This is a genomic window from Myxococcus sp. CA033, assembly GCF_013336625.1.
GTDB classification, from domain to species: domain Bacteria; phylum Myxococcota; class Myxococcia; order Myxococcales; family Myxococcaceae; genus Myxococcus; species Myxococcus llanfairpwllgwyngyllgogerychwyrndrobwllllantysiliogogogochensis.
Genome location: NZ_JABUMU010000039.1, coordinates 1 through 57,671 on the forward strand (window position 1 = coordinate 1; position 57,671 = coordinate 57,671).

Below are 57,671 nucleotides of genomic sequence, written 5' to 3' on the forward strand. Positions count from 1 at the left end.
CACCATCCGCTTCACCATCTGCGCCTTGAATGCGTCTGTGTACGGCACTTCAACCGCCTGCACTCGCCCCCTTCGGGTGGTCAGCTCGGCATCTCAGCCGAGGCGACTTCTTCCCTGACACAGGGGGGACCTACGAGAACGGCCTGCTGGGAGTCGCGCCGACCCGGCCGCGGCCATTCACCACGCGCCCCATTCGCTATGAATCAGCATTTGGAGGGAGTGACCTGTCGGGCGACCTCCAGCAGCAGAGCATGGATGCGCGCAACCCCATCGGGCGGGGTTTCGCACGTCGAGCGGCGCATCTGGTGGGGCGACCGGCCCACTCCATTGAGTATCCCCGTGGCGCTCCATCGGAGAGAGGGCCCGCGGGCTTCGGACCGATTGATTCTTCATGGATGCCGCGTCGCAAGCTCGCGGGGACCTACGATGCACGATGGGCGCAGTCGAAAAAGCCGCTGTTGCCCGATGACCACGACGCCGCTTTTGCACTCAGCGCTCCCACGGATCAGCGAACCCAGATGCCGCTTCTCGGTGGAGAGCACGTCGAGCTGCTCAACATGACCCCCAAAGGGGTCTTGCGCTTCAAGTTGCCGCGCATTTCACTGGGCTTCACCACCCGTATCCTCGCGCGGCGCCAACAGCATGCCGCGCGTCTGGTGACGGTGCTGATGGAGTTGGAGGCGTGGCGCCTTTCGCTGGTGTGGCAGAGCGTGTTGCGTGTTCCCTCGCCAGAGGCGGACTACCTCGACGAAACGACAATCATCGAGGACGGGGGCGTGAGATGAACGCTCAGGTCGAAGTGGTGGCCATGGGTGCACGAACGCCTGTCGGCCTCACCGCCGCGAGCAGCGCGGCCTCCGTGCGGGCTGGCATCTCGCGCTACGCCGAGTATCCGTTCATAGACCTGCGCGGCGAGCGGGTCGTGGTTGCCGCTGACGCGCTGCTGACGACCCGGCTTGAAGGGCGCGAGCGCCTGCTGCCCATGGCCGAGAGTGTGCTCGATGAGTTGGAGGCGGAGCTGGGCGAGAAGGTTCTCTATGGAGGAAGGCTCACCGTGTTGCTCGCGCTTCCAGAAACCCGCCCAGGGTTTTCGGAGAACGATGCGGCATGGGTCGTCCAGTCCCTGGAGGCGCGCCTTTCGAGGAAGACGTCCAAGGTGAGCGTTGAACTTGCCGGGCGCGGGCATTCTGGAGCGATTCTGGCTGTCGAGCAGGTGGTGAAGGAGTGCAGCGAGGGCCGGGACAATCTGTTCCTGGTGGTGGGAGCGGACAGCTACCACCACCCGGAGACATTCGTGTGGCTGGAGCAATGCCGCCGGTTCGCACAGCCGGGAGTCCGAAGTGGATTCGTTCCAGGCGAAGGTGCGGGAGGGCTTGCACTGATGAGCGCTGGCTTGCGCCGGCGCCTGGGCTTTCCCAGCGGGGCCATCGTGCGCGGCGCGTGCACGGCTCAGGAGGCGCGCCTCCGCGATAGTGAGACGGGCTCTCTGGGAGTCGGAATGACTCAAGCAGTGCAAGGGGCTGTCGCGAGGCTAGACCTCGCGACTGAGAGTGTGGACACCGTGTACGCGGACATCAACGGCGAGCGCTACCGAAGTGAGGAGTGGGGCTTCGTCGCCCTGCGGGCGCCGAAGGTATGGAAGGGCCCGAGCTACAAAGCCCCAAGTGACTGTTGGGGCGACATGGGGGCCGCGTTCGGGGCGCTCGGGGGAGTGCTGGCCATCCAGTCGTTCGCGCGGGGATACGCACGCGGCCCTCGAGCCCTGGTCATGGCGGGCTCGGATTCCGGGCTGCGGGGGGCGATGCTCTTGGAGGCTCCGCGGGCTGCATGAGAGGAGATTTCCCATGGCGAAAGTGTCAGTGAATGCTCCGAAGACTCCAGTAACCGAAGGGAGCAGCGGAGTCGCGGCGGCGACGCTGCCCAATGTCTGCAAGATGCCGGGGCCCCCGGCACCGTTCGTGCCCACGCCGTTGCCCAACATCGGCAAGAGTGGGTCGCAGACGAAGGGGTATTCCACGAGTGTGACAATCGAAGGGAAGAAGGTCGCCATTCGGGGAGCGACCTTCGGCTCGATGGGGGACGTGGCCAGTCAGGGGACCGGGGGCGGGATGGTCTCCTCCAACGTGGAGGGCCCGACGAGCTTCGTGGGGCCTGGGTCCATGGACGTGAAGATAGAGGGGAAGAACGTCCAGTTGCTCGGTGACCCGATGTTCAACAACTGCGGACCGAGGGGTAGTCCGGCCAACTCTGCGACGCTGATGGGGGTCATACAGGTTTCCGGTTGGTTGCTTACGCTCGTCACGGGAGAGGAAAACTGTCCTCTCTGCGATGAAAAGCATTCATCCGCTGGCGCGCTGAAAGAGACGGATGCGACGAGGGAGGACGCCAAGACGTTGGCAAAGGCGCTCACCAAGAACAATCAAGGTCCCGACCAGAGCCGGAAGTTTCCCTCGCCGAGAATGGACACGGGAAGAATGCTTGGCGTGGTTCAGTGTATGTGCAACCAGAAGTATGCAGACCACTCAAGCAGGACGGAGAAGGTGTTCCGTGAAATCGTCACGGACGAACTCCATTGGCACGCCCCCGCGGATGGAGGCCTCGATATTTCAATCGCCCGTAAAAATGCGGAAACAGGCCAGAGCGAAAACATCAAGCTCAGGAAGGTCCAGGCGTTCGCCCAGAGGTTCTGCGAAAAGAACGGACTGGACCCAAACCGTGTAGATGCGGCGTGGAATCGGGCTGCTGGCCTTCATGAAAAATGGCTTCGAACCTCCACCCCGCCCGCCTGTTACCCTCCGGGCAGTTGCGCTGGTCCCAAGGCGCTCGCGCTCGCGCTCGATGCTGGGGCCAAAGTCAGCGGTCTGACCGAGCGATGGTTCCACAGCGCCAATCAGCGGACCGACGGGGAAGTCGAGTACCTCCGCAGTGACCGGACTGAGCCGGTCCTGGGCTCCTTCGGGCATGGAGAAAGCGTCCCCCCATGCGGAACCTGCAATATCATTCTGCCCCTGATGCTCTGCACCAAAGGCAAGACCGAGGATGAAGAATGTCGGCACGAGAAGAAGAAGCGGTAGAGGAATTGCTCCTACGCGTCGTGCCAGGGCTCGCGGCGCAGTGGAAGGGCGCCTCGCCTGCTTCCCTGGAGCAAATCGAGAAGATTGCAGGCCGTCCCTTACCAACCTTCTATCGGTGGTTCCTCAGCCGCATGGGGCAACGCATGGGCCCTCTAGCCTATCCTACGCTCGACTTCTCGGCACAGCGCATACTCGACTGCTATGCCAAGGGCTGGGTCGAGCCTCATCCTCGACTCTTGCTGATTGCACATGATTCCAATGGCATGATGCCCATGCCTCTCTTCTACGACCTTGATGCACCGGCACGCGGTGATGCGCTGGTGGCGTCAAAAGAGGAAGGTGCTGACGAGGATGACCTCTACGAGAAGTTCGAAACGTTGCGCGAGATGCTGGCATGGGGTGCACTCGCCAAGTTTCGAGTGGGCACGATGCCGCAGGCCTGCAATGGCACTTTCTCTGGAGACGAACCCAATCTCCTTGCCGTCATCGCTCCGGTGATGAGCAGCCTGGGCTTCAAGCAGCCAATTCCCACGGGGCCCTACTGCGGCATCTATGAACGTGACGATGCAGCCATGATCTGCATGGGGATGCCCCGGCACGGAGTCGACAAGGCGCGCTCCTTCGAGTTGGGTGGTACGACCGCGGGAGTCCTCAGAAAGGTCCTGGGGGAAGTCGTAGCGGCGTCTTCGCTAAAGCTTCGAGTCGACGAGTGGGTTCCAGCGCTTGTGTGAAGGGTCCGTGCGGATGACGGTGACCAAGAAGGGCGTCTGTCTGTCGCGAACCTGAAGCACCCTTGGTGCAACTGGCGGTTACAGCGTGACGAGGCCCATCCGCGCGGCGCGGACGACAGCTTCGGTGCGGCGCTGGACGCCCAGCTTTCCGAGCACCGCGTTCACATGGAACTTGGCTGTGTGCTCGCTGATGGAGAGCCGGTCCGCGATGGCCTTGTTCGACAGGCCCTCCGCCAGCAAGGCGAGCACCTCCCGCTCACGCGGCGTGAGCGCATCGGGGCCCAGGGCGCTGCTCGCTGGCGCGCCCGTTCTCGTGGACGTCCTCAGCTCGGAGAGTCCTGGGTCGAACACCACGAGCCCTCGTGCCACCGCGAGCAGCGCCGCCGTGAGCGGCATGGGCGCCACGTCCCGGAACAACAACCCCTTCGCCCCTGCTGCCAGCGCGAACTCGCCCGCTGTCTCATCCGCCACCAGCGCGAGCACGGGCGCCCCCAGGTCCGGCACCTCCACGCGCGCCTCCGCCTCCACCACGCGCAGTCCCGTGTCCCAGAGCACCACGTCGAAGGCTTCGCCCCTCGCGGACTCCAGCTCCACCTGTGTGCCGGACGCCACCGTGAGCAGCTCGCTCCCCTGGTCGCTGAGCACCCGTGAGAGCGCACCCCGAGCCAGCGGGTCTTCCGCGACCAATGCGAGACGAAGCGGGGCGAGGGGGGCATCCAACACGGAACCTCTTTCTTAACCAGGGGCCCTGCACTTCGCTCGGGGTGGCTTCCCAGACTCAAGGGCACCCCACGAGAGGTCACGCCCAGCCCACCGTCTGTCCATGAAGTAGTTTGAAGAGACGCCGTCCGAGCAGATGATGCCGCCCTCACGCGCGGGACTCGTACCGCGAGGAGGACACAAGGAATGGCGCTCCGTCTTCACTTCGTCGCCGTGGTCGTCTGCGCCCTGCTCGCCACCGCAGCCCACGCCGCGTCCCCATTCCTCAAGCCCGGTGACGAAGTCGTCGAACACGTCCGCAAGCGCTTCTTCGACGCGAAGCACGGCGAGGCCTGGGCCACGAAGCACCAGGGCTATGGCGCCGCCGCCACCAGCGCGGAGGACTTCGCCCGCCTCACGCGCGCCGCCCTCGCCGAACTCAACGCCTCACACACCGCCTTCTACCCACGCGACAGCGAGGGCTACGCCGGCCTCTCCGCCATCTTCCAGCGCTACCTCAAGCTCCCGAAGTACGAAGCTCCGAGCATCGGCGCCGATGTCATGGAAACCCCCGAGGGCTTCTTCGTCCGCCACGTCTTCGCCAACGGCCCCGCCGCCAAGGCCGGCCTGCTTCGCGGCGATCGGCTCGTCTCCGTCGAGGACAAACCCTTCACCTCCGTGACGTCGCTCACCCGCCGCGTCGGCAAGCCCACGCGCTTCTCCGTCGAGCGCACCCAGGGCGCAACCCCGCTCACCCTCACCATCACCCCTCGACTCATCAACCCGAAGTCCGAGTGGCTCGACGCCCAGAAGGCCAGCTCGCGCATCGTCGAACGCGGCGGCCGTCGCGTGGCCTACCAGCAGCTCTACTCCTGCGCGGGCCCCGAACATCAGGACCTGCTCGAGGAGACCCTCGCCGGGGACTTCTCCGCCGCGGATGCACTGGTCATCGACTTCCGCGATGGCTGGGGCGGCTGCAATCCCACCTTCCTCAACCTCTTCAACCGCACCGTCCCCGTCTTCACCGGCATCAGTCGCGAGGGCCGTCGCAACGCCTGGTCCGCCACCTGGCGCAAGCCCGTCGTCCTGCTCGTCAATGGCAACTCTCGCAGCGGCAAGGAGATGGTGGCCCTCGTCATGAAACAGCACGCCCTGGCCACCCTCGTGGGACAGCGCACCGCTGGCGCGGTCCTCGCGGGGACTCCGCTGCGTCTGTCCACCGGAGACCTGCTCTACCTCGCAGTGGAGGACGTGGAGGTTGACGGCGTACGCCTCGAAGGGCAGGGCGTCCCCGTGGATGTCGACGTCCCCGACTCACTGGCCTTCGCCTCGGGCAAGGACCCGCAGCTCGACAAGGCCCTCGACGTGGCGTCGGTCGCGCTCTCCCCGCGCTGAACCCGCTTCAGTGTCTCCAGCTGCCGTACAGGTATGCGAGCCCCGCCGCGAGCACCACCAACATGCCCAGCACGCTCCACGTCACGATGGAGCAACCCGGCGTGGACCGGGAGATGACGGGCAGCTTCTGCGTCTTCAGCTCCTCCACGAGCTGCGACAGTCGCCCCGTGTCGTAGCTCACCGGCTCACCCGTGCGAATCTTCCGCCCGAGCTCCTTCAGCGACTCCTCACCGAAGAAGCGCTCCGAGAGCAACAGGCTGCGCGCCTGGAGCATCCGGTCCGTCCCACCGCGAGCGGGGTCCAGTCCGCAGCCATCACAAGGCTCGAAAGCGCCTTCCTTCGTTTCGCCGCATCCCACACAGACGGCCACGCTCATGCCCCCATCCTAGCGCGACCGCCCAAGCCCTTGGTCACGCCAACGTGACGCCGTGCCCCACCGCCTCCGCGTCCAGGTGCAGCCGCGCGCCCTCGTAGCGCAGCCCTCCCTGGAACGGATGCCGCGCGATGAACAGCGGCGTGTCCAGGTCCGCATACGTGAAGCCGCCCAGCCCCGCCGCCAGATGCGCCGACGCGCTCATCGCCAGCACGCTCTCCACCATCCCTCCCACCATCAGCTCCAGCCCCGCCGCTCGCGCCAGGCTCCACATCGTCAGCGCCTCCACCACGCCGCACTTCATCGTCTTGATGTTGATGCCGTGCGCCGCCCCCTCGCGGATGAGCCGCAGCACGTCCTTCGCCGAGCGCGCTGACTCGTCCGCGCAGATGCGGACTTTCGAGCGCCGAGCGACTTCCGCCATGCCCGCGAAGTCCGCCGCCGGCACCGGCTGCTCCAGGAGCGCGAGCGGCACGTCCGCCCGCTCCAGCTCCTTCAAGAACGCCAGCGCCTCCGCCACGTCGTAACCGCCATTCGCATCCGCGAACAGTCGCGCATGGGGCGCCACCTCGTGAATCGCCACCATCCGCGCCGCGTCCTCGTCCGGCGCCAGCGCCCCCACCTTCACCTTCAACGTGGTGATGCCCCGCTTCAGGATGGCCCGCGCCGACTCCGCCGCGTGCGGCACGTCACCCGCCGTCACCGTCATGTCGATGTCCAGCGTCGTCCCCGCGCCCCCGAGCATCACGTACAACGGCACACGGTGATGTCGCGCCAGCGCATCCAGCACCGCCATCTCCACCCCCGCGCGCGCCGCCGGCGCCAACGCGAGCCCGTCGCCGAGCCACTCCGACAACGGCCTCCACGCACGCACGTCCTTGCCCAGGAGCCCCGCGTGCACCTGCTCCAGCGCCGCGAGCGTGCTCGCCTGCGTCTCTCCGCTCACCGCTGGAAACGGCGCCGCCTCGCCCAGCCCCACCGTGCCATCCGCGAGTGTCAGTCGCACCAACACGTTCTGTGCGACGTGCTGCGCCCCCGTGGCGATGGCGAAGGGCTCCGTCAGCGGCAAGTCGAGCGGCGTGAAGCGGACAGCGGTGATGAGCGTGGGCGTCATGTCGAGAGGCGCATCCTGGTCCGCTCCCTGGAAAGAAGGGGACACGCGAGAGGTAGGTTCATCGTATTCAACCCGGTGCTCCGAGGTGTCAGGGAGGCAGATGTGTGCCTCGCAGCCTCGGCTTGTGCCTGCAGCCCTTTCATGGCGACATGCGGGGACTCCGGACGTTTCCAGGAATTGCGGCCCCGTGATGGGGTTCCGGAGCTTTGCCTCCGGGTGACGTGGAAGCCCGGAGTGGGCGGGGCATGTCGGCGACGGACACGAGACAGGCAGTCCCGGGCGCGGATGCGCTGCTGGATGCGCTGGAGGAAGCGGAGCGCCATGACTCGGAAGGGTGCATGGTGTTGCGTGCCGTCCGCGACGAGTCCGGCGTCATCACCGACTTCGAGTGGCTCTGGTCCAACCCCGCCGCGTCGCGAGCGCTGGGCCGGGGCACCGACACGCTGCGCGGCCTGCGGCTGAAGGACATCTCCCCCATCGCGGGTCTGGGTGGACGGCTGGCGGTGCTCAAGCAGGTGGTGGAGTCCGGCCGGCCCGCCGCGGACAGCTTCCCAGAGGGCGACGCGTGGTTGCTCGGCACCGCGGTGCCGCTGCGGGACGGCGTGCTGTTGCGCCTGCGCGATGTCACCAGCGCCCTGCGCATGGAAGAGGGGCTGCGCGACACGCTGGACTGGGTGCGCGACGTGCTGGAGAGCACGCCCGAGGCCTTCTTCACCGTGGATGCGGAGTGGCGCATCACCTACGTCAACAGGCAGGCCGCCGAAATCACCGGTCGCACGCAGGAGCAGGTCTTCCGGAAGCTGTTGTGGCAGGCGTGCCCGGAGCTGGTCGGCACCTTGTTCGAGCGCGAGCTGCGCCGCGTGGCCGCCGAGGGCTCCTCCACCATCTTCGAGGTGCGCACCGCGCCGGACCGCTGGCACGAGGTGCACGCCTGGTGCTCGGGGCAGAACGTCTCCGTCTTCTCGCGCGACATCACCGGCAAGAAGCGCGCGGAGGCGGAGCGCGATGCCCTGCTGACGCGCGAGCACTCCGGCCGACTGGAGGCGGAGGCCCTGGTGCGCGAGCGCACCGAGGAGCTGGTCGCCGCGCGCGAGCGCCTGGTGCAGTCGGAGAAGCTGGCCATGGCGGGCCAGCTCGCCGAGGGCGTGGGCCACGAAATCAACAATCCGCTCTCGTACGTCAGCGGCAATCTCCAGTTCGCGCTGGAGCAGTTGGAGCTGTCGATGGAGGGGGGCATCCTCGGCAAGAACGCGCCCCTGGCCGAGGCCCTGGAGGCGCTGCGAGAGGCCCGTGAGGGCGCCGAGCGCATCCGCGTCATCGTCCGCGACCTGCAGACGTTCGCCCGCGCGGATGAGCCGCACCTGTCCCCGGTGGACGTGCACGCGGCGCTGGAGTTCGGCCTCTCCATGGCCATGCCGCACCTGCGCTACCGCGCGGAGGTGGAGCGGCGCTTCGCCGAGGTTCCCACCGTCATGGCGCATGAGGCGCGGCTGGGGCAGGTGTTCCTGCACCTGCTCGTCAACGCGGCGCATGCGATTCCGGAAGGGGACTTCACCCGGCACCGCGTCACGCTCTCCACGCGCGTGGAGGGACCGTGGGTGGTGGTGGAGGTGTCGGACACGGGCCACGGCATGACGCCCGAGGTCGCCGAGCGCGTCTTCGAGCCGTTCTTCACCACGCGCGCGGTGGGTGAGGGCAGCGGGCTGGGGTTGTCCACCAGCCTGGGCATGGTGCGCAGTATGCGTGGCGAACTCACCGTCAACACGACGCCGGGCGTGGGCAGCACCTTCAGCGTGCGCCTGCCGATGACGGAGGCGATACCGGACGCGGTGACGAAGGGCTCCACGCAGGAGGTGCCCGAGCGCAAGCGGGTGCTGGTGGTGGACGACGAGCCGCAGCTCGCGTCGCTGTTGCGGCGGCTGTTGGGGCAGCACCACGAGGTGGTGGTGAGGCACAGCGGGCGGGAGGCGCTGGCGCTCTTGGAGCAGGACGCGGACTTCGACCGTGTCTTCTGCGACCTGATGATGGCGGACGTGACGGGGATGGACCTGCACGCGGAGCTGTTGTCGCGCGGGCCGGAGCTGCTGTCGCGCTTCGTCTTCATGACGGGCGGCGCGTTCACCGAGCGGGCGCGCGCGTTCCTGCAGACGGTGCCGTTGCCTCGAATCGAGAAGCCGTTCGACCCGGGGACGCTGCGGGCGCTGGTGGAGGGAGCACCTCCGCGCGCCAGGGCCTTGGGGCCGCTGGCGCGCGTGGCTCGGAGCGGGTGACTACAGCTTCACTTCCTCGCGGTCCGGGTGGGTGATGTACCCGGTGCCGGCCGTGACGAGCTTCTCCATCAGCTTGTCCAGGCCGTTGGAGCGCGCGAAGGCCATCTCGTTCTTGGTGACGCCCACGAGCGTGAGCAGCTGCACCTTGCCGCTGGGCAGGGCGAAGTGGTCGGGGCGGGACGGGTCCCTGACGAAGACGAAGCCTCCCAGCTTGGAGTCTCCGCCGTCGAGCGTGCCTTCCACCGGGTAGCGGTGGTTGAGGGCGAAGGCGCGCATCGTCACGAGGTTGTAGGCCATCATGTCCAACAGCCGGAACACGGGCCACTTGGCCTGCTCTGGCGTGTGGATGACCATCTCGTAACCGATGCCACTGGGTGTCTCATCGGTAATCTCGTCACCTGGGGCCACGGTGAAGGGATTGGACAGCCCGCTGGTGACATAGGTCCAGTAGGGGTAGTCCGGGCTCGGCGGCGCGGCGCGCACGCCCATGGGGCCCCAGTTGGGGTCCGCTTCACCTTCTACTTGTGCGAGGTCGCTCTCCATCCAGGCCTGGATGGCATCCGTCTGGTCGAGCGTGAAGACGCCTTCATCAATGGCGCCGAACATCTTGGGGTACTCGACTTCATCGCGGTCAGCCCAGCAGTCTTCGTACCACTGGATGAAGTCTTCGTCCGTCTCCGGTGCTTTCATGACGGGCCCACTCTAGAGGGTCACCCCGGTTTCTCAACTTCCCCGTGAGGGTCCCCCCTCGGACCTGGCAGGTGGGAAACAGGGGCCCTCCCTCCCGGCCGCCCCCCGAGGCCCCGGGGAAGGCGGGGGTCGCTGGCCTGTCTCCCCTCGGTGGGATAGGCGGGAGGCGAGGTCTTCGCCCGGGGAGGGCCACGTGGAGCATGCGTTTCGAGGGGTCGTGTCGGGGGGCTGCATCCGTGACGAGCAGGAGCTGATGCTGGTCGTCAGCCACCCCCATCCGGACAATGACTTCGGAGGCGGGCCGGGCCCGGTCGGGGAGTGGAACCAGCCCGTGGACGCGGAGGCGTACCAGGACCTGGTCGACTCCGGCTTCGACCCGGACGACGCCAGGTTCGAGGTGGATGATTACCAGCATGTAGCGGTGCGCACGGCGGGCGCGTGGACCCTGGAGCAGGTGGTGGTGGTGGGGACCATCGACGCCCTGTGTCGACTGGGAGCCAACCGCCATGGGGCGTTGGTCTCGTATGGCGGCTCGGCGCACTTCGTGGCCATCCGTTCGAGCGAAAGCGGGAAGTGGGAGTCGCTGGAGTACGAGGGCGTTCCGGAGGGGCTGGTGGAGACGCGGGTGTGCTTCAGCGGTGAGGACATCGTGATGGCGGGGAGCCGAGGTTTCGAGCTCGACTCGCCCGCGGAGGTGGGGCTGCTCGTGCGCGCCGAGGGAGCCATGCGCTGGACGCAGTCGCTGGGGCAGTTGCCAGGGCGGGTGCTCGCGCTGGACAACTGTCCAGGGGCGGCTGGGGCGCGGGTGCTCTATGCGGGCGGCCGGAGCCTCTGGATGCATGAGGAGGGCGGCTGGCGCGAGGTCCACTCGTTCCCGCGCGGGGAGGTGTCGTTCGTGCGGTGTTTCCCCTCGGGTGAGGTGATCGCCGGGACGACGCAGGGGGACGTCATCCTGGGTACGGCGGAGGCGTGCCGCGTCGTCGCTCGCGTCGGTCGCATCCACTCGGCCGAGCGGTGGGGGGGCGAGTTCTATGTGGCGGACGAGGAGAACGTCTATCGCGTGGATGCCTCGGGCTTCGAGCGGTGTGCCGTGCCCAAGGAGTCGTCCGTGGCGAGGAACGTGTCCGACGTGGGCATGCTCGTCGTGGGGAATGACCGGCTGTGGCTGGCCGGGAGCCACGTGCTGGCTTCGAGCACGGATGGGAAGCGCTGGACGACGCACCCGGTGCGGTGAGCCGAGGAGCGTTGCGTGAGCTCAAGGACCTCGGGCTCCCGATGGTTCATCATCCCGGCTGGGTTCGTGCCCGCTATCGAGGCAGGGCCGCGAGGAGCGTCGACGTGCCTATCAAGATGACCATTCGTGTGCGGAACAGGCTCGGACGCCCGTCGTCACTGGTGCTCGAGCCCTGGGGGGAAGTGGCTCTGCTGGCGGCGGGAGAGGTGGTGGAAATCCACGGCCAGGGCCCCGCCCCTGGAGAGGCGAAGGACGGCGGGCTCTTGCAGGTGGATATGACCGACGATGGAATCATCGTCTGGGGATGGAGCGGTTCTGACTTCGAGATTTCACGGTCCTCGGGGTCGTGAGACCTCACCCGGTCTGGATTTTCGGCAGGGGCCAGGGCTTGAGGCCTGAAATCTGCTCCGCCTCTTCCACCGCCATGTTCAGCCTTGCCCGCTCGCGCCGCACGTAGTCGCGCACCGCGCTGTCCAGCCTGCGGTCGAAAATCACGTGCGCGCTGTGCACCGCCGTGGGCTCGAAGCCCCGGGACACCTTGTGCTCGCCACCCGCGCCCGGCTCGAACACCTTGCGGCCCGCTCGGATGCAGTCGTCCACCGAGTGGTACAGACACACGTGGAAGTGCAGGAACGGGTGCTCCTCGATGCTCCCCCAGTAGCGTCCGTAGAGCCGCTCCTTCGTCGCCAGGTTGAAGGCCCCCGCGATGACCCGGCCCTCGCGCACCGCCTCCACCATCTCCACCGAGTCCGGCATCGCCTTGAAGACCCGCGAGAAGAAGTCCGGCGTGAGCTGCACCCGGCCCCACGAGTGTCGCTCGCACGTGGCCTCGTAGAACTCAAACGCGCGCTTCGCATGCGCCTGCGTCAGCTCCGCGCTTCGTACCGTGCGCAGCGTGATTCCCTGTGTGGCCGCCGCTGCTCGCTCGCGCTTGAGCTGATGTCTCCGCTTGGAGTCGAAGCGCGACAGGTAGTCGTCGTAGCTGGCGTAGCCCGGGTTCTTCCACTGGAACTGGAGCGTCACCCGCCGCGCCAGCCCCTGCTCCTCCAGGAAGTCCGCCTCTTCGTCCGTCGGGTAGAGGATGTGCACCGAGGAGCAGCCCTCCTCCTGCGCGCTCTCCACCGCGGCGATCAGCAACGCCTTGCGCAGCGCGGGCACGTCCTCGCCCTGGGCGATGAGCATGCGCGGCACCGTGGCCGGTGACAGCGGCCCTCCGACGATGAGCTTCGGGTAGTACTCCACGCCGAGCCGGGCGGCCGCATCCGCCCAGCCGAAGTCGTAGATGTACTCGCCCATGCTGTGGAACTTCCGGTACGCGGGCGCTGCGGCCACCAGCTTCGGGCCGCGCCATATCGTCAGGTGATGCGGCGCCCACCCGGTCTCCTCGGTGGCGCTGCCGCTCTCCTCCATCGCCGCCAGCCATGCATGGCGCGCAAAGGGCGGCGCGTCCGGACCGGCGAGCGCGTCCCAGTCTGCGGCCGGGACGTCTGTCACTGCGTCGAGGATGCGGAGGCGGAGAGGGGTGTCTGTGGGCACGGGGGGCTGTTTTAACGCGCGCCGTGCGTTCTCGCCGCCTGGCCGTGGGCTCGCCTTCGCCCGGCCCTGCTGGAACCGCCAGGAGGCCCGTTCGCCGGGGGAGGAGGCTTTCGGGCCTCTTCCCCTCGGTTCGGCTCACTCCCGGGTGCGACTGGTGGCTCAGGCCGCCCGGGCGGCGCCCGTGTCGTGCGCGGCCTCTCGGCGCGGCTCCGGCCACACCGCCCGCTGCGGCGTGGCGATGCGGATGACGCCCAGCTTCGCCAGCACGCGCATCACCTGCCACGTGGGGTCGATCTCGAACTTGCGCGCCGCGAAGTTCGGGCTGCTGCCGAACTTGTGGTGGTTGTTCTGGAACAGCTCACCCATGCAGAGCATCTCGACGGGCAGCGTGTTGCGCGACTTGTCGCTGCTGTCGAAGTTCCGGTAGCCGTACTTGTGCCCGCACCAGTTCACGATGGCGCCGTGCACCGGGCCCATCAGGAAGTGCACCGGCAACAGCAGGAACTGCCAGGGCGCCGTCGCGAAGGCCACGTAGAACGACGTGTACAGCCCCACCCAGAACAGCGTCGCCACCCAGGACGTGCGCAGCGTGTCGTCCACCAACGGCCACTCGGGATAGCCGCCGAGGAACCGAGCCTCCGGCTGCCCGCGACCCGCCGTGTAGTCCTCGTAGCGCTTCTTCGTGTGCAGCATCATCCGGAACACGTCCGTGAAGAAGTGCGGCGAGTGCGGGTCCTTCTCCGTGTCCGAGAAGGCGTGGTGCTCGCGGTGCAGAATCGCGTAGGCCTTGGGCGACAGGTACGACGAGCCCTGCACCAGATACGTGAGCAGGTGCATCACCCGCTCCGTGCGCGGACCCATGGTGTACATGCGGTGCGCGGAGTACCGGTGCTGGAAGAAGCTCTGAAAGAAGACACAGAGCAGCCAGTGCGAGACGAAGAAGACGAGGACGGCCATGGCGCTTTCCCGGTTCGGTGTCAGAACCCGGGTAACACCCCCCATGTCATGGCCACGTCATCACCGGCCGGAAGTTGCTCCCCGGTGACGACCGGGTGAGCCCTGACTTCATGCCGCCATCAGTCGGACGCGCTGCGCCAGGGCATGACGCGCGGTGACAGGGGCTCGATTTCCGGTACGGAGCACCTCTCACATTCATCGACAGGGGTGCACACGTGGAGCGGGCCGACATCGTCAAGCTGGACAAGGGGCACGTCTGGCACCCGTACACCGCCATGGAGGCGTACATCGCGGGGACGGACCCGCTCGTCATCTCCCGTGCGGAAGGGCCCTACCTCTTCGACGTGGATGGCCGGCGCTACCTCGACGCGAATGGCTCCTGGTGGGTGTCCACCCTGGGCCACCGCCACCCGCGCCTCCTGCGCGCCCTCACGGAGCAGGCGGGCCAGCTGCCCCATGTCTCGCTCGCGGGCATCACCCACGAGCCCGCCGCCGCGCTCGCCTCGGAGCTGGTGGCGATGGCCCCCGGCGCGGACCGCCCGGAGCTGCCCACAGGTGAGCGGCTGACGCGCGCCTTCTACTCCGACAACGGCAGCACCGCGGTGGAGGTGGCCATCAAGATGACCGCCCAGTACTGGGCGCAGAATGGCCAGCCTCGTCGCACGCGCTTCATCACCCTGTCCGGCGCGTTCCATGGAGAGACCATCGGCTCCACCAGCGTGGGCGGCGTGCCCCTGTTCCGCGAGGTGTTCGGGCCACTGCTCTTCGACGTGGTGCATGTGCCGTCTCCAGCGGAGGAGGGCGGCTGGGAGCGCGCCTTCGCCCAGGTGCAAGCCGCGCTGCGCGAGCACCCGGACGAGATTGCCGGCGTCATCGTGGAGCCCATCATCCAGGGCGCCGCGGGCATGCAGATGTACTCGCCGGACTTCCTGCGCGCGGTGCGCGAGGCCACCCGCGCGGTGGACACCTTCCTCATCGCCGATGAGGTCTTCACTGGCCTGGGCCGCACCGGGGCTCGCTTCGCCGTGGACCTGGCGGGCGTGGTGCCGGACCTGCTCTGTCTGGCCAAGGCGCTCTCGGGCGGACTGATGCCTTTCGCCGTGACGCTCGCGTCCGAGCGCATCTTCTCGGGCTTCCTCGGCGCGTCGTCGCGCGCGCTGTATTACGGGCACTCGTACTGCGGCAATCCGCTGGGCGCGGCCGTCGCCCGCGAGGTGCTCGCCGTGTATCGCGACGAGGACGTGCTGGGCCAGGTGGCGCGCAAGGCGCCGAAGGTGAAGGCCGCCTTCGAGCGCATGGCCGCGACGCTTCCCGGGCTCGTGCGTCCGCGCGCCATCGGCATGGTGGGCGCGGTGGACCTGGGCGGTGGGGGATACCTCGCGAGCAGCGGGTGGCGCGTGTACGAGGCGGCTCGGCGACGCGGGCTCTACCTGCGCCCGCTCGGTGACACCGTGTACATCGCGCCCGCGCTCAACATCCCCGACGCCGCGCTCGATGAGCTGCTGGCGGGCGTGGAGGACTCGCTGCGCGAGGTGGCGCGCGGCTGATGGTGCGTCCCCGCGAGAGGCCTGGGCGCGCGGCGGGTGCCGGAGGTGATTCGGCTCGCGTCAGGAGGGCCCGGTGGGTGACGGCGCCCCGTGCAAGGGCCGCTTCGGCGTGTCGTGGCGCCGAGGTGTCTCGGCTCTCGTCAGGACGGCCCGGGCGGTAGCACCGAGTCCGCGCGGGCGATGCGGCGCTCCTGTCGGAACAGGAGCATCTCCCGGACGAGAATCTGCACGGTGGCCGCGACGGGCACCGCCACCACCGCGCCGACGACACCCGCCAGCTCCGCGCAGAACAGCACCGCCAGCAGGATGAGCAGCGGGTTGACGTGCACCGTGCGACGGAAGACGAGCGGCGCCAGCACGTTGCCCTCCAACTGCCCGTACAGCACGAAGTACGTCAGCACCCCCAGCGCCATCCACATCCCGCCCGTCGCCCACGTCAGCAGCGTGATGAAGCCTCCCGCCACCACCGGTCCCGCGTAGGGCACCATGCTGGAGAAGCCACTCACGATGCCCAGCGGCAGGAAGTACGGCACGCCCAGCACCGCCAGCACGGTGGACGTGAGCAGCGCGTTGAAGGTGCAGATGAGCGTGAGCCCCGTCAGGTACCCGCCCGTGGCCCGGTACACGTTGCGCAAGACTCGCACATAGCGCATCCGGTGCTCCGGCTTGGGCAAATCCAACAGTCGCTTCAGCAGACCGCCGCCGAACACCAGCATGAAGACGACGAGGAAGAAGACGCTGAGCGCGCCTCCCACGAGCCCCACCATGCTGCCAATGGCATGAACCACCAGCCCCGGCAGCGTCCCCGTGGCGAGCTGCGGCGTGGCGTCCTCGAGCTGCCGTGCCCAGCCCAGGTTCTGCAATCGCTCGTTCAGCCCCCGGAAGGGACGCGACTCGCGCACCTCCTGCCAGAGATGCGGCCACTGCACCACCAGCGCATCCACCTGCGCCGCCGCCGCCGGAATCACCAGCAACGCCAGCAGCGCCAGCACCGTCATCGCGGCGAGCAGCATCGTCGCGATGGCCAGCGCCCGAGGCATCTTCCACCGCTCCAGCCGCGAGACGCCGTGCTCCAACGCCAGCGCCAGCAGCGCCGCGATGCCCGTCAACGTGAGGGCGACCCGCGTGCGCACCACCAGCACCACGAGCGCCAGCACCGCCAGCACCACGAAGCACACGGTGAACACCGTCTTCGGTGTCACCTGGGAGCCCTGTCTCGTTTCCCCCTGCTCCGCCACCGTACCCCCACGCGACAGACACCTCGCCTCGTGGGGGTATGCAGTGCCTCGCCTGGATGCCAGCCTCCCCGCCCGGAGGCGCCAGTGGATGTCAGGTCGACTCCACCCGCGCCCGGGACTTCCGGCATGGCGTGTTCATGCGCCGACAGTGACGATGACGCACGCGCCCCTTCTTGGAGAGGCGCGCCCGCCCCGCGACGCACGACGTCAGTTGCGCGAGGGGAAGATGCCTTCCAGCGCGATGATGAAGTTGATGGCCAGGAACGGAGACATGTTGTTGTGCGGCTGGCTGCCGCCCGCGACTCCAATGGCCGCCGGGTTCATCGTCCCGTCGATGGGCGCGGCCCGGTAGTTGAGGACCGTCGCGGTGCTGTCCGCCGCCAGCACCACGCCGATGGGCGTCTCCGTGTCGCCCTGCTGCGAGCTGACGTTGAGGGTGTGGTTGTGCGCTGGCATCTGCGTCGAAATCAGCGTCACCGTCTCCGACCCTCCCTGCTCGCCCAGGGTCCGGGGCGACAGGCCAGGCCCCTGTCCCGGCTGCATCGGATAGCGCCCGCGCAGGTCCGGCAGCGCGAAGGTCGTCTGCCCGTTGCCTCCATACGTCGTGCCCAGGATGGAGAAGAGCGCGGTGTTCTGCGCGATGGAGAGCAGCTGGCCCTGGCAGAACGCCCAGCCGCGCGGAGCGAAGTTTCCCCCGAACAGCCGGATTTCACCGATAAATGGCTCGGACACGTGTACGCCTTTCGTTGCTTGAGTGTGTGTGTTTCACGCGAAACCCAGCACGTGTCGCTCTCCTGAGCAAAGCATCGGCCACACTTCTTTCATGGGTCGTTTTGGAGTCAGGCCCCGCTGTGGGACGCGTGCTTCCCGAGTGGGCACGGGGGTCTCATGTGTCCCGTGCCCCATCGCGTCATGCGTTCCGGTGTGACGCGAGTCGCGTTCTGGAAGAACGCGGGGGAGGGCTGTTTCGCGTGAGCCATTTCGAGCCACAATCCCTCACGCCCTGCTGAGTGGGGCGTGCACCCCGACACAATCCATCCTGGCTCGTGACTTGCTCTGTGCCTTGGCCCTGAGTTCCACGACGAGGAGACCACCCATGGCTCAAATGAACTGGCGACACCCCACGTATTGGACGCGGGGGTTCCGCGCGCTACCGGTGACGGCGTTGTTGCTGTTGTCCGCATGTGAAGAAGGACCTGAAGGTCCCCAGGGGCCTCAAGGCCCCGCGGGCCCCGCCGGTGCTCAAGGCGCCGCGGGTCCTGAAGGCGCGCAGGGTGCTCAGGGCGACCTGGGCCCCAAGGGAGACACCGGTGACGTGGGGCCGGCCGGTCCAGCGGGGCCTGAAGGTCCCGAAGGCCCCGAGGGCCCTCCGGGTCCCGCCAATGGACCGCGAGGTGAGGAAGGAAAGCCCGCGGTGGCTCGCACGACGCTGGAGCCGGCGGGTGCCAACTGCGCCACGGGTGGCGTGAAGCTGGAGGCGGGCGTCGACGACAACGAAGACGACGACCTGGATGACGACGAGGTGGATGTCACCAGCTACGTGTGCAACGGCGCGCAGGGACCGCAAGGCGTCGAGGGGCCGAGGGGCGACACGGGGCCGCAGGGCAACGTGGGCCAGCAGGGGCCCCAGGGACAGCAGGGCGTCCAGGGACAGCAGGGTGAGACCGGCGCGCAGGGCAACGTGGGTCCGGCGGGTCCGGTGGGTCCCGCGGGTCCGGTGGGTCCGCGCGGTGATACCGGCCCTCAGGGTGAGACGGGCCCGGAGGGGCAGCAGGGCGCCACGGGCCTGAGCGCGCTGGTGCGCACGTCGGCCGAGGCGTCCGGGGCCAATTGCGCCACCGGCGGTGTGAAGCTGGAAGTGGGCGTGGACGCCAACCGCAACAACACGCTGGACACCTCCGAGGTCAACGCGGCGCTGACGCGCTACGTGTGCGCGGGGCCGCAGGGGCCGCAGGGGTTGAAGGGCGACCAGGGTTCGCAAGGTCTGCAGGGACAGACGGGTCCGCAGGGCGCCGCGGGCATCCACTCGGTGGCGGCGACGGCGGCCGAGCCGGCGGGCGCGAACTGCGCTACCGGTGGTGTGCGACTGCAGTTCGGGCAGGACTCCAACGGCAACAGCGTGCTGGATGCCGGCGAGGTCATCGCGGCGCTGACCCGGTACGTCTGCGCGGGGGCCCAGGGACCGCAGGGTGTCCCCGGTGCGCAGGGCACGCAGGGTACGCCGGGCACCACGGGTGCGACGGGCGCGACAGGAGCGACGGGGGCCACGGGCTTGCAGGGGCCGGCGGGTTCGACGGGTGTCTACGGTGACGGCTCGGGTGGCTTGCTCAACGTTCCCCTCGGCAACACGCTGGACCTCACCACGGTCGGTGGCTTCAACACCCTGGCGGGGCGGCAGCACCTCCAGTTCTCGACGGTGACCATCTCCGGCACCCTCATCCTCCCGAGCGGCACGGTCATCCGCTCCACGGGTGATGTCACCATCTCCGGAACCATCATCGTGGACCAGGGCACCGAAGACACCGGGACGGGCCCCGCGACGGCGGGCGTGTCGCGTGCCGCCGCTGGCGAGCCGCACAAGGGCCTGGGCTTGCAGCCGCTCCAGGGCGCGCAGCTCCTTCGGCCGGGTCCCCAGGGCGGTGGTTCTGGCGCGAAGGTTGCGGGGGTGAGTGGCGCCGGAGGTGGCGGCTCGCTGGTCATCCTCTCGCAGGGCAACGTGCGGGTGCAGCCGACCTCCGCCATCAACGCGAACGGCGACCCGGGTGGGACGTTGGGTAATACCCCTGGCGCCGGTGGTGGCGCGGGTGGTGTCGTCGTCATCGTGGGCAAGGCCAGCGTGACGGTGGGCGGCGCCATCCGTGTGGTGGGCGGTCGCGGCGGAGATGGCAACAACGCGGGCGGCGCTGGCAAGGGCGGTGGTGGCGGTGGCGGCGGTGGCATCATCCACCTGCTCTCCAGCACCAGTCCCACCGTGACGGGCACCCTCGACGTGAGTGCTGGCGCAGCGGGTATCACCGCTCCTCCCCAGGGTGCGAGCACCGCCGTCGCGGCGGGCGGTGGCGGCGGCGCGATGGGTGGTGACGGTGGCGATGGTGGTGCCACGGGCATCACGTCTGGCGCTGGCGCACCGGGCCTCTCCTTCCAGACCGTGACTCCCGTGCCGGAGAACATCTTCCTCTAAGCGGAGGAAGGCACATCCCGCTGTCCGGTCCTCACGGCCCGGCGGCGGGAGTCGGGGAGGAGGCCGGGTCGCTGGAGTGGCTCACCTCCGCCCTCTCGTGGGGCGCGCAAGAGTCCCGCGCCGTTTGCCTTCGGGGCTGACGGCGGGAGTCGGGGAGGAGGCCGGGTCGCCACGGGGGCGACCCACCTCGGTCCTCACGGGCCCACGAGGTGCACCGTGCCGTCCGGCTCTCGCTGCCTGGCGGTGGAGGGTTCGTAGGACGCAGTGAATCGCCGGACGGGCGGCTCGCATCCGAGTCGGGGGGACCGCTGGCATCCAGGCCATGGACGTGGCGCGAGCGGCCCCGTGCCGGTTCGTGGCTTCATCACCCGGGTCATTCGGATGACCCCGGAGCAAGCGCGCGGAGGCCCCCCTGGCTGTCTGTCTTCAGGGCCTCCGCGCGCTTCTTCGCCTTTCCCCGGCGACCGCCCGCGTGACGCGCAATCGGCGCGCGGCCCGTTCGTGTTCCGGGGGCATGGCGCGCTTCCCCCAAGCCGGGCCTTGTTGCCCTCAGCCCGCACGTGACGCGGGCGTCCACTCCATGGCCACGTATGGAGAATCTTCCCGCGCGGGCAAAGCGCCAGGCTCCACCTGGAAGCCCAGGCGCGAGTACAGCCCGCGCGCGGGACTGTCATGGAGCACATGCAGGCGCACGCACACGCGTGCCCCGCTCGCGGCCTCCAGCAGCTCGCGCAGGAGCTGTGTGCCCAGGCCCCCGCCCCGGTGCGAGGACAGCAGCGCGATGTCCACCAGCCGCCACTCCTTCTCACCGCGCACCACCAGCAACCTGCCCGCCGGCTGACCGTCCACCAACACCACCCGGTCCTCCGCTGTCGGATACCGCGCGCCCCAGTCACGCCCCCGGGCCAGCCACTGCATTCGCAGGAACGCCTCGCGCTGCGCGGGTGTCCAACCCCACGCCGCCAGCTCGCCCTCCCGCGCGCTGACGTACAGGGCGAAGAGGAAGTCGTTGTCGGAGGGGGCGATGGGACGAGAAGCCAGGGGCACGGTGCCGCGAAGCATGTCCGCGCGGGCCGCCACGCGTCCACCGCTCGACACCCCGCGCGGGCCTCGTCCGCCATCCGACGAGCCCGTGAAGCAACCGCGAACACCGACGTCCGTGGATTCGAGGTCCACACGTCAGACCTGGATGAGAGCTTCGGGGCAATCCCGACAGGAGCACGAGATGAAGAAGACGCGAGACCCTGAACTGACCCTGGCCCTCCAGGAGGCCCGCGAGACGGAGGACCGGTGGCGAGGGCTCGCCACGCGGCTGCTGGAGCTGGGGGATGACGCGATGGACGCGCAGTTGCTCGTCGCCTTCCGCGCCGCGCGCGAAGAGGGCGTCGTTCCTCCGGACGCGGGCTTCTTCCTGGTGGCCCACATCCTCACCGCCATGGCGGACGAGGCGCTGACGGAGGTACCGCGCGTCCAGCGGCTCGCGCTCGAACTGGACCTGATGGAGCGCGAGTACGGCATGGAGGACGGCTGCTGGCAGGACGACGAGGAGCCGCCGCCGGAGGACTGGGAGGCCCTGCTCGCCGAATACGAGAACGCCTGCGACGAGGCCCGCGCCGCCTTCTTCCGCGCCTACGGCGAGGAGGACATGGCCCGGCTGTACGTGGAGGACCGCGTCTGCTTCCACCGCCGCTTCGAGTGCGGCCGCCGCTTCTTCCACGGCCTGCCCATGCTCCCCGAGCACCTCCACTGACCCACTCCCTCCGTGGAGCGGTGCGTCATTCTCGGGAGCTGATGAAGTGTGTCTTCGCGGAACGAGAAATCGAGAGGGAAAGATTTCCGGGGGGCCGCGTTCATCAGCGTGCCGACCGGGTCCGCCCATTTCGCGGGGTGTCCTTCCGCGCGTGTCTCCCCGCCCCAGAGGGGGCTGACGCGTGCGCATCCGGAGGCGCTCGGGGGTTGTCCGTCGCGAGCCCGGTGTGGGGTTTCGCGGTGGAAGAGGGTGGAGGTGGGCCTGGGGGCCTGTCTTCGCCCTCGCCTGCGCTCGCGAGGCCACGATGACGTGGCGCGGCACAGCGTTACGGAAACTTTACGCTCACAATTCTGTCAATTAGCCGGGCTACAGGGTGGCGCAACGCGACTTTGATGCCCACTCTTGCGCGGCACTGGCGTTTTCCAACGTCGCACCCTATTTCGCCGCACGACTTCGGGTGGCGCCGAGCGGGCCGGAACGGAAGTCAATGCATACCAAGAAGGGTACAGAGACTCGAAACTCCAAGGCGAGTCTCTAGCGCGCGGCGCGCGTCTCCGAACGAAGTCCCCTCCAAGGGCTCGGGGCCGCGCGCCGCCGCACTTTTCTGGGCGGATTAGAGTGCGCCGCCATGACGACTTCTCAGGCCACCCGGCTGTTGGACCTGCTCTGGGAGCGCTACGCCTCCGAGGTGCCGTTTGCCCGCACCTTCGTGCAGCTCTCCGGAGGCAGCTTTCGCAATGACCATGTCGCGCTGCGCTCGCTGGCGCGGCCCGGGGGCGGCATCGCCCTCTTCTCGCGGCCCTTCGAGCGGCTGGGCTGGAAGCCCGCGGGGGCATACACCTTCCCCGACGCGCACCTGTCCGCCATCTACCTGTCGCATCCGGCGGGGCTGCCGCGCGTCTTCATCTCCGAGCTGAAGTCGGAGGAGCTGTCGCCGCGCGCCCGCGAGCTGCTCGGCACGCTGCCGGACGACCCTCCGCCGCCCGAGGACGTGGACGCGCTGGCGGCGTGGTTCTGCTCGCCGCCGCCGCCGTCGGAGGCCGCGCTGCTGGAGCTGGAGAAGGAGTCGCAGTACGGCGCCTGGCTCCTGGCCTTCGGCCGCAAGGTGAACCACTTCACCGGCTCGGTGGATGACGTGGAGGTCTGGCAGCAGCGCATGCGGGAGGCGGGCGTTCCCATGAAGGCGGACATCGAGGGCGCGCCGGGCACGTCGCTGCGGCAGACCGCCACCCAGGCCGCGCCGCTGTCGGTGACGCTGCGCGAGGGAGGCCGCCGTCCGTGGCCCTACGCGTACTTCGAGATTGCCCAGCGCGCGCCGGACTTCGACGGGTTCCTGGGGCCGCAGGCGCGCGCGCTGTTCGACATGACGAAGCGCTGAACGCTCAACGCAGCGAACGGATGACACGACAGGGATTGCCCGCCGCCAGCACATACGGCGGGATGTCCTTCGTCACCACGCTGCCGGCGCCGATGGTGACGCCCTCGCCGATGGTGACGCCCGCGACGATGATGGCGCCGCCGCCCACCCACGTCTTCGCGCCGATGGTGACGGGCCTGGCCAGTTCCGGGCCCTTGATGCGCTCGTCCGCGTCCAACGGGTGCGTGGCCGCGTAGATGTGCACGTTGGGGCCAAACGACACGTCGTCACCAATGGTAATCTGGTTGCAATCCAGGATGACGCACTGGAAGTTCATGTAGACGCGCTCGCCCAGGGTGATGAAGGTGCCGTAGTCGCAGTGGAAGGGCGGCTCGATGTAGCAGCCCGTGCCCCGCTTCCCGATGAGCTGGTCGAGCAGCTGCTTGCGCGCGTCCTCGTCGTCCATGAGCGTGTCGTTGTAGAGGCGCAAGAGCCGGCGCGCCCGGGACCTGGCCGCCGTCAGCTCCGCGTCCCAGCCGCTGTACAGCTCCCCCGCAAGCATCTTCTCCCGCTCGGTTCGTGCCATGGCCCGGCAGTCTTCACTGGGCCTGGCGCACGGCTTCCGTCGAAGTGGGACGTCTGTCCGACGATGGACGCGCTGAGTCACTCCTCGCACGCCAAAACTTCCGAGGTCCAACGAATGAGGAGGCCTTCCAGGAAGGCGGGACAGGGCCTCCAGGTGGGGTGTCAGAAGCAAGTGTCCGGACGCGGGGCCGCCCCACTCATGTAGTCTGGTGCTCTCTTCCAGACCCGTGGGGGGATGTGTTGATTCGGATGGTGGCGAGAGTCGTCGGCCTGGGTGTGGCGCTGTGGTGCGTGGCTCCGGCCTTCGCGCAGGTGGGCGAGTCCATGCCCGCGCCCTCCGCGTTGGACCGCGAGACGACGGTGGTCGTTCGCGGCGCGGCGACGAAGGTGGGCAAGCCGTCGGTGGAGTCCATCCTGGGCGCGGTGGGCCGCACCACGCGCTTCCGCCAGGTGGCCCTGTCTCCCAATGGGACGTGGGTGGCGTGGGTGGAGGTGGCTTCCACGGGGGGCACGCTCATCCACGCGGTGGAGCTGGACGTGAGCGAGCCGCAGGCGGTGCGCGTCAGCGTCTGTCCCGACGGGCGCGCCTGTGACGAGTCGTCCATCGCCTGGAGTCCGGATGGAAAGCAGTTGGCGTTCCTGTCCGATGCGGTCCAACGGGGACAGTCCCAGTTGTATGTCGCGGACCTGGCGCAGTCCGTGGCGCGGAAGCTGACGTCCTTCCAGGGCTCGGTGTCCGCGCCCCAGTGGTCGCCGGATGGCGCGTCCGTGGCGGTGCTGGTGATGCAGGGCGAGGGGGCCGAGCAGGCCAAGGGCCCCAACGGCCCCGCGGCGCGAGAGACGGGCGTGGTGCGGGAGTCCCATTCCGTGAAGCGCGTGGCGCTGGTGTCCGTGGCGGACGGCGCCCACCGCGTCGTGTCGCCCGAGCAGCTCTTCGTCTACGAGTACGCGTGGAGTCCGGAGGGCTCGCGGCTGGCCTTCATCGCGGCGCCGCCTCCAGGAGACGCGAGCTGGTGGTTGGCGAAGCTGCATGTGCTGGAGACGGCCAACGGCCGCTCGCGCCTGGTGTACGCGCCCAAGTGGCAGCTCACCGAGCCGGTGTGGAGCCCGGATGGGAAGCACGTGGCCGTCATCGAGGGGTTGATGAGCGACCAGGGCGTCAACGGGGGCGATGTGATGCTGGTGTCGCTGGAGGGCGGCAAGGCGCGCAACCTCACCGCGGGGATGAAGGCGACGGCGACGACGCTCGAGTGGGTGGCGCCTCGGAAGCTGCTGTTCGGCGCGCAGGTGCGCGGGGAGTCGGCGGTGGCCTCGGTGGACCCGACGGCGCAGGGCGGGGTGACGGTGCTGTGGAAGGGGCCGGAGCGGCTGAGCGCGGGCGGCTCCGTGGGGCTGTCGCTGTCGCGGGACGGCAAGCGCAGCGCGGTGGTGCGCGAGTCCTTCACCCAGGCGCAGAACGTGTGGGTGGGGCCGGTGGGGGACTGGGAGCGAGTCACGCGGCGCGAGGAGGACCTGCGCGCGCTCGTGGGCGAGACGCGAGACCTGTCGTGGAAGAGCGATGGCGCGGAGGTGCAGGGCTGGCTGGTGGCGCCCGCCGCGTCGATGGCGCCTCCTTCGGGCACGCGCGCGCCCATGGTGACGATGATTCACGGCGGGCCAGCGGCGGGCGTGGTGCCTCAATTCCGGCCGGACGTCCTGCTCTTCACGGCCCGGGGCTACTACGTCTTCCTCCCCAACTACCGGGGCAGCTTCGGCCAGGGCGCGGACTTCGCGCAGGCCAACCGGCGCGACTTCGGCTTCGGTGACTTGCGCGACATCGTGTCGGGCGTGGATGCGGCGCTGGCGCACGCGCCGGTGGACCCCTCGCGGCTGGGGGTGACGGGGTGGAGCTACGGCGGCTTCATGACGATGTGGGCGGTGACGCAGACGCAGCGCTTCCGCGCGGCGGTGGCGGGCGCGGGCATCGCCAACTGGCAGAGCTACTACGGCACCAACCGCATCGACGCGTGGATGCGGCCGTACTTCGGCGCGTCCGTGTATGAGGAGCCGGAGGTGTACACGCGCAGCTCGCCCATCAACTACGTGAAGCTGGCGCGCACGCCCACGCTGGTGCTGCATGGCGAGCGGGACGTGGAGGTGCCCGTGACGCAGGGCTACGAGTTCCACCACGCGCTGAAGGAGCTGGGGGTGAAGACCCAGTTCGTCGTCTACGCGGACGAGGGCCACACCCTGCGCAAGCCGGAGCACGTGGTGGACCGGATGCGGCGCACGGTGGAGTGGCTCGACACGCACCTGCCCGCGGGCCCCAACGGCGCCCCTCGGGCCGCCGCGCTCCCGCGCTGAGCCGCGCGCGGCGTCAGTGCGCGCCGCGCAGGTTGAGCAGGACGACGCCCCCGATGATGAGCGCCACGCCGATGACCTTGGTGGTGCTCAACGGCTCGTCCAGGAAGATGACGCCGATGGTGACGATGGCGGCCGTCCCCAGGCCGGACCACATCGCGTACGCGACGCCCACCGGCACCTGCTTCACCGCTTGCGCCAGCAGCAGGAACGCCACCGCGTAGCCCGACAGGCAGCCCACGGTGGGCCACAGGCGGGTGAAGCCCTGGGTGGACTTCAGCAGGCTCGTCGCCACCACTTCACAGGCGATGGCCCCCAACAGGAACAGATACGCCACGCTTCCACCTCCGTGGCGAAGCTGTACGAGGCTCGCTGTCCCTTCGCCAGCGCGTCCTGCGTCCGTCGAGGGATTCACGACGGTTGACTTGAACGCGTGATGCGTGGCCGCGACTACTCGGCGGTGGGGCTTCCCTCGGGCGCGACGAGCGAGGTGAGGATGTGGTCCCTCCAGCGGCCGTCGATGCGCAGGAAGTCGCGCGCGTAGCCCTCCACCGCGAAGCCCAGCCGGCGCAGCACGGCGGCGCTCCGGAGGTTCTCCGGGAGGTGGTTGGCCTGGATGCGGTGCAGGCCCATGGTGGTGAAGGCGTGGGTGCAGACGGCGCGCAGGGCCTCCGTCATCAGGCCCTGGCCCTCGTGACGGTGGTCCAGGCCGTAGCCCAGCGTCACGGCCTGGAGCGGTCCCCGGACGATGTTCGTGAGGGAGATGTTGGCGATGACGGGCGCGGAGGACAGCGGCTCCGCGCGAGGGAGGACCACCATGCGCAGGGACCTGTCGAAGCGCGCGTCCTCCAGGTCCTGTGCCAGCCGCGTGCGCCAGTACGCCAGGGTGTAGAAGTGGGCGGGCCGCGTGGGGGACACCGGGCCCAGGTGGTCCCGGTTGGCTTCGAAATAGGCGACGACGCGCGCCGCCCCGTCGGGAGGCAGCTGGGTCACCCTCAAGCGCTCGGTGGTGAGCAGGACGATGGGTTTGTCGGAGGCCATGACGAGAGCGGCGCGCAGGCTATCGCGTCGCGCGCCGGAACCGGAGCGCCGCAAGCGGGACGGAGCGCTCCGGGTGACAGGTGCTCGACGGGGCCGAAACGCCGCGCTCCGGGCCTGTCCGGGCATGAGAGCCGCGCGCAGGTCCGGAGCGAGGGTTCTTCACGCACACCACCAGGAGCAACGTGCCTCGCACACCCACCCGGCGTTGGGCCGGGCGGGTGTCAGCGGGGTTACTGCTTCACGTCCTGATTCGCGCCGTCCGAGCCACCCGTGCCATGGAAGTCCTCGTGGTCGGCCGACGTGCCCTGCTGTCCCTGGCTCTCCGAAGGCGCACCACCGCCACCGGTGCCCGGGAAGTCTTCATGGTCCGCTGAGGTGCCCTGCTGTCCGGAGGGAACCGCGCCGCTCGTGTCCTCCTGGGGCGGCAGGGTGTCGTTCGAGGAGCCTGACTCCGGAGCCTGCTTCTGCTGCTCGGAGCCGGCGCCGCCCGTGCCCTGGCCGCTGCCGCCGACGGCGCGCTGTCCGCCGCGCTCGACGACGATTTCCACGCGGCGGTTGTTCGCGCGGCCCTCGGCTGTGGCGTTGGTGGCCACGGGCCGGAACTCACCCATGCCGCGCGCCTCGATGCGATTGGCGGGGACGCCCTGGTTGATGAGGAACTCCTTCACGCGCTCGGCGCGCGCATAGGAGAGCCGCTCGTTGAGCGCGTCCGAGCCCTGCGAGTCCGTGTGCCCTTCGATGAGCAGTGGCTTGTCGCCCTCCTTCAGCACCTGCGCCACGTCCGCCAGCCTGTCGCGGGCCACCGGCAGCAGGTCCGACGCACCGGAGGCGAAGAGGACGCTGCCTGACAGCGTCAGCACCGTGCCTCGGGCTTCCTCACGGACCTTGAGGTCCTTGTTCGCGCGGTCCAGCTGCGTCAGGGCCTCGCTGGCCTTGCGCTCGGCCTCCACTCGCGCCTGTCGCTCCGCCTCCAGTTGCTGGGCGCTCTGCTGCTCCGTCTGGCTTCGCGCCTGTTGCTGCGCCTGCAGCTCCGCCGTCTGGCGTTGCAGCTCCTGGTTCTGCTGGGCCAGGCGCTGGGCCTCGGCCTCCAACTGCTGACGACGGGAGGACTCTTCCGACAGCCGCTGGTCATTGGCCTGCTGCTGCTGGGAGGCCTGGGCCTGCGAAAGCCGCTGCTGCTCCTGTCGGGCCTGGGCCTGGCTCAAGGCCGCTTCGGCCTGGGCCTGTTGTCTGGCGGCGATCTCCGCGCTGCCCCAGGCGCCGGCGGTCTCCGCCTTGCGCAGGGCCACGTAGGACAACACTCGCGTGCGGGTGGCGTCCTTGTCGTCCTGGTACGCCTGCTCCGCCTGGCGCAAGGCATCGCGCGCCTCGGTCACCTCCCGGGGACGCTCACGCCCCTGGGGACTGGCAATCAACTGCTGATAGGCCGACCGCGCCTCCACGAGCTCCTTGGGTGGAGCGGCACTCGCGCTCCCCGCGGCGAGGAGCGTCGTGGCTCCGACGAGGGCCTTCCATCCACGCTTGCTTCGCACCATGACGGTTTCCTCCGGGACTCGGGCTCACTGCAGGCCGCGTTGCAGCGCCTGGGCCTGCTGGGTGGTTTGTTGCGCCTGCCGCTCCAGTGGCAACGCACGTGCGAGCGCCAGCGCGAGGTCCGCGTCCGCGTCCGCCTGCATGAAGCTCAGCTCCGCGCCTTCCATGTCCTCGTCCATCATCAGCTGCTCGCCGTTGTTGACCTGCTGGCGAGCGAACTCCAGGTGGCGAGCGGCTTCGGGGATGCGCGACGCGCCTGCTCCTTCCGCGGCGCGCATGGAGGCGATGGCCTCTGTTCGTTTGGTGTTCGAGACGGGTGTCACGCTCTGGCTGGCGCACCCGAACAGGGTGGCGCACAGCATCGCGGCAAGCAGCTTCGGGCGCACGGTCTACCTCCAGCAGCCGGATGGAGCGCGGGTGTCGCGCCCCAGGTCCTGAAGTGTGCTCGCGCCGACAACCCGGCAATCCTCACCGGGACAAGCCGCCCGGGGAGCGGCCGGGCGACCCCGGGGCGCGGCGAGCAGTCCTTGCGCGCGGAGGGCCTCGTGACGGTGCGGCCGGGCTGGTCGGAAGGCGCCGGGAGCGATAGGACGGCGGGATGCGCCTGCACCTGGTGGATGGCACGTACGAGCTGTACCGCGCCCACTTCTCGCCCCGGCCCGGCCACGCCGCGCCGGACGGGCAAGACGTGAAGGCGACGGTGGGGTTGATGTCCTCGCTGCTCATGCTGCTGCACGACACGGACGAAGCGGTGACACACGTGGCGGTGGCGTTCGACAACCCCATCCGCTCGTTCCGCAATGCGCTGTTCGACGGCTACAAGAGCGACGAGGGCGTCCCGCCGGAGCTGCATGCGCAGTTCAACCTGGCCGAGGAAGCCGTCGCGGCGCTGGGCGTGCGCGTGTGGTCCATGAAGGAGCACGAGGCGGACGACGCGCTGGCCACGGCGGCGGCGAAGTGGGCGGACGCGGTGGAGCAGGTGCGGCTGCTCACCCCGGACAAGGACCTGGGGCAGTGCGTGCGCGGCCAGCGCGTGGTGCAGGTGGACCGGCGTCAGGAGAAGGTGCTGGACGAGGACGCGGTGCGCGCGAAGCTGGGCGTGTCCCCCACGAGCGTGCCGGACCTGCTCGCGCTGATGGGTGACGACGCGGATGGCATCCCCGGGCTGCCGGGCTTCGGGGAGAAGGGCGCCTCGTCGCTGCTGGCGGCCTACGGAAGACTGGAGGCGATTCCGGACGACGCGGCGACGTGGACGGCGCGCCCGCGTGGCGCGGACAAGCTGGCGGCGACGCTGCGCGCGCATCGCGAGGAGGCGCTGCTGTACCGGCGGCTCGCCACGCTGGTGACGGATGCTCCGCTGCCCGGCACGAAGACGCTGGAGGACGTGGCGTGGCGGGGCGTGCCCCGGCAGGTGTTCGAGTCACTCTGCGACAGGCTGGGCGTCACCACGATGAAGCGCAGGCCGAAGCGCTGGGTGGACTGAGGCGGACTACCCCGCGGCCTGTCCGTCGTCGTCCTGGGCCGCGAGGGCGACGGGCGGCTGGCGGGGAAGGCGCACGGTGAAGGTGGTGCCGTGTTCCTGGGTGGAGCGCGCCTCCACGGTGCCGCCGTGGGCCACGACGATGCTGCGCACGATGTAGAGCCCCAGTCCGATGCTGCGCACGCCCCGGTCCTCGGGGCGCTCCACGCCGCGCTCCAGCGGCTCGAAGATGCGCGACTGGAGGTCGCCCGGAATCGGGAGGCCCGCGTTGTGGACCTCCAGGACGATGCCCGTGTCCTCGCCCCTCGCGATGACGCGCACCACGGTGTCCGGCGGGCTGTACTGCATCGCGTTGCCCACCAGGTTGCCGAGCACCTGCGCCACCCGGTCGGGGTCCCACGCGCCCGCGCCGCTGCCCTGGTAGTCGGAGACGATGCGGCGCTCGGGCCAGGCCGCCTGGAGTTCGTCCAGCGCCGCGTGCACCACCTCGTGCAGGTCCATGGCGCGCGGATAGATGGGGAGCCCGCGGCCCTGCCGGGCCCGCGTGAAGTCGAGCAGGTCGCGAATCATCCGCGTCGCCCGCTCCGCCGCGCGCAGGATTCGCTGCACGTTGCGCTGTTGCCGGTCGTCCGCGTCCGGGCGCTGCGCCAGCAGGGACGCGGCCAGCGTTATCGCGCCCAGGGGGTTGCGCAAATCATGGCTGACGATGCCGATGAGCTGCCGCTCGAAGTCCGCCTGCGCGTGCACCTCGGCCAGCAGGCGCAGGCGCTCGGCCTCCGTCTGCTGCCATTCGGTGACGTCCTGCATGGCGCCCACCACCTGCACCGCCTGGTTGTCCCCGTCCCGGACGATGTGGCACCGGTCCACCACGTGGGCCCACGTGCCGTCCCCGCGTTGGAAGCGGTAGGTGTCCTGCCACTCGTGGGTCTCGCTGGCCAGGGCCAGCCGCAGGCCGCGCACCACGCGGTCCCGGTCCTCGGGGTGCAGGCGCTCCGCCCACCAGTCGCGCGTGTCCCGGATGTTCGTGGACACGTGGCCGAACAGCTCGTGCAGGCCGCTGGTCCAGTCCACCGTGTCCGTGCGCGGGTCCCACTCCCACACCGCGTCCCGCGTGGCCCGGGCGGCCAGCCGGAAGCGCAGCTCGCTGCGCCACGCGCGCTCCTCCGCGGCCTGCACCTCCGTCAGCGTGCCCTCCGCCAGCATGCGCCGCGCCCGTTCGTCCTCGAGCAGTTGGCGTCGCTGACGCTCCAGGCGCGCCAGGGCCAGCACGCGCGCCTCCAGCTCCACCGGACGGAAGGGCTTGAAGACGTAGTCGTTGGCGCCCGCCGCCAGCGCCTCCACCACGTCGTCCGCGCGGGTGTTGACGGTGAGCAGCAGCACCGGAATCAGCGAGGTGGTGGCGCCCGAGCGCACGAAGCGGCACACCTCCAGGCCCGACATGCCCGGCAGGTACCAGTCCAGGACGAGCACCTCGGGGAGCATTCCGTGCTCCCGCCCCAGCGCCTCCAGCAACGCGGCCCCGTCGGTGAACGTCTCCACCCGGCAGGTGGGAGTGAGCACGCGGCGAATGGCCTCGTTTTCCACGGAGCTGTCGTCGAGGACCCAGACTCGGGGCGGAGGCATCGCCCTGGCCTGCTTGGAGTTGGTGGAAGGGTGCACGGGTGGGGCAGGGCTCTAGCAACCGGCTCTTGCCTGGGTCAAATCTTCGATGGGCAACCCGCGAGGTGCCTGCCAACCTGTCGGCCTCTCGACACCCCTCGGAGCGGCACGCCGAGCGCTCGTTTCGGGAGGGGAAAACCCCGTGCCCGCACGGATGTTGAAGGATGTCATGCCTGTTGAGCTCAAAATTCCCTCCTCTGATGATTGGGTGCCCACGCTGGAGGACACGCCGTATCAGCGCATCGGTGGCGCGGATGCGGTGATGGCGTTGGCGGGGGCCTTCTATGACGCGATGGACGCGCACGAGCCCGTGCTGGCGAAGTTGCACGAACTGGACGAGCAGGGCCGGGTGAACGGGGGGACGCGCGAGCGCTTCGGCCTCTTCCTCATCGGCTGGCTGGGCGGGCCGCAGCATTATGCGGAGCGCCACGGCCACCCGCGCCTGCGGATGCGTCATGGCCATGTGCCCGTGGATCTCTCCATGCGCGACGCGTGGCTGCGCGCCATGGGGAAGGCCCTGGATGCCCGGGGAGTCACCGGCGGCCTGCGCCGCTTCCTGGATGACCGCTTCGCCCAGGTGGCGGACTTCCTGCGCAACACCGAGGGCTGAGCAGCCCCGTGGTTCATCGACTTGCGGAAAAAAGCACGGGCGTTTAGAAAGAGCCCATGCGCAAGGGAGAGCTCACCCATCAGGCGATTCTGGAGCGGGCCATCCAGCTCGCCAGCCGCGTGGGGCTCCAGGGGCTGAGCATTGGCGGGCTGGCGGAGGAGCTGCAGCTCTCCAAGAGCGGCCTGTTCGCGCACTTCCGTTCCAAGACGTCGCTCCAGGTGGAAATCCTGGAGGCGGCGACGGCGCTGTTCACCGAGCGCGTCATCCGCCCGGCGCTCACGCAGCCGCGAGGCGAGCCCCGGGTGCGGGCCCTCTTCGAGCAGTGGCTGACGTGGGAGAAGGAGCTGGTGCCGGAGGGCGGGTGCATCTTCGTGGCGGCGGCCACGGAGCTGGACGACGCGCCCGGGCCCGCGCGTGACAGGTTGGTGCAGACGCAGCGGGACTGGCTGGACTGCCTGGCCCAGGCCGCGCGCATCGCCGTCGCGGAGGGGCACTTCCACAAGGACGTGGACGTGGAGCAGTTCGCCCACGATGAGAACGCACTGCTCCTGGGCTTTCACCACTCCGCGCGCTTGTTGAAAGAGCCGCGCGCGGAGACGTGGGCCCGGCGCGCCTTCGACGCGCTGTTGCGCGCCGCCCGTCCCCAAGGCTCCTGAGATTTCTTTGGCTGTGTGTCGTTCCGAGGAGGACCTCGTCATGGCGAAAAATAGCACGAACGTTCGGGCGAAATTGGCGATGTGGGGCGTGCGGGCGGCGGCGTTGAGCATGGGGGCGGTGGCGCCGGGGCTGACGGCGGCGTGGGCGGACCGGATGTTCCGGACGCCTCGGAGGCCGCATCGCTCGAAGACGGCGGAGGCGGTGCTGGCGCGGGGGCAGCCGCGGCTGCTGACGCTGGGGGGCGAGGAGGTGGCGGTGTGGAGCTGGGGCGTGGGACCGCGCGTGCTGCTGGTGCACGGGTGGAGCGGGTATGGCGGGCAGCTCACGGCCTTCGTGGAGCCGCTGGTGTCGGCGGGTTTCTCCGTCGTGACGTACGACGCGCCGGGGCACGGGCAGTCGTCGGGGAGGACCAGCTCGTTGCCGGAGATGGCGGAGCTGGTGGCGGACGTGGCGCGGGCGACGGGTGGGCCGTACGCGGTGATTGCGCACTCGCTGGGCGCGGCGGCGACGGCGGTGGCGATGCGGGATGGGCTGAAGGTGGGACGCGCGGTGTTCGTCTCGCCGCCCGCGGACCCGAGGGGTGGCATCCAGGCCTTCGCGCGGGCGATGGGGCTGACGGATGGCGTGTGGATGCGGATGGAGCAGCGCATCGAGGCGCACTTCAACGTGCGGCTGCGCGACCTGGCCCTGCCGAACTTCGTGCGGCTCTTGGGGCACGTGCCGCTGCATGTGTTTCACGACGTGGGAGACCGGGAGGTGCCGCTCGTCGCGGGCGAGTCGGTGGCGAGCGCCTGGCCGGGCGCGCGGCTGACGCGCACGCAGGGGCTGGGGCATCACCGCATCCTCTACGCGCCGGAGGTCGTTTCGCAGGCGGTGGACTTCCTCGTGGAGGGGAAGCCGGAGACCGCGTGGCCCGACGTGGGGCTGCTGGCCTCGGCGTCCGCTTCGGCCTCTGCTTCGACGGCGTCGCGCGCGTCACTGCGGTTGGTGCGGCACTCGTGAGGGAGACAGTGGCTGCTGGCTGAAGCGAGTCCTGGTCGTCACGCTGCTGGGGCTGATGAGTCTCGTCCGCGCTCGTTCATGCAGGACTCCGGGGGGAGGTTCTGGGCATGTCTGGTTTTCGGGAGCAAGCCCGTCTCCCGATGCGCCTCACTCGATGTGTGAGAGGGGTACACTGAGGCGGACTCGTTTGGGGACGCCGTCGAGCCGTGTTTGAGGGAGTGGCCGACGCGCTGCTACAAAGCCCCGCCTCTACCGGGGAGTTTCAATGTCGTTCCGCCAATGCGTCTGGATGCTCCTCGTTGTGTTCGCGGTTGGCGTGGGTTGTGGCGAGGCGGGTATTCCACCGCGTCCACCCGTCGAAGTGGCGGACGCGGGTGACGGCACGGACGCGGGCGTCGCGGACGCGGGCTCGACAGATGGTGGCGACGGCACGGACGCGGGCGACGGCACGGACGCGGGCCCCACGGATGCAGGCCCTACGGACGCCGGCCCCACGGACGCCGGTGAGCAAACGGATGCGGGACCGCGCGCGGAGGTTCCATCCGCTCCCGCGCAGGTCGTCGCGGTGCGTGGTGATGCCTCGTCGCGGGTGTCCTGGTTGGCGCCCGAGGACCACGGCAGTCCCATCCTCGGCTACACCGTCACGGCCTCCCCGGGTGGCGCGGTGGCGAACGTCCCAGGCGATTCGGTCTCGGTCCTGGTGACGGGCCTCGCGAACGGAACCCCCTATACCTTCACGGTGGTGGCCACGAACGCCGTGGGGCCTTCCGTGCCGTCCCTTCCTTCGTTGCCGGTGACGCCCGCCGCGCGCCCGGGAGCACCGGTCGATCTCCTTGCCCGGCCAGGAGTGCGTGGCGCGCGGCTCGACTGGAGCGCTCCGGACGACCATGGCAGTCCCATCATCGGCTACTCCGTGAGCATTCTTCCTCCCCTCGACGCCGCGCTTGTCGTCGTCACGGATACGCACGCGGAGGTGACGGGGCTCGCGGATGGCACTCCGTACTCCGTCACGGTGACGGCGACGAACGACGTGGGCGAAGGCGCTCCCGCCACGACGTCGGTCATCACCTGGTCGACTTCGGCGGCGCCCTCGGAGGTCCACGCCACGGTGGATGACGCCGGTGGAGTGGAGGTGGCGTGGACCGCGCCTGCGTCCCATGAGGGAAACCCCGTGACGGGCTACACCGTCACCGCCTCGACGGGTGGCGCGACGCTTCGAATCTCCGCACCGGAAACGCGCGGGGCGTTCTCCGGACTCACCCTGGGGCAGCCGGTCACCTTCACTGTCGTGGCCACCAACGCCGTGGGGGACAGCGCGTCGTCGTCACCTTCAGCGCCCGTGACGCCGCGCACGCCTCCCGCCGCGCCCTCGGAGGTCGTGGCCACGGCGGAAGAAGGTGGCGCGTCGGTCTCCTGGAGCGCTCCCGCGGACCATGGCGCCCCCGTGACGAGTTACACGGTGACGGCGAGCCCCGGGGGGCACTCGGCCACTGTGGCCACCGCGAGCGCCGTCGTCACGGGGCTCACCAATGGACAGGCCTACACATTCACAGTGAGGGCGACGAACGTCGCGGGTGACAGCCCGGAGTCCGCGCCGTCCGCACCGGTGACTCCCTCCACGGTGCCTGATGCCCTCACCCACGTCACCGCGAGCGTGGCCCTTTCGAGCGTCACCGTGCGCTGGACGGCCCCTGCCTTCGATGGAGGCAGTGCGCTCACGGGCTTCACGGTGGCAGCTCACGAAGGCGGTGGCGCGGCGAGTGCCTCCACGACGGTCGATGCCTCCTCGACCGAGGTGACCTTCACCACGCTGACCCCGGGCGAGACGTATACGTTCACCGTGGTGGCCACCAATGCGCGCGGTGACAGCGCGTCATCGGAGCCTTCCTCGGCCGTGACATTGCCGCGCCCGCCCGATGCCCCCACACAGGTGGTGGCCACGGCTGGCATCCGCTCCCTGAGCGTCACCTGGGCCATGCCTGCGTCGGATGGTGGCTCGCCGGTGACGGCCTACCGGGTGACACCGTACAGCGCGGGGACGGCGGGCACGCCCGTCACTGTCGACGCGGAGCCTCGGGAGGCGACCCTCACCGGGCTCGTGAATGGGACGGCCTATCGCGTGACTGTCATCGCGGTGAATGCCTTGGGCCCGAGCGCCGAATCAGAACCCTCGGGCGAAGTGCTGACGCCTGATGTTCCCAGCGAGCCTCGGGAGTCGCGCGCCGTCGCGCTCGGAGGCGGCAAGGCCACGGTGAGCTGGACGCCCCCTGTGTCCGACGGCGGCAGCCCCATGACCCGTTACACGGTGCGGGCGAGTCCAGGAGGGTTCTCGGCTTCGGCCGCGGGCAGCGCCACCTCCGCGACCGTGCGAGGGCTGGACGGCGCGACGCACTACACCTTCACGGTGCAGGCCACCAACGCGGTGGGCGACAGCCCGCGCTCCGCTGCATGTGAGGTGACGACGTCCTGTGGGTTGGGATTGGGAGGGTGGCCCCTGGCGAGGCATTCGGTCTTGTCGGTGGCGGTCGCGGACTTCAACAACGATGGCATTCCGGACCTCGGCGTCGGCCGGAGCGAGAGCCCCTCGGCTCGGTATGCCGGGGTGCTGTTGGGGAATGGCTCGGGGGCGTTCGTGGAGCAGGTCGCGTTCCCCGTTTCAATCAGTGGGACTGGCTCGGCGCTCGCGGACTTCAACAACGATGGGAACCTGGACATGGTGCTGTACACGCCCGGTCTTCATGGCTCCACGATGGTCAGCGTCGTGATGGGCAATGGGCGTGGCGGCTTCACCTCGAAGGTGGACCTGGGTGTGGGGCAGACGCAGCTCTCCGTGACGAGCGGGGACTTCAATGGGGACGGCAATGCCGACCTCGTGGTGGCCAACATTGTCAGTCAGGACATCAACCTCTTCCTGGGGGATGGGACCGGTGGCTTTTCGCCCCGGAGGGACATCCTCTTCGGTGCCGCGCTGGGCTTGATGGCCGCGGGAGATTTGAACGGCGACGGCCGCTCAGACCTGGTCGTGGGTCATGGAGCGTCGTCCATCGCCGTGATGCTGGGAGATGCCTCGAGCGGGTTGTCCGCGCGAGAGGACTTCGCCGTGTCGATGCGCCCCGGTACCTTGCGGCTCGCGGACATCAATGGGGATGGAAGGCTCGACGTCATCGGCTCCAACATGGGTGGCCAGGGCGTTGGCGTGTTGTTGGGAGATGGGGCGGGGCGCCTCGGGACGGAGCGCACCTCGCATGTCGGAGTGGTGGCCTCCGGGATGCTGCTCGCGGACGTCAACGGGGACGACCGATGGGACGTCGTCCAGTACAGCAACAGTGAGAGTCTGGTCAGCGTGCTGCTCGGAGATGGCACGGGTGGCTTCTCGGGGAGACAGGACTTCGCCACGCTCAAGAACCCGTCGTCGATTGCCGCTGGGGACTTCAATGGGGATGGCCGGATCGACCTCGCGCTGTCGAATCAATTGCAGTCGGTCATGACCTTGCTCAAGGGAGATGGCACGGGAGCGTTTCTGACCTGGCGTGACCACGCCACCCGTCAGCAGCCCACGGCGGTGAGCAGTGGTGACCTCGATGGAGATGGCAATCCAGACCTCGTGGTGACCTCCGAGTCCAGCGACTCCGTGGGGGTGATGCTGGGGGTTGGCGCGGGTCGCTTCGGGCCGCGGCGGGACTTTCCTACTCGGAGGAATCCCACCTCGGTCGTGGTGGTGGACCTCAACCGGGATGGCAGGTTGGACCTGGTCGTGGCGAACGGCAACGGCAACTCCCCCTCGACGCTGGGAGGCAGCGTCAGCGTGTTGCTAGGGGATGGAGCAGGCGGTTTTGGCGCGAGCACGGAGTTCGACACGGGCCGGTTTCCGCACTCGGTCATCAGCGCGGACTTCAATGGCGACGGTTTCATGGATGTCGTCACGGCGGACACCAGCTCCAGCACCGTGAGCATGTTGCCCGGGAACGGCCTGGGGGGCCTGCTTCCAGCGCGGACCTCCTCCAGCGGGACGAGCAACCCGATCGCCATCGCCAGCGCGGACGTCACGAGAGATGGAAAGCTGGACCTCGTGGTGGTGGGCTCCTCCAATGTCCTCCAGGTGCTGCGGGGCCTCGGCAACGGCTCCTTCACGGCGCTGTCGAGTCCGTATCCGGGAGGGCGTCCGCGAGGACTCTCGCTCGCGGACTTCAATGGCGATGGATACGTCGATGCGGCGGTTGCCCTCGCGGACAGTCCCAGCGCCGCCAGCTATACCGTCAGTGTGATGCAGGGGGATGGATTGGGTGGTTTCTCCCTGAAACAGAGCCTCAATGTGGGGCGCAACCCCTACGGCGTGACGACCGGTGATTTCGACGGGGATGGCGCGGCGGACATCGCCGTGGCCAACTACGATGTCGAGAACACCCCCGGTAGCGCCCGCTTCATCAGTGTCTTCCAGGGGCTTGGGACAGGCGGCTTCAAACCCCGGAAGGACTTTGCCACCGGTGGCCGTCCGTTCGCGGTGATGAGCGCGGACCTCGATGCGGACGGTCGGCTGGACGTGGTCACGGCCAACTACGAGAGCAACACCCTCAGCGTTCTGTTGAATCAATGTCTCGAATGAGGAGCCCCCACCCTTTCGCGAGTCCGTGGTGGCGCGAGAGGGATTGGCTATAAGTGCGCGCATGTCCCGTGACGAGAACGCCCGCTACCTCGAATCGATTCGCCCACGCAGTGCTCTCGCGCCCATCAAGCTTTGGATGAAGCTGTTGCCGTTCATCCTCGTTGCCTACGTCGCCGCGTATTTCATGGTCACTGGCGGCAAGACGCCGAAGCTGCCATCCACCGAGGAGCTGAGTCGGTCCGGGTCTCAGTTGGGCTTCGTCTTGCTGGTTGGAGGCGTGCTCGCGGTGGGCACTCTGGGCTCCATCTTCTGGAGACGATGGTCAGCACACCGCAAGATCGACGCGGCCTTTCTGCATCCCGACGTGAGCGCCCTGCTCGCCGTCTACGAACAGGTGTACGCGTCGAGCAGCCGGTTTCCGGATGTCGCCTTCTACCGAGCGAGCTCCCGCGCCCTGGCCCATGCCTGCTACGGTGACGCGGCCTCCGCGCGCCGGGAGCTGGCGAGCGTCGACTGGTCAGCGCGTCCCCCTGTCATCCGCGCGATGGAGCGAGTGGGTGAGGCGAGCATCGTCATGCTGTGCGAGGACGACCCCGCGCGAGGGCTCGCGCTCGCGAAGGAGGCCCTCTCCATGGTGGAGTTTCCGAGCCCGGTCGCCGGCTCGGACGAGGGGCGCGCCTACTACGAGATCTGCGTGGGTATCGGCGAGGTGCTCACCGGCACGGCCACCCCCGACTCGCTCGCGGCGCTGGAAGTGCACAACCAGCAGACCAATCTCCCCGTGGCCTGGCTGATGAGTGCCTGGGGGCTTCGAGTGGCTTCCGCGCGTGCGGGCGACACCGTGGGCGCCGAGGTGTTGCGCAAGTGGCTTCAGAAAGATGCGCCGCACTGCGCTCCGCTCCATCGAATCCCCAGCTGAGTCCTCAGGCGTGGCGCCACGGTGCGTCACCCGGGTGTGCGCCCGACAGACACCGTGAGCCCCCGCTTTCCGCGCACGTCCCGTGAAATGAGCGCGGCCTTCCAGGCGTACGGGGGGCATGCTCTCCCTCCGCAATCTGGTGAAGGTGTACCCGGGCCCGGTGTCCGCACTGCGTGGCGTGGACCTGGAGATACCTCGTGGAATGTTCGGGCTGCTGGGTCCCAACGGCGCGGGCAAATCCACGTTGATGAAGATTCTGTCGGGCCTGCTGGAGCCCACCTCTGGTGAGGTGACGCTGGATGGACTGGACATCGTCCGCCACCCGGAAGCGCTCCGGCCCCACCTGGGCTATCTGCCGCAGGAGTTCGGCTTCTACCCGTACCTCACGGGCGAGGCCATGCTGCTGTACCTGCTCAAGCTCAAGGGCGTCACCGCGCCGCGAGGGTTGAAGTCATTGTGCGCGGAGCTGCTGGAGCGTGTGAACCTCACGTTCGCCGCGAAGCGCAAGGTGAAGGAGTACTCGGGAGGCATGCGGCAGCGGCTGGGAATCGCCCAGGCGCTCGCGGGCAACCCCCAGCTCATCATCGTGGACGAGCCCACCGCGGGCCTGGACCCCGAGGAGCGCCTGCGCTTCTACCGGCTGCTGGCGGAAGTGGCGAACGAGCGCACGGTGCTGTTGTCCACGCACATCGTCGAGGACGTGGCGATGCTGTGCCCGCGCTTCGCCGTCATCCGGCAGGGCCGCGTGGTGGCGATTACGTCGCCCTCCGAGGCGAAGGCCTCCATCCAGGGCACCATCTTCGAGGGGACCGCCTCCGCCACCGAGCTGGTGGAGCTGCAGCGCACCCGCCGCGTCACGCAGGCCGTGCTCTTCGAGGGCCGCAACCGCGTGCGCATCCACTCGACGGGAGGCGATGTGCCCGTGGGCTTCGAGCGCGTCACGCCCACGCTGGAGGACGCCTATCTGCTGATGATGAAGGACACGCGCGAGGCCTCCGCGACCTCGCAGCCGTCGCCCGTCGTGGAAGCCGCACGCGAGGTGGCGCGATGAACGTGGCCCGTCTGGGCACGGTGGTGCGCACGGAGCTGGCGCACCAGATGCGCCGCCCGCTGTTCGTCATCCTGTTGCTCGTCACCTTCCTGTCGGTGTGGGGCCTGTCGTCAGGCAACGTCACCATCGAATCCGGGGCCAGCCAGGTGGGCGGGCAGAAGGCCTGGGTGACGAGCGAGTTCGCCGTCTCTCAGACGCTCCTGCTGCTCATGTTCCTCCTCTTCAGCTTCTTCGTCTCCGTGGGCGCGGGCATGGGCGTCATCGCGGACGAGGAGGCGCGGGTGGGCCCCCTCCTCCACACCACGCCGCTGACGCCGCGCGAGTACGTGTGGGGCAAGTTCCTGGCGGTGCTGAGCGCGTACGGGGTGGCGCTCGGGGCGATGGCGCTCTTCCTCGTCTTCTTCCACCACGTCATCCCTGCGGGCGAGCACGCCGAGTATCGCGGCCCGCTGTCGTGGCTCAACTATGTGCGGCCCGCGCTCTTCTTCGGCGTGCCCCAGTTGGTGTTCATCGCGGGTGCCTCCTTCGCGCTGGGCGCGGGCACTCGGCGCCCGGTGCTCGTGTACTTCCTGCCGGTGGTGCTGATGTTCGTCTGCGCCTTCTTCCTGTGGAGCTGGACTCCCGGGTGGTTGGACCCTCGAGTGAACCGGGTGCTCCAGGCGCTGGACCCCGCGGGCATGCGGTGGCTGAGTGAGACATGGGTGAAGGTCGACCGAGGGGTCGCCTTCTACAACGCGGAGCGCGTGGGTCTGGACGCGCTGTTCGTCCTCAGTCGACTGGGCTTCATCGCGGTGGGGCTGGGCGGCGTGGCGTGGAGCGCGCGGCACGTGGCGCGAGGCCTGCGTGGTGCGCCGGTGCGCGGCGCGCACGGCAAGGCGCTGGCGGACATTCCCCTGGCGACGACGGATGGTGGCGCGCGCGAGGAGACGCCGCTCGTGACGCTGGGCATGCGAGCCCATCCTCCCGGGGCACTGTCTGGCCTGTGGGTGGTGGCGCGCGCGGAGCTGCGGGGCCTCCTGTCGCAGCCGGGGCTCTACCTGTTCATGCCCATCATCCTGATGCAGACGGTGGCGAATGCGCTGAACAAGGTGGGCCCGTTCGACACCTCGCTCCTGACGTCCCCGGGCTTCTTCGCGGTGAGCACCCTGGGCGTGGCGTCCACGCTCGCGTGTCTGCTGCTCATGTTCTACACGGTGGAGTCGCTGGAGCGAGAGCGCGCCTCGGACCTCGCGCCCATCCATGACGCCGCGCCCGTGCGCACCGTCTCCGTCCTGCTGGGCAAGGCGCTCGCCAACAGCCTCGTCGGAGTGTCCCTGCTGGTGGCGACGGGGCTCGCGGGCATCATCGCCCAGCTCGTGCAAGGCCAGGTGCCGCTCTCATTGTCGTCGTACGTCCTCGCGTGGGGGCTCTTGTTGCCCACGTTCTTCGCGTGGACGTGTTTCGTGCTGGCGGCGCACGCGGTGGCGGGAGGGCGCTTCGGCGCGTATGGCGTGTCGCTCGCGGCGCTGTGCCTCACCGGTTATGCGGCGGTGCGCGGCAACCTCCACTGGGCGACGAACTGGCCGCTGTGGAGCGCGGTGCAGTGGTCCGACATGGGGCCCTTCGAGCTGGACAGGTCCGTGCTCGTGCTCAACCGCGTGGGTGTCCTGGGGCTCGCCGCCTTCTTCACCGCGCTGGCGGTGCGGTGGGATGGGCGGCGCGCGGCGGACTCGGTGAGCCTGCTGGAGCGCATCCGCCCCGGGGGACTGTTGCGCGGCGCGTGGCGACTGACGCCGTGGGCGGTGGTGCCCGCGGTGGCCCTCGTGGCGGCGGCGGTGCAGGTGGGGCAGGGCTGGCAGGGTGACGCCGCGAAAAAGCGCGCGAAGGAGTACTGGCAGAAGAACCTGGCCACGTGGCTGGACGCGCCGCAGCCGGCGATTCAGGACGTGGACCTGGAGGTGGAGCTGGACCCGGAGGGCCGCGCCTTCCGCACGCGAGGCACGTACACGCTGGTGAACCGGCGAGAGAAGGCGCTGAAGTCCTTTGCCCTCACGGGCGGAGACCACTGGGAGGACGTGCGCTGGACGGTGGATGGAAAAGACGTCACGCCCGAGGACCGCTCGCGGTTGTATGTCTTCAAACCCGAGGCGCCCCTGGCACCCGGCTCGGCGGTGCGCGTGGGCTTCGAGTTCCACGGCGAGTTCCCCAAGGGCGTGACGAAGAGTGGCGGCAAGGTGTCGGAGTTCATCCTTCCCTCCGGCGTGGTGCTGACCAGCTTCGGGCCGAGCTTCGCGCCGGTGGTGGGCTTCCGCGACGACATCGGCGTGGACAAGGAGGAGAACCGGTACGAGCCGCGCGTCTACCCGGACGACTTCTACGTGGGGCATACGGAGGCCGCCTATGGAACGGGCACGCCCTTCACCACGCGCCTCCGCGTGACGGGGCCGGCGGAGTACACGCTCAACTCGGTGGGCGTGCTGGAGAGCGACGAGGTGAAGGACGGACGTCGGGTCAGCGTGTGGCGCAGCGACGCGCCGGTCAGCATGTTCAACATCGTCGCGGGCCGCTGGGCGGTGCTGCGCGGCGAGGGCACCGCCGTCTTCCACCACCCCGCGCATGTCTACAACGTGGAGGCCATGCGCCGCGGACTGGACGCGTCACGCCGGTACTACTCGGAATGGTTCCATCCCTATCCGTGGAAGGAGCTGAAGCTGTCCGAGTTCCCCGGCCTGGATACCTATGCGCAGGGCTTCGCCACCAACATCACCTTCTCGGAGAGCATCGGCTTTCTCGCGCGCAGCACGCCGGAGTCGAATGCCGTCCTGCTGATTACCGCGCACGAGGCGGCGCATCAGTGGTGGGGCAACATGCTCATCCCTGGCAAGGGGCCCGGCGGCTCGGTGTTGTCGGAGGGCATGTCTCACTATTCGGCGATGAAGCTGATGGAGCAACTGGACGGTCCCCGGACGCGGATGGAGATCGCCAAGCGACTGGAGGAGCGCTACGCCAGGGAGCGGCACGTGGATGCGGAGCAGTCGCTGGTGAAGCTCGACGACTCGCGCGACGGCGACAACACCGTGCTCTACGACAAGGGAGGCTGGGCGTTCTCGATGCTGGAGGACCTGATGGGCCGCCCGGCCATGCACGCGGGAATCCAGGCGTTCCTCCAGAAGTACGTGGGCCATGAGGACCACCCGGTGCTGCAGGACTTCACCGCGGCGATGCGCCCCTTCGCGCCGGACGCGGCGGCCTATGACGCCTTCGTCCAGCAGTGGTTCCACGAGGTGCATGTCCCGCAGTACCGGCTGTCGAATGCCCAGGTGAAGCAGGAGGGCGGACAGTGGGTGGCCACGGTGACGGTGGAGAACGTGGGGGACGGCCGCATGCCGGTGGAGGTCGCCGCGGTGAAGGGCGAGCGCTTCGCGAAGCGGCCGGACGCGAAGGCTCCGGACGTGCAGTCACCGGACTACCGCGAGGCGCGAAGCCGCGTGGTGCTGGGGGCAGGTGAGAAGGCCGACGTCACGGTGCGCTCCGACTTCCCGCCCGAGCGCTGGGTGGTGGACCCCGACGTGCGCGTGCTCCAGCTTCGTCGCGAGCAGGCCGTGGTGACGCTGTGAGGCGGTGAGCCCGGTGGACCGCGCTCCCGTGCTGGCCTGGAGCGCGGTCGCCGGATGGCTCAGGGGTGCGTGACGTGGAAGAGCCGCGTCTCGACGCGAGGCAGGGACTCCGCGCCCGTGCGCGTTCCGGTGAGCAGCAGGGTGAAGTCACCGACGATGGGCAGCGGGGAGCAGCGCACCGTGAACTTTCCCTGGAGGGTGAGCTGGAGGGGGCCATTCGGCTCCCGGCTGCCTCGCCCGGAGGTGACACTCAGGTCCGCCGTGCACTTGCTCTCCTCGTCGAAGACCGAGCACGCGCCCTCGCTGATGAAGAAGGTGTTCTCTCCGGTCATCGTCGCCCGCAGGTCCCGGTCGCAGGTGAGGGACTCGGAGCGCAGGCTCAGGGCCGTCTTGGAGCCGGAGGCCTCCGAGATTCGCACCGTGTCGTCCAACTCCCCGGTCTGGGTCTCTCCGTTGAAGGTGGCGCTCAGGGTGCCCGTGCTTTCATAGGCGCCCGTGACGTTGGACCGATGGTCCGTCGTGGTGTCGTCGCCGTCGTCGCCTTCCTTGTCGTCATCACCACCACAGCCACCGAGCACCAGCAGCGCGGACGCCAGCAGCATTCGCATGCGCATCACTTGGACTCCCTCCATCCCCGGATGAGTGACTCCCCGTGGGAAGGCTCGGGCGGGAGTATCTTGATGCCCGGTGCATCGCGCAACGTGACGAGTCCGTGGGCCCGCCGTCCCGACGCCATTCGCGTGCTGGCGGACAGTGCTCGGTGTCACGGCGTGTGGAGCGGGGTGGCTGGCGCGCTGTCAGCCTGTCACGCGGCGCACGGGCCTTCGTTGACACGATGTCGTGGGGAGGGGTGCTCGTGAGCTGAGGCTCCCTCTGGAGTGTGGTTGTGCACGCCCATTGCACAAGGGGAGTGGGTCGCTGGACGAGCGTGCCAGGGACGTCATTGGGGGATGTCCAAACATGAAGCCCATTCACATGCTGTGTCTGACGTTGCTGTCGTCCGTTGCCGCTCACGCCCAGGAGCTGGGCGCCGGACCGTCCGTCTCGCCCGCGCGCAAGACGGTGCTGGGAGTCTCCGTCACTCCCGATGAGCTGGGCGTGGTGACGCTGGAGGGAGAGCGGGTGGTGAGTCCCCGCGTGTCGGTGGGCCTGGGGCTGCGCACCGGGTTCACCCAGCAGAAGGGTTGGTCCGACTCCCTGGTGTCAGGGGAGCGGGAGAACGAGGCAGGCAGCTCCACCTTCGTCCTGGGCGTCGGTCCCCGGGCCCGCTTCTTCCTCGTGGGAGACGCGCCCGAGGGGCTGTGGGTGTCGCCGGGATTGGAGGTCACCCGTTCGTGGCGCCGCTTCGAGATAGAAGGACAGGCGAGTCTCAACGACAACGAGCAGCGCATCTGGAGCTTCGGTGCGACGGCGATGCTGGGCTACACCGTCATCCTCGGGCGAGGCCTCGCGGTGCAGGCGGGCGTGGGCGCGGAGGCCCGGCATGATTCGAGTCAGTACACGAGCAACGTCACGGCCAAGCCCGGGTACGAAGGGCTGTTCCCCGTGGGCGAGCAGTCGAACGAAGGGCGCTCGTGGGTGATTGACGAGCGGCTGGCGTTGTCGCTGGGCTGGGCCTTCTGAGCCGTCGCGTGGCGCTACACAGGCATGCCGTGCGCGCCGTCGCGTCGGCGGAGGCACCTGCGCGGGTGTTTTCGGGGGCCGGGGCGTCGGTGCGCTCCGGGGCGAAGCGGCAGGTTCCCCATCGTCTTCACGTCATGCACGAGGCCCAGCGTGGCCAGGGCCTTCACCGTCCACCAGCCCGGGTCCGGCTGTCGCCAGCCGAAGCCCATCCGGGCCGAGCTCGGGTAGGCGTGGTGGTTGTTGTGCCACGACTCACCCATGCTCACGAGGGCGAGCCAGCCCGCGTTGCGTCCCTGCTCCGCGCACCCGGGCAGCGCGTAGGGCTGCTCTCCCTCCACATGGCTCACGTAGTGGACGAACCAGAAGCCATCCTGCGTGAGCGCCAGTCGCACGAAGACACCCCAGACCACCCACGCGGGACCGCCTACCGCGTACAGCGCGAGCGCGAGGGGCACCTGGAGCCAGAGGCCGGCGCGCTCCAGGGCGATGAAGAAGGCGTCGTGCTCCAGGTCGGCGTCCACGGGGGGATAGACGCTCGCGTCTCGTGCGTGCCACGTGCGGAAGAGGGCGTGGGTCATCGCGCTGAGGAAGCCGTCGCGGTAGCCGAAGTATTCGGGGCAGTCGGCCTCGGGCTGGTTCTGGTGGAAGTCGCGCAGGTGGTGCATGCGGCTCATGCCGAGGGCGCCGCCGAGTCCCGCCAACGTGCCGATGAGGCCCAGCGTCCGTTCCACAGTGCGCGGTGCGCGGAAGGCCCGGTGGATGAGGCCGCGGTGGATGCCCACCGAGACGCCCAGGCACATGGTCACCCCCGTGAGCACGGCGAACACCGCGACCGCGCTCCACGAGAAGTACAGCGCGCCGCCGACGAGTGCGCCCAGGTGGAGAAGGCTCCACCGGAGCATCTTGCCCGCGTCCCACCGTGCCTCGCCCCACCCCGTGCTCTCCGCGTTCATGTGTCGCCCCTTTCGGAGCGGGTCCAACGCAAGCGCCCTGCCAGGGATGCACGGGCCTGATTCCAGGGACTTGAGCGGGCGCCAGGGCGCCACTGTCAACGGCGTTCACAGTGTGCCGCGCACCGCGTGGACGGTGGGACGCTCAGCGCTCCAGCTCCAACTCCACGCCGGGAATCCAGTGTCCGCGACGGTGTGCAGCTCCGCGCTGTTCGAGGCGAGTCGCTCCATGCAGCGTCCGCGACGGTGTGCGGCTCCGCGCCGTTCGCGGCGAGTCGCTCAGCGCTCCAGCCCCAGCTCCACGCCGGGAATCCAGTGTCCGCGACGGTGCCCATCCACCCGGACACCGTCGAGGTCCATGCCCAGCGCGCCTCTCACGGCGAAGTCGCCCGCCCTCCAGCGCAGGCCCGCGGCGGCGCGCGCGGACAGACCCAGCGAGTCGCCTTCTCTGCGGCCGGGCTTGTCCACCACCGTCATCAACCAGCCCACGCCCGCCTCCGCGAACGGGGCCAGCGTGCCTCGGCCGTTCAGTCCGCCCATGGCCAGCACGGACACGCGCTGAAGCGTGGCTTTGTCCACCCATGCGTCCGGTGCGAGCGAGTAGCTGGCCCGCACGCCCCACCGGACGATGCCGGGGCCCGGCACGCGCCAGGCCAGCGACAGTCCGCGTGCCACACCACGACCTCCCAGTGGCGGAGCGCCGAGCGTGAGGCCCACCTCCAGCCCCAGGGAGTGCGGCAGGCTCGATGGGTCCCCGGGTGTCACCGGATTGGAGAAGTCCACGATGGGCCCTCCCGCCGAAGCGACATAGCCCTCGTAGAAATCGCGCCCGAAGGGGAGGGCGAAGAGACCCTGGAGCAGACTCTCCTCGGCGGCGCCGCGCTGGGCCACCTCGGGAGGAGAGGGGCGGGGCAGTCGTCTGGCCTTCAGGTCCGCGAGCCGCACACGGGCCTCACCCCCGGGCGTACGCAACCAGTACGCGTCGCGCTTCGGCAACGCGAGGACCAGGGGCTCTCCCTCGGACTGATGCGCATCCGCGAGGCGCACGCCATTCGTGTCCTCCACGGAGATGCGCGCGCCCCCGGGCGTCGCCGGAAGGTCGAGGCGGGGACCCTCTGGAATGGGGCCGATGAGCGCGCGCGAGGGATTGAGCATCGGCGGGAAGGTGCGCAGCGCGAGCCTCGCCTGCGGAGATTTCACGCCCCGGATGGCGGCGGCGACGAAGGCGTCGAGCTCGCTGTACTCCACCTGCCCGTCACCGTTGACGTCCGCGCCACCCAGCAGCGCCGAGCGCGCCGCATGGCTGAAGACACCCGCGCGGATGCGAGACCACTCATGTGTCTCGCCTTCGTTGCTCTCCGCGAAGATGGCGCCCACGCTGGGGTGGCCCGCGAGCTGCTCCTGCTCCAGCGCGCGTCGCAACCTACGGAGCACCAGCGGGTCGGCGCCCCGGCTGCCCACGACGCCAGCCGCGTGGCAGGCATCCACCAGCAGGTGGACATAGTCCGCCTCGAGTCGCTCCACGACCCGGGTGTACAGGCCCTCCTGGTCCAGCCGGCCGTCGGCGAGCGTGAGGTAGGCGCGCGCGGACTCACCGGTGCGCCCATGGCCCACGTAGACGAACAGGAAGTCCACGGTGCGTCCGGCCGCGCGGTCCGCCGCGTTGAGCTGGGCCAGCGCCGCCACGGCTTCGTCGAGCGCGGCGAGCGTGGGCACGCGCACCCCCGTCAATCGCTCACGCTCCGCCTCGGCGGTGTCGGCATCGGCGACGGTGAGCAGCACCACCTCTACGCCCAGCCGCTGGAGTGTCTCCATCCAGCGCACGCCGTCATCGTCCGCGTAGCGCAGGGGAGGCATGCCCGGGGAGTCGCTTCCGTTGTAGGCGACGACCAGGGCGCGCCGCACCGGAGGTGGCCCCGAGGATGGGGTCGCCGGCTCGGCGAGGGACACCGTCGCGCAGCAGGCGAGCCACAGGACGACGACACCGCTGGGCACCGGAACCGTGCTGGGTCTCATGGTGTTCCTTCCGCGAACACAGCCGCGTCTCGATGGAGCCGGTGGCTCATGGCTTCCCCGCAATGCGGACGCGATGCTGCACGCGCACGACGTCTCGGACGGGTTCTCCGCGCGAGGCGGCGAGCGCGTCGGACGCACTGCTCGCGAACACGGCGGTCAGCTCCACCTCTCCCGTGTCGGGCAGTCTCGGCGTGAGGTCCAGCGCCGCCTCCGCGCCCGGAGACGCCTTCACCTCGAACGGTCCTTCCACCTTCAGCCCCTTGTCGGTGCGCACCGTCACCACGACATGCGTGTAGGGCGCACGTGCCCCGGCCGCGAAGGCCAGCGCCGCGCCGGCGGGACAGTCGCCCTGACCTCGGACCTCCCGAAGCTCCGCTTCCGCTGGCACGCAGAACAGTCGCATCACCGTCGCGCCCTGCCCCTCGCCGCGCGCGCCCCACTCCGTCGTGTCGCTCGGCAGGCTCAGCCACAGCAGTCCCGCCGCCGCCATCAAGCTGACCACCCACGCGCCGCCCACATGCCCCAGCGACGGCGAGTTCCACGCCTGAAGCACCCGGGCCCACAGCCTCCGCGCCAGGCTCCACGGCTCCCCCAGGTCCTTGTGCAGCCGGTCCGCTCGCGCTGCCTGTCCCGAGGACTCGGTCGACGACTCCCTCGCCAAGGTGGCGAGGACCGAGGGCAGCCCGCGCGACTCGAGCGACGCCAGCTCCCCCGGGGTGGGCACGGTGACGGTGTCGCTGGCGAACATGCGGCGCAGGTTCATCACCCGCTCGTAGCGCGCTCCACACCGCGCGCAGCCGCGGGCATGACGCAGCACGCGGCTCCACTGGCGAGGAGGCAGGACGCCCTCGTTGGCGAGGTGGACGAGCTGTCGGTCCACGTGCTGGGTGAACAGGGCCATGGGGAAACTCACTCGAATCAAGGCACGAAGAGGGGGAAGAGGAGCGCCAGCACCGCGGCCGTGGCGGCGGCGGAGGGCAATGCATCGGGCGAGTCAGCGGTGAGCCAGCCTTCGTTGAGGAGGAAGTCGGTCATCGCGCGGCGCAGCTTCGTCTCGCGCGTCCGCAGCTCCTGTCGGGACAATCCCAGCACCAGCCCCGCGCGCTCCTGGGACAGGCCCTGCACGAAGCGCAGGTCCGCGAGACGACGGGTCGCCTCGTCGAGTCCCGCGAGGAAGCGGTGCACCAATTCGCGCGTCTCTGCTTCCAGCGCGCGGTCCTCGGGCGAAGGTGCGTTGCTGGCCAGCCGCTCCGCCGTCGGCGTGTCATCCAGCGCCACCGCCTCGCGAGCGATGCGCCCCGCTGCCCTCAGCACATCCACCGCCGCCTGCCGCGCCAGCGCGTTGAGCCAGATGGAGTACGGCCGCACGCCGTCATACGTGAGCCGGGCCTGCTCGCGGAACGCGCGCACGAAGGTCTCCTGGTGCGCGGCCTCCAAATCCAACGGCCCCACGCGCGCCAGGCCCCCAGGTCCGCGCGACACGTACGTGCGCGACAGGAACCGCGCCACGTGCCCGGAGTAGGCCCGGTACACGCGGGTCAACGCCCCCGGCTCTCCCCGGCGAAAGGCCTCCAGCAACAGCGGGTCTTCCCTCAACAGTGACATGCCGTCCTCCCTCTCAGGGGGCCCCAAGCCCCTGGACCACGGCCGGCTCCACGCGGTCCGACTGCGTCCCATCACCCAACTGGCCCAAGGCGTTGGCGCCCCAGCACCGCACCTGTCCATCCCGCATCACCGCGCAGGTGCTCGTCGCTCCGGCCGACAGGTCCACGACGTCGTCGCCCAGGGCCGTGACCTCCACGGGCGCCGCGCGGCGGATGCGTGTTCCATCCCCCAGCTGTCCGTCGCCATTGAGTCCCCAGCACCGCACGCGACCTTCCGCGTCCAGCGCGCAGGTGAAGGAATTGCCCGCGCGCACCTGCCGCATGGTCGACGACAGCCCCACCGGCCGCACCGGCGTGACGCTGTCCAGCGCGGTGTCATCCCCCAGCTGCCCTTCGCGATTGAATCCCCAGCACTCGAGGTCGCCCATGCCCACGCGCGCGCAGGTGTGGCTCAGGCCCGCCGTCAGCGCGCGCACCGGCCCGCTCACGCCCCTCACCCGCACCGCCCCAGGCTCGGGCGTGGGATTGGCGAGGCCCGTGCCCAGCGCTCCGTACGTGTTGTCACCCCAGCACCACGCCTCTCCATCGGCGGTGGCGGCGCAGGTGTGGTTGGCGCCCGACGCGAGCACCGTGAGGTTGGCGGGGAGCCCCAGCACGGGCACGGGCCTGGGCGCCTTCCCCGCGAACGCTCCGCCGAGCTGGAAGAAGTTGTTCTCGCCCCAGCACATCACCTGTCCCCCCGCGTGCAGCGAGCAGGAGTGCCCCAGCCCCGCCACCACGGTCACCGCGTTGGTGCCCGCGCCCGGCACATCCACCGGCTCCAGTGCGGCCATCGTGGTGTTGTTGCCGAGCTGTGCCAGGGAGTTGTCCCCCCAGCAGCGCACGGTGCCCCCCTCCACCACCACGCAGGTGTGTTGTCCCCCGACGGCGAGCGCGAGCACGCCCGAGCCCAGCCCCCGCACGTCCACCGCCTGGGCCCGCAGCGCGCGCGTCCCATCCCCCACCAGCCCGACTCCGCCCCAGCACCGCACGCCGCCCGTCTCCAGCAGCGCGCATGCATGCTGGCTGCCCACCGACACCTGCCGGGCCAGGCCCCGCTGCTCGGTGTCGGTGTCGGGGCACGCGGCGACGTCCTCGTCGCAGTCCTCGGCCGTGGTGCTCCGGATGGGGTCCAAGCACGCGCTGGTCGACGCGAGGAGCAGCACGAGGAGGCCAACGCGACGCTTCATGGGGCTCGACTCTCAAGAAAAGAGACAGGCGGGTGCCGCGGAGAAAATGGCTCCGCGGCGCCCGCCCTTTGAACAGGGTATTTCTTGAACGAATGAGCCAGGGGAACGTTACGGCAGCGGGAAGAGATTGAGTGCGCTCCACGGTGAAGTGCTCGTGTCCACCGTCACCAGCCGGAAGCCCGCATCGATGCCAGGCCTGGGGGAGAGGGCGCCCGCGGCCACCGCGAAGACGCCCCGGCCCGCGAAGAACCCGAAGGGCACCTGGAAGCGCGCCGTCGGCGAGCGACTGGACGCCGCCGAGGCCGCCACGCCCACGTACACCTTGAGGTCGGGCAGCGACAGGCCCTCCGGCGCGGAGGCGAGTCGATAGGGAACGTCGTTGTAGGCCGCGTGCGCCGGGACGAGCCCACCCTCCAGTGGGGACACGTCCACCATCGGCGCGTCGGGCGAGGCATGCACCAGCCGCAGCCGCACGTTGCTCGCATCGGCGGTGAAGCCTTCGGAGAACGCGAGCAGCTCGAAGGGGGCGCCCGTCGGGTCCGCCAGGTCCTGACTGAGGAAGCCCGATGCCACCGTCAGATAGGACTCCCCGGCGACCAGCGCGGGCGTGGTCCGGGAGGCGACGGGGGCACCCGCGGGACGCGTGCCGCCGTGCACGGAGGCGAAGAAGTCCAGCGTGTAGCTGCCAGGAGGCACCTGGAGGGAAGCCGAGAGCTGGCCGAAGGCGAGGTTGTTCACAAGTTCCGTGTTGCCCAGGAAGAGGTCCACGGCGGGCGCGTCCGGCGAAGCGTGAAGCGCATAGACGACGGGATTCTGGCGGACCAGTCCGACACCCGCGGCCAGCAGGCCGAAGCCCCCCGCGGCGCTCGGCTTCTGGGAAAGCTGTCCGGTGGCGATGACGAACACCTCCCCACGCGAGGGCAGGGCGGGCACGGTGAAGGCCGTCACCCGCTGGTTGGCCGCGCGGATGCCCACCTGGAGCGCCTGTCCGGAGGGCAGCTCCACGCCCGTGGCCCCTGTGTCCTGGAAGCGCTGCAGGCCGGTGATTTCAGAGGAGCCGTCATCCCCCACGTCGATGGAGACGGTGGGCGCGTCCGCGCCCGCGTGGACGATGCGCACCCGCGTCTTGCCGTCGGCGGGAGGGTTGAAGCCCTCGGTGAGGGGCAGCACGCGGAAGGCGCTCGTCGCGTCGGTGGAGGCGAGCAGCCCCGCGGCCACCGCGCTCACGGTGTGGCCCGTGCCGAGCACGAGCGGCCCGGTGGAGTAGACGGGCGCGGACGAGGCCAGGGCTCCCGCCGCGCGCACCTGGACGTTGTACGTGCCCGCCGGCACGGTGGCGTAGGCGGTGGCGTCGCCGTACTTCACGTTGGTGAAGAGCGGCGTGGACTGGCCTTCCGCGTAGATGTCCACGGCGGGGGCGTCCGATGACGCGTGGATGACGCGCAGCTTCGCCTGGTTGGACGGCGTCTGGTCGGGCGGCGTCTCGTCCTCGCCGCAGGCCACGAGCGTGGACAGCGTGGCGGCGAGCGCCGCGGTGAGGCTGCGATGACGACTCCAAGGGCTCTTCGTCATGTTCCACTCCAGGGGTGTGGCCGTCGCCCATGGGGAGCGCGACCGTGTCTTCGGAGGGCCCTTACGGAACGAGCCGTGAAACCTGGTTGGTACCGTGTGTCCGGCACGGTGCGTCGGATGACTGTCCACCCGCGAGCAGTCGCCGGTCCGGATGTGGAATGACGCGGCGCGGGCGCGACAGCCGGAGCGCTGCTGCTAGCGTGCGCGCACCATGAACCCTGGACTGCTTCCTCTCGTCGTGTCCCTGCTCGCCGCGCAGGCGCCCGCGCCCGCTCCGGCGGCACAGGCCCCCAAGGCCCAGGCCTCCGCCAGCAAGCCCTCGCAGGTGCCAGGAATCGCACCGCTGGCCGGCCAGCCGAACCTGTGGGTGAGCAACGTGCCGCCGGTGCCGGAGGCGCTCCGTCAGCGAATGGAGCAGTACCTGGAGGCCCGCTCCGCGGCGCTCCTGGACACCAGTGATGACGGCAAGCAGTTGCTCATCACCACGCGCTTCGCGGACACCAACCAGCTCCACCTGGTGGAGATGCCCATGGGCGCGCGCACGCAGCTCACCTTCGCCAGGGAGCCCATCAACAGGGCGCTCTTCCAGCCCGGTGATTCGAACGTCATCTACTTCCTGCAGGACAAGGGCGGTGGGGAGTTCTTCCAGGTGTTCCGGTTGGACAGGCGTACGGGGCGCTCGGAGCTGCTGACGGATGGGAAGAGCCGGCACTCGGACGTGAAGGTCTCCCAGGATGGGCGGTGGCTGGCGTACGGCGGCACGGGCCGCAACGGCAAGGACACGGACGTGTACGTGGCGCCCACCGCGCAGCCGCGTCAGGCCCGTCGCCTCACGGAGCTGGAGGGCTCCTGGGCGCCGATAGCGTTCTCGAACGACGGCGCGAAGCTGCTGGTGGCGCAGGAGCGCGCCGTCGACGACGCGGACCTGTACGTGGTGGACGTGGCCTCCGGCGCGCGTCAGCGAATCACGCCCCAGGAGGGCAAGGGCGGCATCACTTCCGTCGTCTTCGCGCATGACGGCAAGAGCGTGTACCTGGCGACGGACCGCTACAGCGACTTCGCGGAGCTGTATCGGGTGGACCTGGACAAGGCGCCGCTCACCTCCGCGCCGGAGTCGCTGACGAAGGCCGTGAAGTGGAACGTGACGGACCTGGCCCTGTCGCCGGATGGCCGCAAGCTGGCGGTCGCCTTCAACGAAGACGGCTTCACCAAGGTGTCGCTGCTGGATACGCGTACGAAGGCCTTGGCGCCTCTGGACTCGCTGCCGAAGGGCGTGGCGTTCGGCATCAGCTTCCCGCTGAAGCGCTCGGACCTGTTGGCCCTGACGGTGGGGGACGCGAAGAGCCCCATGGACGTGTGGACGGTGGACTTGAAGTCGCGCAAGCCGACGCGGTGGACGCGCTCGGAGGTGGGCGGGTTGGACACGAACACCTTCGTGGAGCCGGTGCTGGTGCGCTACCCGTCCACGGACGGCGTGCAGGTGCCGGCGTTCCTCTACCTGCCCCGTGGCGCGACGGGGAAGGTGCCCGTCATCGTCAGCTTCCACGGAGGCCCGGAGGGGCAGAGCCTGCCCTTGTTCAGCACCTTCGCGCAGTTCGCCACGACGGAGCTGGGCATGGCGGTGCTGGTGCCCAACGTGCGCGGCTCGGAGGGTTACGGCAAGGCGTACCGGGCCATGGATGACGGCGTGAAGCGCGAGCAGAGCCTCGCGGACATCGGCGCGACGCTGGACTTCATCGCCTCGCGCAAGGAGCTGGATGCCTCGCGAGTGGGCGTCTCCGGCGGCTCCTACGGCGGCTACATGACGCTGGCGTCGGTGGCCTTCTATCCGGAGCGCTTCAAGGCGGCGGTGGACGTGGTGGGCATCTCCTCGCTGCCCAGCTTCCTGGAGAACACGCAGGCGTACCGACGTGACTTGCGGCGCGCGGAGTACGGCGACGAGCGAGACCCGGCGGTGCGCAAGGTGCAGGAGCGCATCTCTCCCTTGGGTTCGGTGGCCAGGATTCGCGCGGCGCTCTACGTGCAGCAGGGGGCCAATGACCCGCGCGTGCCGCAGTCGGAGGCGGAGCAGATTGTCCAGGCGGTGCGCCAGCGCTCACCGGACGTCTGGTACATGCTGGCCACCGACGAGGGCCACGGCTTCCAGAAGAAGGTCAACCGCGACTCCGCGCAGATGACGACGATGATGTTCTTCGAGAAGCACCTGGGCGCGCCCAGGAGTCCCGAGGCCACGGGCACGAAGTAGGCGAGGGGTGACACAGGCGTACCCCTGGGGGAGGAGCGAGCAGGCCGCGTGGCTGCTCGCGTTGAATGCAAATCCGGGGGGTTGCGTCACGGCGCATGGCGTCGCGGTATGCGGTGCACAGAGTGACGTTCATGGACTGGTCATCCAGGCCAAGGAGCTTTCCCGATGAAACGCTTTCTGAGCCCGCTGCGGCGGGGTGTGCTGGTGGCGGCGGTGGTGTTGGGGGCGGGGGCCGCGGTATCCGCGCCCAAGCAGGACGCCATCAACCTGCGAATCGCTCGTGAGCAGTACAACCTGGTGATGACGGCCGACGAGGTGACGGGCCAGGACTTCCAGGTCGCGCGGACGCCCGGTGGCCTGCGGGGGCGGACGTACCTGGGCGTCGTGGACGTGAAGCTCAAGGACGGCGAGGTGAGGGGCTCGCTGGGCAGCGCCCTGGTGAACCTCAAGGTGAAGCGGGACGGCGACACGCTGGAGGCCGAGGGCGGCTTCGGTGGGCGTCCGGCGAGCGTGAAGCTCACCCCGGACGAGATGAAAATCTACATCCGGGACTGCACGTACCGGCTGAAGGCGCGGGAGCCGGGGCGCTCCTACGCGGGCAAGCGCAGCTGCGACATGGCGACGGTGCCCGAGTCGGAGGTCTGGCTGCCGGACGAGTTCCTCGCGGCGAGCCCCGAGGAGAAGGTCACCCTGTTGCTGCTGGCGTTGTGAGTCCGGGGCGCGGCCTCAGCCGCGCGTGCGTGGCAGCTCCACGGAGAAGGTGGAGCCCACGCCCAGCTCGCTGCGCACGGTGATGTGGCCGCCCATGGCCTCCACAATCTGGCGCGAAATCCACAGGCCCAGGCCGAAGCCGCCGTAGTTGCGTTCGGACACGGCGCGCTCGAAGCGGTGGAACAGCCGCGACACGTGCTCCTCGCCAATGCCGATGCCACCGTCGCGCACCTCCAAGCGCACCGTGGCCTCGCCCGTCGTCATCACCACGAGGACGGGGTTGCCGCGCCCGTACTTCACCGCGTTGCTCACCAGATTCGTCAGCACCTGGTCGATTCGCAACTTGTCCCAGAGCCCCGCTGCTTCCGGCGCCAGCTGCAATTCCAGTCGAGTGCCCGTGCGCTCCAGCTCCGGCTCGAAGCGCTCCACCACCTCGCGCACCAGCATGACCAGGTCCAACGGCTCCGGGCTCAGCTCCAGGCGCCCGGCGCTGATGCGGGACACGTCCAGGAGCTCATGGATGAGCCGCGTCTGCCGCTTCACCTGTCGGTCCACGACGCCCAGCGCGCGCTCCAGTCGCTCCGGCGTCACGCCAGAGGGGGAGCGCTTCAGGCTCGTGAGCAGACTGTGCACCTGGAGCTGCAGCGCGCTGATGGGCGTCTTCAGCTCGTGGCTGGCGATGGAGAGGAACTCCTCGCGCAGCCGGATGGCCTGACGTGCCTCGCGGTACAGGCGCGCGTTGTCGATGGCGAGCGCCGCGCGGCGGGCCAGCTCCTGCGCCAGCGCCAGGTCTTGCGCGTCGTAGTCCCGCCGCGAGGTGACGAAGCTCAGCGCCCCCAGCGTCTGTCCCCGCACCTGGAGCGGCACGCACAGCCACGCGAAGCAGCCGCCCGCGTCGGGGGGACGCACGCACTCCGGCGCGTCCTCGCTCAGCCCCGTGCGCAGCTCCGCCTCGCCGGAGGCCACCACCCGGGCGACGACGAGCAGGCCCGGCGAGGGCTGTCCGTCCATCGCGTGATACTCCGCGCTCGCATGGGCCGCGGCCACGCACTTCACCGCGCCGTCCTCGTCCGCGAGGAACAGGCCGCAGCACTCCGCGTAGGATGGCACCGCCAGCTGCGCCACGCGCTCCAGCGTCTCCTCCTGCTCCAGGCTCGTGGCGAGGACTCCCCCCGCCTCGGCGAGGAAGCGCTGCGCGGCCTCGCTGCGCTGCCGCTCGGTGACATCCACCGCCATGCTCAGCACCTGCTCCGGGCCGCCGGCGGCGGGCTGCACCAGCGCCGTCCACAGCGCCACCTGCAGCGGCGTGCCGTCCTTGCGCTTGCGGTGCATCACCGCGCCACCCAGTGACTCGCCCCGGCCGGCCTTCTCGAGGTTGCGGCGGAACTCCTCGTGTTTGCCCTCGGGCACCACCGGCAGCACGGTGCCGAGCACCTCCTCCGCCTTCCACCCGAAGATGCGCTCCGCGGCCGGGTTCCACATCCGCACCGTGCCGTCCA

At 69.5% G+C, this 57,671-nt stretch carries 48 protein-coding genes (1 of these 48 running past the window's edge); 24 read left to right on the forward strand and 24 right to left on the reverse strand.

The window, feature by feature from the left end; translation table 11 throughout:
• Nucleotides 1-29: 29 nt before the first annotated feature.
• The 4 genes from HUA78_RS44395 to HUA78_RS44410 all read left to right on the forward strand — a co-directional run bounded on the left by HUA78_RS44395 (nt 30) and on the right by HUA78_RS44410 (nt 3,805).
• A complete protein-coding gene (locus tag HUA78_RS44395; RefSeq protein ID WP_174478982.1) occupies nt 30-785 on the forward strand; it encodes a DUF2169 domain-containing protein in 756 nt (251 codons plus the stop codon).
• Between the two features lie 74 nt (nt 786-859).
• Nucleotides 860-1,831 carry a hypothetical protein gene (locus HUA78_RS44400; RefSeq protein WP_371745816.1) on the forward strand — a complete coding sequence of 324 codons (972 nt, stop codon included), beginning with the start codon at nt 860-862 and terminating at the stop codon, nt 1,829-1,831.
• A 13-nt stretch (nt 1,832-1,844) separates the two neighbouring features.
• Nucleotides 1,845-3,074 (forward strand): DUF4150 domain-containing protein, encoded by a 1,230-nt coding sequence (locus HUA78_RS44405; RefSeq protein ID WP_174460148.1) that lies wholly within the window; start codon nt 1,845-1,847, stop codon nt 3,072-3,074.
• Nucleotides 3,047-3,805, forward strand: coding sequence for an SMI1/KNR4 family protein (locus HUA78_RS44410; protein ID WP_174460147.1), 759 nt, complete (start codon nt 3,047-3,049; stop codon nt 3,803-3,805). Before HUA78_RS44405 ends, HUA78_RS44410 begins: the two co-directional genes overlap by 28 nt.
• Nucleotides 3,806-3,883: 78 nt before the next feature.
• On the opposite strand, the gene HUA78_RS44415 is transcribed toward HUA78_RS44410, so the two are convergent.
• The gene (locus HUA78_RS44415) at nt 3,884-4,528 is read right to left on the reverse strand and encodes a response regulator transcription factor (RefSeq protein ID WP_174478983.1); all 645 of its coding nucleotides are present in this window, start codon (nt 4,526-4,528) and stop codon (nt 3,884-3,886) included.
• Between the two features lie 183 nt (nt 4,529-4,711).
• On the opposite strand from HUA78_RS44415, the gene HUA78_RS44420 reads away from it, so the two are divergent.
• On the forward strand, nt 4,712-5,899 hold the full coding sequence (locus HUA78_RS44420) for a S41 family peptidase (protein WP_174478984.1): 1,188 nt from the start codon (nt 4,712-4,714) through the stop codon (nt 5,897-5,899).
• Nucleotides 5,900-5,906: 7 nt separating this feature from the next.
• Here the strand turns inward: HUA78_RS44420 and HUA78_RS44425 are convergent, their stop codons facing one another.
• A complete protein-coding gene (locus HUA78_RS44425) occupies nt 5,907-6,275 on the reverse strand; it encodes a hypothetical protein (protein WP_141641153.1) in 369 nt (122 codons plus the stop codon).
• Between the two features lie 34 nt (nt 6,276-6,309).
• Nucleotides 6,310-7,386 carry a dipeptide epimerase gene (locus HUA78_RS44430; RefSeq protein WP_174478985.1) on the reverse strand — a complete coding sequence of 359 codons (1,077 nt, stop codon included), beginning with the start codon at nt 7,384-7,386 and terminating at the stop codon, nt 6,310-6,312.
• Nucleotides 7,387-7,631: 245 nt separating this feature from the next.
• On the opposite strand from HUA78_RS44430, the gene HUA78_RS44435 reads away from it, so the two are divergent.
• Nucleotides 7,632-9,656 (forward strand): ATP-binding protein, encoded by a 2,025-nt coding sequence (locus tag HUA78_RS44435; protein ID WP_174478986.1) that lies wholly within the window; start codon nt 7,632-7,634, stop codon nt 9,654-9,656.
• Here the strand turns inward: HUA78_RS44435 and HUA78_RS44440 are convergent, their stop codons facing one another.
• Entirely contained in the window at nt 9,657-10,346 is a 690-nt protein-coding gene (locus tag HUA78_RS44440; protein ID WP_141641155.1) for a suppressor of fused domain protein, read from the reverse strand.
• A gap of 193 nt (nt 10,347-10,539) precedes the next feature.
• Between HUA78_RS44440 and HUA78_RS44445 the strand changes: the two genes are divergently transcribed.
• Nucleotides 10,540-11,580 (forward strand): hypothetical protein, encoded by a 1,041-nt coding sequence (locus HUA78_RS44445; RefSeq protein ID WP_174478987.1) that lies wholly within the window; start codon nt 10,540-10,542, stop codon nt 11,578-11,580.
• A gap of 104 nt (nt 11,581-11,684) precedes the next feature.
• Entirely contained in the window at nt 11,685-11,930 is a 246-nt protein-coding gene (locus tag HUA78_RS44450) for a hypothetical protein (RefSeq protein ID WP_174457090.1), read from the forward strand.
• A 4-nt stretch (nt 11,931-11,934) separates the two neighbouring features.
• On the opposite strand, the gene HUA78_RS44455 is transcribed toward HUA78_RS44450, so the two are convergent.
• Entirely contained in the window at nt 11,935-13,116 is a 1,182-nt protein-coding gene (locus HUA78_RS44455; protein WP_174478988.1) for a GNAT family N-acetyltransferase, read from the reverse strand.
• 159 nt (nt 13,117-13,275) lie between these two features.
• The gene (locus HUA78_RS44460; protein WP_174457088.1) at nt 13,276-14,073 is read right to left on the reverse strand and encodes an acyl-CoA desaturase; all 798 of its coding nucleotides are present in this window, start codon (nt 14,071-14,073) and stop codon (nt 13,276-13,278) included.
• Between the two features lie 215 nt (nt 14,074-14,288).
• Between HUA78_RS44460 and bioA the strand changes: the two genes are divergently transcribed.
• Nucleotides 14,289-15,620, forward strand: coding sequence for an adenosylmethionine--8-amino-7-oxononanoate transaminase (bioA, locus tag HUA78_RS44465; protein ID WP_141641159.1), 1,332 nt, complete (start codon nt 14,289-14,291; stop codon nt 15,618-15,620).
• A gap of 140 nt (nt 15,621-15,760) precedes the next feature.
• On the opposite strand, the gene HUA78_RS44470 is transcribed toward bioA, so the two are convergent.
• Complete coding sequence (locus HUA78_RS44470; RefSeq protein WP_174460140.1) at nt 15,761-16,858, reverse strand: AI-2E family transporter; 1,098 nt, start codon at nt 16,856-16,858, stop codon at nt 15,761-15,763.
• Between the two features lie 207 nt (nt 16,859-17,065).
• Nucleotides 17,066-17,590 carry a phage tail protein gene (locus HUA78_RS44475; RefSeq protein WP_141641161.1) on the reverse strand — a complete coding sequence of 175 codons (525 nt, stop codon included), beginning with the start codon at nt 17,588-17,590 and terminating at the stop codon, nt 17,066-17,068.
• Nucleotides 17,591-17,954: 364 nt separating this feature from the next.
• On the opposite strand from HUA78_RS44475, the gene HUA78_RS47380 reads away from it, so the two are divergent.
• Nucleotides 17,955-20,039 (forward strand): collagen-like protein, encoded by a 2,085-nt coding sequence (locus tag HUA78_RS47380; RefSeq protein ID WP_174478989.1) that lies wholly within the window; start codon nt 17,955-17,957, stop codon nt 20,037-20,039.
• A 549-nt stretch (nt 20,040-20,588) separates the two neighbouring features.
• On the opposite strand, the gene HUA78_RS44485 is transcribed toward HUA78_RS47380, so the two are convergent.
• Nucleotides 20,589-21,215 (reverse strand): GNAT family N-acetyltransferase, encoded by a 627-nt coding sequence (locus HUA78_RS44485; RefSeq protein ID WP_371745817.1) that lies wholly within the window; start codon nt 21,213-21,215, stop codon nt 20,589-20,591.
• Nucleotides 21,216-21,264: 49 nt separating this feature from the next.
• On the opposite strand from HUA78_RS44485, the gene HUA78_RS44490 reads away from it, so the two are divergent.
• A complete protein-coding gene (locus HUA78_RS44490) occupies nt 21,265-21,789 on the forward strand; it encodes a hypothetical protein (protein WP_141641163.1) in 525 nt (174 codons plus the stop codon).
• A 628-nt stretch (nt 21,790-22,417) separates the two neighbouring features.
• Complete coding sequence (locus tag HUA78_RS44495) at nt 22,418-23,167, forward strand: DUF1338 domain-containing protein (RefSeq protein WP_174457084.1); 750 nt, start codon at nt 22,418-22,420, stop codon at nt 23,165-23,167.
• A 4-nt stretch (nt 23,168-23,171) separates the two neighbouring features.
• Here the strand turns inward: HUA78_RS44495 and HUA78_RS44500 are convergent, their stop codons facing one another.
• A complete protein-coding gene (locus tag HUA78_RS44500; protein ID WP_141641165.1) occupies nt 23,172-23,732 on the reverse strand; it encodes a sugar O-acetyltransferase in 561 nt (186 codons plus the stop codon).
• A gap of 236 nt (nt 23,733-23,968) precedes the next feature.
• On the opposite strand from HUA78_RS44500, the gene HUA78_RS44505 reads away from it, so the two are divergent.
• A complete protein-coding gene (locus tag HUA78_RS44505; RefSeq protein ID WP_371745818.1) occupies nt 23,969-26,074 on the forward strand; it encodes a prolyl oligopeptidase family serine peptidase in 2,106 nt (701 codons plus the stop codon).
• Between the two features lie 13 nt (nt 26,075-26,087).
• Here the strand turns inward: HUA78_RS44505 and HUA78_RS44510 are convergent, their stop codons facing one another.
• From HUA78_RS44510 to HUA78_RS44525, 4 genes are all read right to left on the reverse strand, one after another.
• Nucleotides 26,088-26,408: a multidrug efflux SMR transporter gene (locus HUA78_RS44510; RefSeq protein WP_141641167.1), complete on the reverse strand. Its 321-nt coding sequence runs from the start codon at nt 26,406-26,408 to the stop codon at nt 26,088-26,090.
• A gap of 113 nt (nt 26,409-26,521) precedes the next feature.
• Complete coding sequence (locus HUA78_RS44515) at nt 26,522-27,112, reverse strand: GNAT family N-acetyltransferase (protein WP_174457082.1); 591 nt, start codon at nt 27,110-27,112, stop codon at nt 26,522-26,524.
• A 230-nt stretch (nt 27,113-27,342) separates the two neighbouring features.
• Nucleotides 27,343-28,647 (reverse strand): OmpA family protein, encoded by a 1,305-nt coding sequence (locus HUA78_RS44520; RefSeq protein ID WP_174460137.1) that lies wholly within the window; start codon nt 28,645-28,647, stop codon nt 27,343-27,345.
• Nucleotides 28,648-28,671: 24 nt separating this feature from the next.
• The gene (locus HUA78_RS44525) at nt 28,672-29,031 is read right to left on the reverse strand and encodes a DUF4398 domain-containing protein (protein ID WP_174457080.1); all 360 of its coding nucleotides are present in this window, start codon (nt 29,029-29,031) and stop codon (nt 28,672-28,674) included.
• A 212-nt stretch (nt 29,032-29,243) separates the two neighbouring features.
• Between HUA78_RS44525 and HUA78_RS44530 the strand changes: the two genes are divergently transcribed.
• Nucleotides 29,244-30,128: a 5'-3' exonuclease H3TH domain-containing protein gene (locus HUA78_RS44530; RefSeq protein WP_174460136.1), complete on the forward strand. Its 885-nt coding sequence runs from the start codon at nt 29,244-29,246 to the stop codon at nt 30,126-30,128.
• Between the two features lie 6 nt (nt 30,129-30,134).
• Here the strand turns inward: HUA78_RS44530 and HUA78_RS44535 are convergent, their stop codons facing one another.
• Nucleotides 30,135-31,784 (reverse strand): ATP-binding protein, encoded by a 1,650-nt coding sequence (locus HUA78_RS44535; RefSeq protein ID WP_371745819.1) that lies wholly within the window; start codon nt 31,782-31,784, stop codon nt 30,135-30,137.
• Between the two features lie 169 nt (nt 31,785-31,953).
• On the opposite strand from HUA78_RS44535, the gene HUA78_RS44540 reads away from it, so the two are divergent.
• From HUA78_RS44540 to HUA78_RS47385, 7 genes are all read left to right on the forward strand, one after another.
• Nucleotides 31,954-32,394, forward strand: coding sequence for a group II truncated hemoglobin (locus HUA78_RS44540; protein ID WP_141641173.1), 441 nt, complete (start codon nt 31,954-31,956; stop codon nt 32,392-32,394).
• 56 nt (nt 32,395-32,450) lie between these two features.
• Nucleotides 32,451-33,050, forward strand: a complete 600-nt coding sequence (locus HUA78_RS44545; RefSeq protein ID WP_174457077.1) for a TetR/AcrR family transcriptional regulator — start codon at nt 32,451-32,453, stop codon at nt 33,048-33,050.
• Nucleotides 33,051-33,090: 40 nt separating this feature from the next.
• Nucleotides 33,091-34,053, forward strand: coding sequence for an alpha/beta hydrolase (locus HUA78_RS44550; RefSeq protein WP_174460135.1), 963 nt, complete (start codon nt 33,091-33,093; stop codon nt 34,051-34,053).
• Between the two features lie 289 nt (nt 34,054-34,342).
• Complete coding sequence (locus HUA78_RS44555) at nt 34,343-38,656, forward strand: fibronectin type III domain-containing protein (RefSeq protein ID WP_174478991.1); 4,314 nt, start codon at nt 34,343-34,345, stop codon at nt 38,654-38,656.
• A 61-nt stretch (nt 38,657-38,717) separates the two neighbouring features.
• Nucleotides 38,718-39,575: a hypothetical protein gene (locus tag HUA78_RS44560; protein WP_174465730.1), complete on the forward strand. Its 858-nt coding sequence runs from the start codon at nt 38,718-38,720 to the stop codon at nt 39,573-39,575.
• Nucleotides 39,576-39,693: 118 nt separating this feature from the next.
• Nucleotides 39,694-40,626, forward strand: coding sequence for an ABC transporter ATP-binding protein (locus HUA78_RS44565; protein WP_174465731.1), 933 nt, complete (start codon nt 39,694-39,696; stop codon nt 40,624-40,626).
• Nucleotides 40,623-44,222 (forward strand): M1 family aminopeptidase, encoded by a 3,600-nt coding sequence (locus tag HUA78_RS47385; protein WP_174478992.1) that lies wholly within the window; start codon nt 40,623-40,625, stop codon nt 44,220-44,222. The genes HUA78_RS44565 and HUA78_RS47385 overlap by 4 nt, the downstream gene beginning before the upstream one ends.
• 59 nt (nt 44,223-44,281) lie before the next feature.
• Here the strand turns inward: HUA78_RS47385 and HUA78_RS44575 are convergent, their stop codons facing one another.
• A complete protein-coding gene (locus HUA78_RS44575; RefSeq protein WP_174457071.1) occupies nt 44,282-44,836 on the reverse strand; it encodes a hypothetical protein in 555 nt (184 codons plus the stop codon).
• A gap of 346 nt (nt 44,837-45,182) precedes the next feature.
• Here HUA78_RS44575 and HUA78_RS44580 point away from each other — a divergent pair, with 346 nt between their 5' ends.
• On the forward strand, nt 45,183-45,845 hold the full coding sequence (locus HUA78_RS44580) for a hypothetical protein (protein WP_174478993.1): 663 nt from the start codon (nt 45,183-45,185) through the stop codon (nt 45,843-45,845).
• 14 nt (nt 45,846-45,859) lie between these two features.
• Here HUA78_RS44580 and HUA78_RS44585 read toward each other — a convergent pair whose 3' ends face one another.
• From HUA78_RS44585 to HUA78_RS44610, 7 genes are all read right to left on the reverse strand, one after another.
• Nucleotides 45,860-46,798 carry an acyl-CoA desaturase gene (locus tag HUA78_RS44585; RefSeq protein WP_174478994.1) on the reverse strand — a complete coding sequence of 313 codons (939 nt, stop codon included), beginning with the start codon at nt 46,796-46,798 and terminating at the stop codon, nt 45,860-45,862.
• Between the two features lie 105 nt (nt 46,799-46,903).
• Nucleotides 46,904-47,026: a hypothetical protein gene (locus HUA78_RS47390; protein WP_256433625.1), complete on the reverse strand. Its 123-nt coding sequence runs from the start codon at nt 47,024-47,026 to the stop codon at nt 46,904-46,906.
• Nucleotides 47,027-47,074: 48 nt separating this feature from the next.
• A complete protein-coding gene (locus HUA78_RS44590; protein ID WP_174478995.1) occupies nt 47,075-48,811 on the reverse strand; it encodes a caspase family protein in 1,737 nt (578 codons plus the stop codon).
• Between the two features lie 46 nt (nt 48,812-48,857).
• Nucleotides 48,858-49,712: a hypothetical protein gene (locus HUA78_RS44595; RefSeq protein ID WP_174478996.1), complete on the reverse strand. Its 855-nt coding sequence runs from the start codon at nt 49,710-49,712 to the stop codon at nt 48,858-48,860.
• Between the two features lie 17 nt (nt 49,713-49,729).
• The gene (locus HUA78_RS44600) at nt 49,730-50,416 is read right to left on the reverse strand and encodes an RNA polymerase sigma factor (protein ID WP_174457066.1); all 687 of its coding nucleotides are present in this window, start codon (nt 50,414-50,416) and stop codon (nt 49,730-49,732) included.
• A 13-nt stretch (nt 50,417-50,429) separates the two neighbouring features.
• Nucleotides 50,430-51,644, reverse strand: coding sequence for a chromosome condensation regulator RCC1 (locus HUA78_RS44605; RefSeq protein WP_174460126.1), 1,215 nt, complete (start codon nt 51,642-51,644; stop codon nt 50,430-50,432).
• A gap of 108 nt (nt 51,645-51,752) precedes the next feature.
• The gene (locus tag HUA78_RS44610; RefSeq protein ID WP_174457064.1) at nt 51,753-53,216 is read right to left on the reverse strand and encodes a DUF4397 domain-containing protein; all 1,464 of its coding nucleotides are present in this window, start codon (nt 53,214-53,216) and stop codon (nt 51,753-51,755) included.
• Between the two features lie 211 nt (nt 53,217-53,427).
• Here HUA78_RS44610 and HUA78_RS44615 point away from each other — a divergent pair, with 211 nt between their 5' ends.
• Together HUA78_RS44615 and HUA78_RS44620 are read left to right on the forward strand one after the other, a co-directional pair.
• Entirely contained in the window at nt 53,428-55,461 is a 2,034-nt protein-coding gene (locus HUA78_RS44615; protein ID WP_174478997.1) for an alpha/beta fold hydrolase, read from the forward strand.
• A 165-nt stretch (nt 55,462-55,626) separates the two neighbouring features.
• The gene (locus tag HUA78_RS44620; RefSeq protein ID WP_141644048.1) at nt 55,627-56,172 is read left to right on the forward strand and encodes a hypothetical protein; all 546 of its coding nucleotides are present in this window, start codon (nt 55,627-55,629) and stop codon (nt 56,170-56,172) included.
• A 15-nt stretch (nt 56,173-56,187) separates the two neighbouring features.
• Here the strand turns inward: HUA78_RS44620 and HUA78_RS44625 are convergent, their stop codons facing one another.
• Nucleotides 56,188-57,671: the 3' portion of a GAF domain-containing protein gene (locus HUA78_RS44625; protein ID WP_174457062.1), read on the reverse strand. The gene runs 1,225 nt beyond the window's last position; the window shows 1,484 of its 2,709 coding nt (coding positions 1,226-2,709); its start codon lies beyond the right edge, outside the window; the stop codon is at nt 56,188-56,190.

Coding starts and splice junctions, on each gene's coding strand:
- HUA78_RS47380 (WP_174478989.1), top strand. CDS start 17,955: ATGGCTCAAATGAACTGGCGACACCCCACGTATTGGACGCGGGGGTTC.
- HUA78_RS44605 (WP_174460126.1), bottom strand. CDS start 51,644: ATGAAGCGTCGCGTTGGCCTCCTCGTGCTGCTCCTCGCGTCGACCAGC.
- HUA78_RS44565 (WP_174465731.1), top strand. CDS start 39,694: ATGCTCTCCCTCCGCAATCTGGTGAAGGTGTACCCGGGCCCGGTGTCC.
- HUA78_RS44550 (WP_174460135.1), top strand. CDS start 33,091: ATGGCGAAAAATAGCACGAACGTTCGGGCGAAATTGGCGATGTGGGGC.
- HUA78_RS44435 (WP_174478986.1), top strand. CDS start 7,632: ATGTCGGCGACGGACACGAGACAGGCAGTCCCGGGCGCGGATGCGCTG.
- HUA78_RS44515 (WP_174457082.1), bottom strand. CDS start 27,112: ATGGCCTCCGACAAACCCATCGTCCTGCTCACCACCGAGCGCTTGAGG.
- HUA78_RS44425 (WP_141641153.1), bottom strand. CDS start 6,275: ATGAGCGTGGCCGTCTGTGTGGGATGCGGCGAAACGAAGGAAGGCGCT.
- HUA78_RS44405 (WP_174460148.1), top strand. CDS start 1,845: ATGGCGAAAGTGTCAGTGAATGCTCCGAAGACTCCAGTAACCGAAGGG.
- HUA78_RS44595 (WP_174478996.1), bottom strand. CDS start 49,712: ATGGCCCTGTTCACCCAGCACGTGGACCGACAGCTCGTCCACCTCGCC.
- HUA78_RS44530 (WP_174460136.1), top strand. CDS start 29,244: ATGCGCCTGCACCTGGTGGATGGCACGTACGAGCTGTACCGCGCCCAC.
- HUA78_RS44490 (WP_141641163.1), top strand. CDS start 21,265: ATGAAGAAGACGCGAGACCCTGAACTGACCCTGGCCCTCCAGGAGGCC.
- HUA78_RS44420 (WP_174478984.1), top strand. CDS start 4,712: ATGGCGCTCCGTCTTCACTTCGTCGCCGTGGTCGTCTGCGCCCTGCTC.
- HUA78_RS44585 (WP_174478994.1), bottom strand. CDS start 46,798: ATGAACGCGGAGAGCACGGGGTGGGGCGAGGCACGGTGGGACGCGGGC.
- HUA78_RS44545 (WP_174457077.1), top strand. CDS start 32,451: ATGCGCAAGGGAGAGCTCACCCATCAGGCGATTCTGGAGCGGGCCATC.
- HUA78_RS44520 (WP_174460137.1), bottom strand. CDS start 28,647: ATGGTGCGAAGCAAGCGTGGATGGAAGGCCCTCGTCGGAGCCACGACG.
- HUA78_RS44615 (WP_174478997.1), top strand. CDS start 53,428: ATGAACCCTGGACTGCTTCCTCTCGTCGTGTCCCTGCTCGCCGCGCAG.
- HUA78_RS47385 (WP_174478992.1), top strand. CDS start 40,623: ATGAACGTGGCCCGTCTGGGCACGGTGGTGCGCACGGAGCTGGCGCAC.
- HUA78_RS44430 (WP_174478985.1), bottom strand. CDS start 7,386: ATGACGCCCACGCTCATCACCGCTGTCCGCTTCACGCCGCTCGACTTG.
- HUA78_RS44540 (WP_141641173.1), top strand. CDS start 31,954: ATGCCTGTTGAGCTCAAAATTCCCTCCTCTGATGATTGGGTGCCCACG.
- HUA78_RS44440 (WP_141641155.1), bottom strand. CDS start 10,346: ATGAAAGCACCGGAGACGGACGAAGACTTCATCCAGTGGTACGAAGAC.
- HUA78_RS44590 (WP_174478995.1), bottom strand. CDS start 48,811: ATGAGACCCAGCACGGTTCCGGTGCCCAGCGGTGTCGTCGTCCTGTGG.
- HUA78_RS44395 (WP_174478982.1), top strand. CDS start 30: ATGCGTCTGTGTACGGCACTTCAACCGCCTGCACTCGCCCCCTTCGGG.
- HUA78_RS44495 (WP_174457084.1), top strand. CDS start 22,418: ATGACGACTTCTCAGGCCACCCGGCTGTTGGACCTGCTCTGGGAGCGC.
- HUA78_RS44555 (WP_174478991.1), top strand. CDS start 34,343: ATGCTCCTCGTTGTGTTCGCGGTTGGCGTGGGTTGTGGCGAGGCGGGT.
- HUA78_RS44620 (WP_141644048.1), top strand. CDS start 55,627: ATGAAACGCTTTCTGAGCCCGCTGCGGCGGGGTGTGCTGGTGGCGGCG.
- HUA78_RS44600 (WP_174457066.1), bottom strand. CDS start 50,416: ATGTCACTGTTGAGGGAAGACCCGCTGTTGCTGGAGGCCTTTCGCCGG.
- HUA78_RS44580 (WP_174478993.1), top strand. CDS start 45,183: ATGAAGCCCATTCACATGCTGTGTCTGACGTTGCTGTCGTCCGTTGCC.
- HUA78_RS44575 (WP_174457071.1), bottom strand. CDS start 44,836: ATGCGCATGCGAATGCTGCTGGCGTCCGCGCTGCTGGTGCTCGGTGGC.
- HUA78_RS44560 (WP_174465730.1), top strand. CDS start 38,718: ATGTCCCGTGACGAGAACGCCCGCTACCTCGAATCGATTCGCCCACGC.
- HUA78_RS44460 (WP_174457088.1), bottom strand. CDS start 14,073: ATGGCCGTCCTCGTCTTCTTCGTCTCGCACTGGCTGCTCTGTGTCTTC.
- HUA78_RS44610 (WP_174457064.1), bottom strand. CDS start 53,216: ATGACGAAGAGCCCTTGGAGTCGTCATCGCAGCCTCACCGCGGCGCTC.
- HUA78_RS47390 (WP_256433625.1), bottom strand. CDS start 47,026: ATGGAGCGACTCGCCTCGAACAGCGCGGAGCTGCACACCGTCGCGGAC.
- HUA78_RS44500 (WP_141641165.1), bottom strand. CDS start 23,732: ATGGCACGAACCGAGCGGGAGAAGATGCTTGCGGGGGAGCTGTACAGC.
- HUA78_RS44410 (WP_174460147.1), top strand. CDS start 3,047: ATGTCGGCACGAGAAGAAGAAGCGGTAGAGGAATTGCTCCTACGCGTC.